The organism is Limnospira indica PCC 8005 (genome assembly GCF_000973065.1).
Lineage (GTDB): Bacteria > Cyanobacteriota > Cyanobacteriia > Cyanobacteriales > Microcoleaceae > Limnospira > Limnospira fusiformis.
The window spans coordinates 4,667,649-4,725,319 of the sequence record NZ_FO818640.1; the positions used below are offsets into that span (position 1 = coordinate 4,667,649).

A 57,671-nucleotide genomic window follows, 5' to 3' on the forward strand; every position below is an offset into this window, starting at 1 on the left:
AAAACAAAAAACCCTAACACAACAATTATTATTAATAAGGCCATAAAAAATTATATTTTATAAAAACAAAAAAAAAAATAAAAAAGAGAAAAAAAAAGACAACAAAAAAAAAAAAGGAGAAATAACCCACTCCCTGGAAAAGGGGGGGTATTTTTTGGGGGTATCTATTTTCCCAGCGAAAAAAAAAGATTAATTTTAATAAAAAAAAAATCCGCTTGTGTGTAATAAAAAGCAAAATTGGGAGATTTTTTAACCTTAAAAATTAATTGGAAAAAAAAAGAGGGTACTAAGAAAATTCCTTATAGGTTTATTTTTCCCCTTAATATAAAAGAAAAACCCTGGAAGGAAGATTTTATTTTTGTTCAAGGAAAAAATTTTTAAGGGGAAAATCAGTTGAGAGAATATGGGGAAATTTGTTATAAGGCAATAAATCAACCATTCGGCTCTTAATGTTTTTGTGGAGGGGAAGATTTAGATAAAAGGCGATCGTTTTCCCCCATCGGCCACCGGAATTGGGGGTTATTTGGGACTCTCCAACCTGATTAAATATTACCTTACTTAAAGTAGTGAAAGCGGGCGATAATGCCCGCTATTTTATGAGTTAATCGGGTCAATCCTATATATACTGATATATGATGGGTAAACTGATATTAAAAAAGCTGTAATTGCCGGGAATGAGGAAGAAGGGGGACTGATTCACCTAACATAACTTTTTGATGCAGTAAACTTAAATCCTGCTGATTAATCTTGTCTTCCATAAAGCGTAACGAAGAAGTCGCCACATATTCTAAATCTGTCTCAAAAGCCAACCAATGGCGGCATTCCTGTTCAGCCACAAATCCCGTGGTATTAGAACCAGAAAATATATCAACGACTATATCTCCGGGGTCTGTTAAAAGTTGAATAAAAAACTTAGGCAGTTGACTGGGAAAACGTGCAGGATGAGCTTTTAATCCCAAGGCTTTACATCCCCTGAGATATTGGCTATTGGAATCTGTATTAGGAATTTGCAAGAGATTACAAGGAATTGCACCGCCGTTATTTTTAGCAAAGGATTTGCTAATATCATGTCCAGATGGGCGCTTTTTGGCATTATAAAACTTGTCAGGATCAGCCAGCAGTTTTTGCATTCTGGGGCTATAATCAGTCAATACTTTAGTTACATCGGATTTGGGAAATTCCGACTTACTAAACCACCAAACTGTATTGATTGAATCTTTGACCCTAATCTTGCGTTTGTTAACCCATTCTATAGGACTTGGTAACTTGGAAGGATTAAACCAATAAAAATCTTCAGCCAGGAAAAAACCAATGCGATCGCAAAAATAAATAGGAACCCTAAAATTATACAAACTTCTAACAGGTTTTCCCTTTTCATAAGCACCACCTAAATCTAAAACAAAGCTGCCATCATCTTTCAACTTTTGATAGACAACTCTGGCAAATTGGGCTAACCATTCAATATATTCGCTCTGGGTTTTATTTCCATATTCTTTTTGTCTTTGTAGTGCAAAAGGTGGACTGGTTAAGACTAGGTTAATGCTCTGATCAGGAAGCTGATTTAACAATTGCAAAGAATCCCCACAGAATGCAGCCCCCAGACCAGTATAATAACTGGGTTTGCTATTGATTTTTGTGAGATCTAGTGGAAATTTAATCTGTTCTGTGGTCATGATTTATTAATTATGCTACTTATAGTCTGTAGATGTATGGTCATCACTACCTATATTATATAGGATATGTCAGCTATCAGAATATGCCATCTAGTGCTAGAAATATTTTTGCTAAAAGATTAAAGCAAATTCGTAAAATGCGAGGACTTTCCCAGGAAAACCTAGCTGATATAGCAGGTTTACATAGAACCTATGTAGGCTCTGTGGAACGTGGGGAACGTAATGTGTCAATTGACAATATGGAACGTCTAGCTAAGGCGCTTGATGTTGAAATTACTGAACTTCTGAGGGAATAGTAACTATGAAATCTCATCCAGACAAAGCTATTCTTGACGAGTTATTTCCATATATTCAGCAGTATCAAGCACTAGCTACTAAACACGGAATTAATGATATTTTTCAAGATAATGGAGGTAAACTTTTACAGGTAATTTTGGTAACTGGATTACAAATAATACCTGGAAGGGAGGGGAATGATGCTAAAGATGCTGATGGTAATGAATTTGAACTCAAGTCAGTTAATATCGCTCTAACTAAGAGTTTTTCTACTCATCACCACATTAACCCGCGCATAATTGATAAATATAGACAAGTAGACTGGATCTTTGCAGTATACCGGGGAATCAACTTGTTGTATATTTATAAACTTACATCCTCAGACTTAGAATATTTTTATAGGAAGTGGGAAGAAAAGTGGTACAGTAAAGGTGGAAAAGATATTAACAATCCCAAAATCCCATTAAAGTACGTTATTGAACATGGACAGCTATTATACTCTATTGACAGTTAGGGGCTATTTTTGATAAGATTAACCCAGCAATGTATGGACTGATAAAACCTCAGAAAATTGTCAGCGATCGCTCTCCCCACTCGGAACCGGAGTCGGGGTTATTTGCGACTCTCCAACCTGATTAAATATTACCTTACTTAAAGTAGTGAAAGCGGGCGATAATGCCCGCTAATTTATTAGTCATGCCAACTGGGAAAATTAACCTGATATTAAAGAGCTATTCCCGGTTTATGGTCTGCCCTAAAATTAGCCCTATTCCACCAAAAACCGGGTTTTAAAATGGTCACAATTCCAGCAAATTGGCAATTAGCGAACATCCACAGAAACTAATGTATCTAGGGGTAATTCCCCACCAATAGCCAGTATCCGATAAACTCCATTTTCTGGTAGCCGGGTAGAAATGTTTTGGGTTCCTGTCTCTAAAATCTTGCCATGAGGACCGGCGATCGCTAATTCGACTCCAAACCCTGTCACTTTCATCATTTGACCCTGGCGACAACGAATAGTTAGGGGTTGAATACTGCGCGCCGATAATGTGAACCCCACAGACCCGTTATATTCCCCTGAACGAATTACAATAGGGCGATCTGGTAAAGAACGATACTTAGATAATTTTTGGTTTATAGTATCGTTAGAATTATCTTTATCTTCTAGTTCGGGTTCTGGTTTGGGTTCTGGTGATGGTCGTTCAATTTGAACCTCAATAGCACAATTGGTAGACTCAATGCGTGGATAAATCATCACCCGATATATTCCAGTTTCCGGCATATTTCCCTGCCAACGACCCGAAGATACAAAGGCTAATTCGCGACCGGAAGGGCTATAAAGTTCAGCTTGCAAAGTTCCCGCCCAAACAATTAGTGTGACTTTTTCTGCTTTGTTAGCAGTGAAAATATAGAGGGTTGGTTGTCCGATATTTTCGCGAATTGTGCCGGATTCTGGCAAAGACAAAATTGGATATTGCATGGTAATTTACCTAATTAAATGTGGTTAAATTTCAGATATACTTTCGAGATGATTGACCTGTTTACATAGACGATCTAATAATTCTGCTAAAAATTGTTGTTCAGATGGGACTATAATTTTAGGCGGCTGTTTACAGGTGCGATCGCTTCGTTGATTGTGTGTTAGCATAGATATAACCCCTGGTGCTAAGGTGATTAGTCAGATACTGATGTCTGCGCTTGTCTATGTTTTTACTGTAGGATTGAAACTCTCAAATGTGGCGATAGTAGGTGATACTATCACGACTTACACATCACTACCAGTGTCTTTGTGTTCTATAACCCCCGTTTAGGTAGAGGTCTGGGGGTGGAGTTGACCCCAGGTTATGGACAGTTGCGTAAATGTCATGCGATCGCCGTAGTCAAGCCTCATCAATAAATGATATAAATGATATGTGCATCGAGTAAGGAGTGGGTAACTTTGCCACCAGATGAGATAAATTCTTACTCTCAAATTCCTACACAGCCAGAGTTACAGGACTCTGAAGATATAAATAGCAGAGATTGTTTTTGTTCTGTCAGTGAACCTAGAGCAGTCAAAAATCGCATTAAGCAGTGTTTAGGCATTGCTAAACGTAACACCTTACCCGTATCCTTGGCGCTAATGGGGATAGAGGGTTTAGATCTGTGTCTCCAACAACAGGGATATCAGAAAACTGATCAGGTGTTAATGGAACTCATCCAAGAAATTCAGGATCACCTGCGCGAATGCGACTGGGTAGCTTACTGGGGTAATAATCAATTTGTGATGGTGATTTTCTCGGACCCACAAGGTGCAAAAATTGCTCTCAAACGTATTTGGCAAGCCTTTAAAAGCCGCAAAATGAACTTAGATGATGCGGTAATTACCTGTTCTGCCAGAATAGGTTTTACTCAAGTGCATCATAATGAACACATGAATGCCTGTTTAGAACGCATGGAATCTGCATTATATAAGGCAAAAACGACAAACAAAGCCTTGGCTTTTTTGGCTTAAATTATCTCGCCAAAAGTTATGATTAGTGGCATTTACCACAAGCTACCACCACCGCCTTGATGATGCCGATAAATCTGATAATAATACCGATAACTATAAACATGAATCGCTATTCTTTCCTGTAGGATTTGTTGTAGCAAGTTAAGGCGTTTGGTATCAAAATCTGGGGATGGAGAAATCTGCTGTTGTTGTTGGAGAATCGCAAACTGTTGGTTAAGTTGATTAAGGCGATCGCTTCCTGTAGCTTTAATTAATCTTCCAAAGGGAACATAACCTAAAGCCCGATAGATAGGTTTCATGGGAGAATCATCATCATAAAGTAGCATATCCCCCGGAGTTTCAATGCGGATAATATTAGGGATTGTTAATATCTTTTCCACCTTTACTGTACCACTTTTCTTCCCACTTCCTATAAAAATATTCTAAGTCTGAGGATGTAAGTTTATAAATATACAACAAGTTGATTCCCCGGTATACTGCAAAGATCCAGTCTACTTGTCTATATTTATCAATTATGCGCGGGTTAATGTGGTGATGAGTAGAAAAACTCTTAGTTAGAGCGATATTAACTGACTTGAGTTCAAATTCATTACCATCAGCATCTTTAGCATCATTCCCCTCCCTTCCAGGTATTATTTGTAATCCAGTTACCAAAATTACCTGTAAAAGTTTACCTCCATTATCTTGAAAAATATCATTAATTCCGTGTTTAGTAGCTAGTGCTTGATACTGCTGAATATATGGAAATAACTCGTCAAGAATAGCTTTGTCTGGATGAGATTTCATAGTTACTATTCCCTCAGAAGTTCAGTAATTTCAACATCAAGCGCCTTAGCTAGACGTTCCATATTGTCAATTGACACATTACGTTCCCCACGTTCCACAGAGCCTACATAGGTTCTATGTAAACCTGCTATATCAGCTAGGTTTTCCTGGGAAAGTCCTCGCATTTTACGAATTTGCTTTAATCTTTTAGCAAAAATATTTCTAGCACTAGATGGCATATTCTGATAGCTGACATATCCTATATAATATAGGTAGTGATGACCATACATCTACAGACTATAAGTAGCATAATTAATAAATCATGACCACAGAACAGATTAAATTTCCACTAGATCTCACAAAAATCAATAGCAAACCCAGTTATTATACTGGTCTGGGGGCTGCATTCTGTGGGGATTCTTTGCAATTGTTAAATCAGCTTCCTGATCAGAGCATTAACCTAGTCTTAACCAGTCCACCTTTTGCACTACAAAGACAAAAAGAATATGGAAATAAAACCCAGAGCGAATATATTGAATGGTTAGCCCAATTTGCCAGAGTTGTCTATCAAAAGTTGAAAGATGATGGCAGCTTTGTTTTAGATTTAGGTGGTGCTTATGAAAAGGGAAAACCTGTTAGAAGTTTGTATAATTTTAGGGTTCCTATTTATTTTTGCGATCGCATTGGTTTTTTCCTGGCTGAAGATTTTTATTGGTTTAATCCTTCCAAGTTACCAAGTCCTATAGAATGGGTTAACAAACGCAAGATTAGGGTCAAAGATTCAATCAATACAGTTTGGTGGTTTAGTAAGTCGGAATTTCCCAAATCCGATGTAACTAAAGTATTGACTGATTATAGCCCCAGAATGCAAAAACTGCTGGCTGATCCTGACAAGTTTTATAATGCCAAAAAGCGCCCATCTGGACATGATATTAGCAAATCCTTTGCTAAAAATAACGGCGGTGCAATTCCTTGTAATCTCTTGCAAATTCCTAATACAGATTCCAATAGCCAATATCTCAGGGGATGTAAAGCCTTGGGATTAAAAGCTCATCCTGCACGTTTTCCCAGTCAACTGCCTAAGTTTTTTATTCAACTTTTAACAGACCCCGGAGATATAGTCGTTGATATATTTTCTGGTTCTAATACCACGGGATTTGTGGCTGAACAGGAATGCCGCCATTGGTTGGCTTTTGAGACAGATTTAGAATATGTGGCGACTTCTTCGTTACGCTTTATGGAAGACAAGATTAATCAGCAGGATTTAAGTTTACTGCATCAAAAAGTTATGTTAGGTGAATCAGTCCCCCTTCTTCCTCATTCCCGGCAATTACAGCTTTTTTAATATCAGTTTACCCATCATATATCAGTATATATAGGATTGACCCGATTAACTCATAAAATAGCGGGCATTATCGCCCGCTTTCACTACTTTAAGTAAGGTAATATTTAATCAGGTTGGAGAGTCGCAAATAACCCCGACTCCGGTGCCGAGTGGGGAGAGCGATCGCCATTAGCCAAAGCCTTCACCTCCACAGTAACATTAGTAGCAGATGGTTGATTTAATGCCTTAATACAGAGTTCCGCAATATCCTCTCGACTGACTTTCCCCTTAATAGTATCTCCTTGGTCGAACATCAAAGCCTCGCCGCCAGGTTCTTCCGTCATAGCACAGGGGCGAATAATCGTATAGGGAATATTACTCGATCGCACTACATTTTCCCCTCGCAATTTCCAGGTTAAAATACCTCCCAATTGGTCATTCATTCGCACCGCCGGAGGTTCTTCGTCTAAATTTAATCCTGGTTTTCCCGGACGAGTGACACCCGCAGAACTCACCATCACCAGGCGAGGTTTAGCCGCATTTCCGTAGGCTTTAATCGATTCAATTTGCAGTTGAAACATACCCGCTTCAAACTTAGGGTTTAACTCCCCATCATATTCAAACTTACTCAGCATCAATTGAAACGCATAGACCGATTTTGAGTTAAACCCGGGATTATCTTTAAGGGTTTTGGCACGAAACACAGGAATCAATTGTTCAAAAGGAATCCTGATAGTCATGGGAATATTATAAACCGTATCAAAGGAATAGCAATAACCAATACTATCCCACTTTTCATCACAGCGGGCAATAAACTTATAACGCTTGCCATCTCCTTTCACCCGCAGTTCAATTCCCGCAAACTCCGATAAATCTAAAGGCGGTTCAAAATTCCGAGTTCTGACAGAGACAAACCCCCCAGAATTAGCCGTCGAAACATTGCCCGTAAATAAAGCAGCATCCCCAATTAGTCGCAGGGAACTTTCACTAACTCCCCCCATCACCACATCATCTAAAGCCCCCCAAGTCGCCTTTAGTTCAGCGTCTGGCTTGGTAAAATCAAACAGAATTTTTTGACCAGAATTTCGCAAGGTATTAGGGGTAGCATTAATCAGATTTTGAATGCCTTTATATTCCACCAATTCGGGAATATCAACCACCTCCGGCATATAAAATTTAACCCCTTGATAGTATTTTTCGCGGGTGGGGGTATCCCCTTCTACGGGTTGGACTCGGGTTCCTGAACAACAAATAATTGCCGTCACGTCCTGCATGACTTGGGGGGTAAGGGTTTCGGGGATGGTTAAATCAGCCTCCATGATATCAACCTTATTTCCCAGCATTTCTAGTCCCCGTTTCCGGTCTCGAACCAAGGCCCTTACTTTGATACCCTGTTGCTGGAGGCGTTTAACCACCCGCTTACCTACTCCCCCCGTCGCACCGACCACTAGGACGACTTCAGAGGGGGGACTCGGTGGCTTGGCTTCCCCCCCAAATAGCTTCTGTAGCCACCGACAACTACCTAGAAACGGAATTACGCCAAAATAGTTGAGGGTTTTTACAAACCGATTGATGTCCCAAGGTGCTTTTTTATTTTCTGTAGCCATATCTGTCCTTCAGGTGTTGCTGTTTACTATATTAAGATATGTTACAGAATCTAGGGGGTCGGTGATTACCCGTTCTCTGGCGGTGGGTATTTGTGCTAAGGTGTGGGTTAGACGGATAGCATGATATTCATTCTATGGAAAACATTGATTGGGAAACTGCGATCGCAGCGGGATTAGCTGGGATAATTTTTTTAGGTGCGATGCTGATGATGTTCACGAATTTTTGGACAACAGCCCTACGGAAAAAAGATGATTAAATTTTGGCAAAGATTCAGTATTTCCTGGGAAAACTCAGCTACACTTTAGGAAATTCTACCATTATAAAACACCATGATTTTAGATGTCAATAGTATCGCCGAATTTTCCCGCGCTAATTGTGGGATGATTTGCGCCTTCTTAGTCCCCATGAATTTAATCGCGACTCTGCAAACGATGATTTTTACAGCGGTGGGACGTTCTCAGCAGCAAATGTTATTGATGGTGGGATTTGCCAGTTTATATGCTGGGGTTCTAGTGGCTCATGTTTGGACTTGGTTTGCGATCGGTGTGGTGATGGCTCCCACATTTATTCTGTTATTTTTGGCCGCGGTTTGTGTGAGCATTAATATTTGGGCGATCGCTAAACCCACCCATATATCTCGCCTAATTCAATTAGTGATTTCCCTGGGCAAAAATACCCTACAACCGAACACCTAAGCCTCATCAATATGGTAGTAGCTTAGGGGTGGCTGCCATCGCCTTTTGGTGTCACCAACAACAGCAATTATAGCCCAGTTTCCCGCAACCGGGTTATAGTAGAGCCATGTCCGATGCTCAGGGATTGAATGCTAATTTCACCCGTTCATCGTGCCAAGTTTTGCAACCACTGGAGGAGATGGGCAATCAAATCGGGGTCGCTTTCTAGGAATTGCGGTAATCGGCACTCGGGGAGGCGTTGGGGGACAATCACCGCCATGGGGGGATGGCTAAAGCGGGCGAGTTTATTGAGTACCGCGATATCAAAGCCTTGGGGGGGTGGGTCGGTGGGTTCTTCGTAGAGGATGAGGGCAATTGGATGGTCGCTGAGGTCATCCTCGCAGTAGGCTTGTAATTCGGCAATGGTACGGGGTTTACCGTCGGGACTGGGGGGACATCCGGCTTTTTTCAAGGTGGTGTAGATTTGCAAGGCGGGGTTGCTGGGGTCGCTGAAGCGGCTGCCATCGATGCAAATGGCTTGGCAGTTGAGGGGGTGGGTTTGGATGGCTTGGTTGAGGATTTGGGGGACAAGGGCGAGGTTACACTGTTGAATAAAGGGGGTCGGGGTGGCGGCGAGATTGTGCCATGCTTGATAAAATTCGGGATAGGGGAGGTTTTCGGCACAGTCCCAGATGACTTCGTAGCATTTAGCGAATCGTTTAAAGTTGTCTCTGTAGGTTTCATCGCTGAGGCAGTCTTTTAAGGCGGAGACGACTCCTGCATATTGTTCAGGTGTGGTGAGGATTTTCCCTAAACTATCTGCCGCCTGAATACGGGTAAATTTATCCTCAGTAGTGCGGATAATTTCAAGCAATCCAGCGATCGCCTTGGGATTTCCTGGGTCGATTTTCCCTAAACTATCTGCCGCCCACCTACGGCTATTTTCATTCTCAGTAGTGCGGATAATTTCAAGCAATACAGCGATCGCCAAGGGTCTAATGGTTTGTGGTATCACCTCTCTCGCCGCTTCTTTGATGGGGTCTAAAAAGGTTCGCCATTCCTGTTTTTCAGTATTGAAATAACCAAACCCCCACTTCACCACCTGCCGCACCATCTCGGTAGCCAGAGAACAAGCCTTAAATTGATTAATCCCAGCAGCAGCCAGCAAATAGGCTTGATCTCCATAAAAATCTCTGACCCCACCCTTAAATTCAACCAACGCCCGAATAAACTCCTCCTTCTTCTGGGCCTTAATATCCTTACGCCCCAACCAACACAAAATCACCTGCTTCCACTGCTGCTCAAAAATCCGATACCGCATCCCCGCCACCGGAAAATTAACATGATTCCGAGGCATAAAATAATCCCAATCCTCCACCGTCAAGGCTGCAAAATACTCCTGAAACGTCGCATGATAAAAGGCAAAAATACTACTATCGCCGCGTCCATCTCTGCCCACCCGATTTAACCAACCCAACCGCAACACCAAATCAGCCCACGAAGTCTTACAGCTTGTTCGATATTTAATTAGTACAGTAACCGCATTTAGTAAACCAGTTCTTAAACGTATTTCTATCAGCATTAGAGCCAGTTTAATTAACTGTTCTAGTGCTTCCATTGCTCGTGTTGGAAACATTCTGACCACTGACTTAACCGTTGACCACAACATTTAAATAGGATTGAAATCTGGTGAGTAGGGTGGTAAATATTCTACTCTGGCTCCCGTAGCAGTGATCATTTCTTCAATGCCCTCCATTTTATGGATATTAAGGTTATCCATAACTACGACATCCCCTGGATTCAGTCTCGGAACCAAGTCCTGTTCAATAAAATCCTGAAAATCTTTACCTTTCATCGAGCCTTATATGGCTTTTTTAGCTACCAATTTTTCGATACTTATGGCTCCAATTAAGGTAATTTTTCTGCCTTAATAAACTGGTATTAAACATCATGCTTTTTTGCCTTTTTTACTCCTCGCTATAGAGGGAATCATCCCTACCCAGAAAGCTGTATCATCAATGAATATCATTTTTGAGGTACATCTCACCCGCTCTCGGTAATCAAATCGCTGTTGTTGACCTTCTTCCGTTGCTACCTTTTCTGACCGGTAATTTTTTTTAAGAGTTAGTTCTTCTTTTTTGAGGAATTCACACATTCCTCCGACGCTGACATAAACATCCAGCTCATTTAGGAGATGTTCTCGATACTGTCGAACTGTCCCATCTGGGTAATCTTGTACCATCTGAATAATAAAGTCTCGATAAGATTCTAGCTGGCTAGGACGATTGAGCCCGGGCTTTTGAGGAGTTATATCTTGAGTTTCTCGATATTTTTTTGATATAACTATGAACAGTAGCAGGACTCATCATAAATTGCTCTGCAAGTTGCCTAATTGAGCCTTGGCCTAATTGATAGGCGGTGACCACTTTTTTCCTAAAAGCAACAGAATAACGGCTCATGGGTGAATCCAGTTGGAATTGAGTTTAGCCCTAGTTGATCACCAAGTTGTTATAGGTATTCATTGTTACACATATTTAATGAACAAGCTGTCATAGCGCTTTCCAGTCCCTTGGGGAGAAAGTACACCCCACTCATCCAGTTTTCCAAGTCTACGGTAGCGCCAAAATCTGCTAAAATGGCAGGGGATACGGTGGGGGTCAGAATCCACAACCGGGGTGATTCTCCGGGAGCGAGCCGTCTTTTTTCCCGAGTGGCTTGGCGTTCCCATTGCGCCTTCATGTCTAGGAGCTTCACCAGACAACTGCGAATTTCTCTGGGTTTAACGGGATTGCTAAAAGGCTCAAAAACCGCTGGGGTGGTGGCTAATTTTCCCAATAAGCCTAGGTTACTAGCTGAGGCGGTATTTTCCGGGCGGGGTGTGAAAAAGATGTCAATTTCTCGCCTTTCTGAAGCCATGGTTTTGCTGGTTTCAGTTGCACCTAATTGCTTTAAGAGTTCCTGGATATATTGTTTGGTGAATTGGTCGTAGATCAATCTGGTCATTTATAGCTGTTTTCGAGGTCTCTAATTATTAATTATACTCTAGTCTGGCTCCGACAGCAGCCCTCAATTGCTGCCTTCACCCCCCCCCGACTGAGAAACCGGGTTTCTTTGAGAAACCGGGTTTCTTGACCCCCCCCCGACTCAGAAACCGGGTGATTTTCGTTATGATGTCTTGCCATGGGGGTAGTTTTTTGAAATAATAGCCAGGTATCAGTTAAACTAATCAACAAATCCAATCAATGGGAGGGTACGATCGCCAATGATTTTATCTCGTGGTAAGTTTTTAATAATCAGCTTGCTGCTAACTACTTTCTTGGGAGGCTGTTTGAGGGGAAAAGTACAGCAATGCGAAAAACTAATTGATGTGGTACACCGGGGTAATTCCTTAATTACAGCCCAAAGCGATCGCTACGATATAGCGACTACCAAACAGTTAGCCCTAGCACTTGATGGCATCGCTAACCAAGTAGAAAAACTAGATATTCACAACGAGGAATTACAAACTTTTCAAAATGGTTATAGCCAGAGTTTCCGGGAGATAGCCATAGGTCTCACCCAAACGGCTCAGGTGCTGGAAACCGGACAAACTATCCCCGTTAGCTTTCAAGGACGACAACAACTTAAACAAGCCAAACAACAAATGCACCAAGCCACAATCAGGACTCAGCAAGCAGGCGATCGCCATGATAATATAACCCAGGAAATGCTAGTTTCTTGTCCGCCGAAATCGACTAATTAATGGTGAATTTCTAGCAGTAAAACATAGTTACCTAGGCGCAATTTTTCCGACCAAAGTTCATACTCCAGTCGCAAAAATTCTGGCAGGGGATAACCAACTAAAGTTAGGTCGCGGGTAAAATTTCGCAGGCGAATTTGATTCGGTAAAGACTCCGACTGACCCTGAAGATAATAACGACTGAGCCCGTACATCCCTTTTTGCCATAGGTGACGATAGCTAAAGTTGCTTTTTCCCTGCATAGTCATGACAGCACGACCGGGGGACACTTCCAACCATAGCAGTCTGGGTTGATGAGATAATGGTACAATTGGGGATAGATCGCCATCACTCTCCAATTGCCAATCTAACAGATCTGGTTCCTGTAGGATCAAGTGAAACTGCTGTTTGTCTTTTTGGTAAAGGGTAGCCGCCGTCTCAATTTGCGATCGCAGCGGTAAATCCGTAGAAATCCAAGATAGACGAACAGGCTTACGGTGATGAGTGAGCATAAAATATCTTGTTAATTGATAGGATTTTCAGTCCTGATAGCAACTCAGGACCCCCAAAGCGATAGGATCTTAATATTAATCCTTACCTACATCTATCCTAATGCCATCTGTAGTTGTCACCCTAGAAAATACAGAAAAACAACAGAAACTCAAAATTGACCCTCCCTCTTGCGGTTTATCCCTCCAGGGTCGCCTTCGCATTCCCGGCGATAAATCTATCTCCCACCGTGCTTTAATGTTAGGAGCCCTAGCAGAAGGAGTTACCACCATTGAGGGTTTACTCTTGGGTGCAGACCCTCGCAGCACCGCTGAATGTTTCTCTGGGTTGGGGGCAGAAATTTCCGAGTTGAACTCACAACAGATTAAGGTGAAAGGCTGTGGTATCGGTAATTTACAGGAACCCGATCGCATCCTTGATGCTGGCAATTCTGGCACTACCATGAGGCTAATGCTGGGGATTTTGGCTTCTCACCCCGATCGCCTCTTTACTATCACAGGGGATAGTTCCCTGGTCAAAAGACCAATGGATCGGGTGATTGCACCTCTCACCCAAATGGGGGCGACTATTTGGGGACGGCGATCGGGTTCTTTCGCTCCTCTGGCGGTTCATGGTCAACAACTGCAACCGATTCATTATCATTCCCCCATCGCTTCGGCTCAGGTCAAGTCCTGTATTTTGTTGGCTGGATTGATGGTAGAAGGGGCTACAACCGTGACGGAACCCGCCTTGTCACGGGACCACACGGAACGAATGCTAAAGGCGTTTGGGGCGCAATTAACGGTCAATCCAGACACTAACAGCGTGACGGTGTTCGGACCGGCTAAATTGCAGGGGCAAACTGTGATTGTCCCCGGTGATATCAGTTCCGCTGCTTTCTGGTTGGTGGCGGCTTCTATTGTTCCGGGTTCCGATATAACCATCGAAAATGTGGGGGTTAATCCCACCCGGACGGGGATTTTGGAGGCTATGGCTATGATGGGGGCTGATATTCAATCCCAAGGAGAACGACTTGTGGCGGGGGAACCTGTGGCAGATTTACGAGTCCGTTTCTCGCCATTAAAAGCCTGTGAAATTAAGGGGGATTTGATTCCTCGGTTAATTGATGAAATTCCGATTTTGGCAGTGGCGGCGGCTTTTGCCGAGGGTACTACTACCATCCGAGATGCGGCGGAATTGCGGGTTAAAGAAAGCGATCGCATTCAGGTTATGGCTACGGAATTGACTAAAATGGGGGCGAAAATTTCCGAGTTACCTGATGGTTTAGAAATTACTGGTGGCTTCCCTTTGCGCGGCGCTGAAGTTGACAGTGACACGGATCATCGTATCGCTATGAGTTTGGCGATCGCTGCTTTAAATGCGGCGGGTTCTACCACTATTCATCGCGCCGAAGCGGCGGCTATTTCCTACCCGGATTTTGTGGGAAGTTTACAGCAATTGATAATTAATAATTAATAATTAATAATTGTGGAGGGAGGCGGGTTCGACTGTCAATTATTGGCTGAGAAACCCGGTTTCTTGGAGAAACCGGGTTTCTTGACTGGTGGGAGGTTTCTTGACTGGTGGGAGGTTTCTTGACTGGTGGGAGGTTTCTTGACTGGTGGGAGGTTTCTTGACTGCTGGGGTAGAAACCCGACAATAATTATTAATTATTAATTATTAATTATTAATTGTGGGGGGCGGGTTCGACTGTCAATTATTGGCTGAGAAACCGGGTTTCTTGACTGGTGGGAGGTTTCTTGACTGGTGGGAGGTTTCTTGACTGGTGGGAGGTTTCTTGACTGGTGGGAGGTTTCTTGACTGGTGGGAGGTTTCTTGACTGCTGGGGTAGAAACCCGACAATAATTATTAATTATTAATTATTAATTATTAATTGTGGGGGGCGGGTTCGACTGTCAATTATTGGCTGAGAAACCCGGTTTCTTGGAGAAACCGGGTTTCTTGACTGGTGGGAGGTTTCTTGACTGCTGGGGTAGAAACCCGACAATAATTATTAATTATTAATTATTAATTATTAATTATTAATTGTGGGTTAATTTTCTAGGGTGTGACCATAGAGGTCATAAATATCAGCATCGGTGATTTTCACGGAAACTAAGGACCCTAAACGCGCGTTTCCTTCTACATATACTAAACCATCGACTTCTGGCGCAAACCTGGGCGATCGCCCTATAAACTCGCCTGTAGAGGGGTTTTCTTGTTCAACTAAAACATCCACTACCTCACCAATACACTGGCGGTTACGCTTGAGAGAAATTGGCTGTTGTACCTGCATTAGTGCATCCCGTCGCGCGTCCATTACCGCCTGGGATACGGTGTTGGGAAGAGTATAAGCGGGGGTTCCTTCTTCGGGGGAGAAGGTGAAGACGCCAACATGATCAAATTCGTGGCGTTTCACAAATTTGAGGAGGTGTTCAAAATGGCTGTTAGTTTCTCCCGGAAAACCGACAATAAAAGTAGTCCTAATTACAGCATTAGGCATAGCAGTTTTAATATTCTCAATAATCTGGTCATTAACCTGACCCTGCCATGGACGGTTCATGGCGCGGAGAATTTCCGGGTGGGAATGTTGGAGGGGTAGGTCTAGGTAGGGGAGAAAATTGGGGGTTTCGGCGATCGCATCAATCACTTTAGGGGTTAGTCCGGTGGGGTAAGCATAGTGCATTCTCACCCAGGGTACATCAACTTTACCCAAAGCGCGGATCAGGTCTGCGAGTTTCGGTTCACCATAAATGTCGGTTCCGTAGTTAGTGGTAATTTGGGAGATTAACACTAATTCCTGGACCCCCTGATCTGCCAATTGTTTGGCTTCGGTAACGATTGATTCTATGGTACGCGATCGCTGATTTCCTCGCAAGTGGGGGATAATACAAAAGGCGCAGCGATAGTTACACCCTTCGGCTATCCGTAGATAAGCCACCCCTTCTGTGGTGGTGCGATAACGGGGGACGGTATGATCAGCAATATAGGTGGGGTCGGCAGAAATTTCCGAGACGCGATCGCCTTTTTCTACCCGATTAATTACATTAACAATTTTATGATAATCTCCGGTTCCTACTACTGCTACAGCTTCGGGAAGTTCGTCAAGTAATTTTTCCTGGAAGTGTTGCACCATACACCCAGTAATCACTACTTTTTTATGGGCTTCGGCGAGTTCAACTATGGTATTGACGGACTCCTCTCTGGCTGATTCAATAAAACTACAGGTATTCACTACCACATAATCAGCCGCCTCTTCGTTGGAGTCTACTTGATATCCGGCTTCGGCTAATAAACCGATCATGTGTTCGGTGTCGATGCGATTTTTTTCGCAACCTAAATGGGAAAATGCGATCGTTGGCTTGGTTGCCATAGTTGGTAAAAGTTTGGATGCACAAACTCGGAACAGTACAAGTATGCTATTATAGCTGTTAACCTGAAAATTGGCAATGGTATCAGTCAACCAATAACTACTTTTCTGTAGTTCCGGTTTCCGAAATTTTGGGTAAGTGTGAGGGCGCTTTTTATTCTAAGGGTTCAAAATCTGCCTGAGAGGTTCACGGCTGGGGCTATTTTTGGGGTTGTTCATACCCTCAAAATAGGTGACTTGAGTTGGATAAGCAAACTCAATATCCCTGGCTTCAAAGGCGGATTTTAGTTCATAGTTAATCCGCTGTTGAATATCCATATACATGGCATAATCACTGCTGAGAACGTGGTAAACAATCTCAAAGTCTAGGCTAAAGTCTCCGAAACTTGAGAAGTGCGCCCGGTCAAATAGGGTGTTTTCTATGGATTCGATAATCTCTCGAATGAGGGCAGGAATTTGTTGTAGTTTCTCCTGGGGGGTTTCATAGATGACACCAATTTTAAACAGTATCCGCCGCCTTTCCATGCGTTTATAGTTATGAATACGAGAGGCGGTGAGGTTGGTATTAGGAACTACTACTTGTTCGCCAGTTATGCTTTTAATGCGGGTGGTTTTAATTCCCACATAATCGACGCTTCCAGCCATGTCCCCAACTACGATAAAATCGCCGATTTCAAAAGGGCGATCGAACAGGATGGAGAAATAACTAAATAGGTCTTGTAGGACTCCCTGGGAGGCTAAAGCAATGGCTACACCCCCAATTCCTAAACCCGCTACCACGGCGGAAATATTGAAGCCGAGGTTATCTAGCACAAAGATAATTCCTAATCCCCAGGCGGCGGTGCGAATGGCTGGCAATAGGGCATTTAGGGCGCGGTCTACGGTTTCGATTTCTCGACGATTTAACCAGTATAACCGCATAGCATATTCAGCGAGGGATACCACCAGCCTCACACCTAAAAAGGTGGAGAAAATTAAGGCGATCGCATTAATTAAATTACCGAGAATTGGGTGCAATGATAAGTTAGTGATTGCCACATAAAATATAGCCACATAAGCCAGGGGGATTAGGGCTCTATCCCCAATTTTCACCAAGGCATCATCTAACCGACTATTCGTTTTAACCGCCCAGAGTTTTAACCGCCTCAAAATCATTTGTTCGATGACTCTGATGGCTAAAATACCCAACACAATAATCACAAAAGCGATTAAATAATCAGATAGGGTATTGGTCAATAATTCTTCTTGTAAAATCTCTAAAATATCCATCGTCAATTTTTCAACTGTTAACTGTCAATAGATCCCAAAATACTGGGGACTTGTTCTGGTGTAACGTGATCATACCAGACTTGCTCCGGTAAAACCAAAACCATCGGCCCATTACCACAGGACCCCAGACAGCCGCTAGGAGTAATGACCCCGACGGAAAAATTGGCAGCCTGAAAAGCCTGTAAAACCTTGGCTGCGCCTTGTTTACGACAGGTCCGATTATGACATATTATGATTTGGATAGAGTTAGATACAGACATTAGATCGAAAAAAAGTCCTGATAGTTTAAAATTGGGTAGCAGAAAGGGTTGAATCTGCACGAGTGTTAAAGTGTTGAGGCAAAAATCACAGCAACCACAGCAAATTTACTATCAACCGGGGTTTCTTGGTTTAATGGCTTGTGCCATGTATTTTAACCTGTGTACGTTATCATCACCCGCACTCGCCCAGATTAGACCAGATGGAACCCTACCTCAAAATAGTATAGTCACTCTTAGAGTTTATTGGATTACCAGAGCATGCCACAAAGGGAACAAAGTATCTGGGGCGGCGCTCAAGGCTGCCAGGAATGCCACATCCAGAAAGCTGGCTGAGACTTTGTTTAAGGCTCTGTGGGATATGCAATAATCCTACTTACAAAGATTGTTGGCTAAAGGCCCGGCTGATTGATTGTTCAGGCGGGGCTTTTTCTTGTTCAAAGTTTTAAGATAGGATAGAAAAAATTCCCCATGTAAAGTTTTAATAAGTTGATCTCATGAGTGTAATTATTCCCCTAGACCAAATTTCCCGTAAGTTAGACAGCGATAATACCCGCGATCGGATGTTAGCTTTAGCTTCCTTGCGCGAGGTATCCCCAGAGCAAGCTGTTCCCCTAATTAAGAAGGTTCTCTTTGATAAAAGCCTACAAATTCGGTCAATGGCTGTTTTCGCCCTAGGGATTAAACAAACTGACGAATGTTATCCGATTCTGGTAAAATTATTAGAAACTGACCCCGACTATGGCATTCGCGCCGATGCTGCCGGGGCTTTGGGGTATTTGGGGGACTCTAGGGCTGTTGAACCCCTCATGCGGGCTTTTTATGAGGATACCGACTGGCTAGTGCGTTTTAGTGCTGCTGTCTCTCTCGGCAATTTGAAAGATATCCGCGCCCGTGACGTTTTGATGTCTGCCCTTGATAGTGATATGGTGATTTTGCAACAGGCGGCGATCGCTGCTTTGGGTGAAATTCGCGACCTCGAGGCCATAGACCATATCCTCAAGTTTGCTCAGTCTGATGATTGGTTAATTCGCCAGCGTCTCGCCGAGGCTCTGGGAAATTTACCTAGCCCTAAGAGCTTATCCGCCCTTAAATACTTGGCTAAAGACAGCCATCATCAAGTCGCTGAAGCCGCTATGATTTCCCTAGACCGCCTCGCCGAGTCATTATAACCCCTCGCAACTGGGTTTCTTTCACCCTGAAACCCAGTTTCTTTATTGTCGCTATGTTGAATAAAAAATCAAGCGAGAAGCCATATCACCCCCACGAGAATATGATAAGCGATCGCACTTGATTTGTCAACCGGTGCGGCCGGTGCCGTCGCGTTTTTTCGACGTTGAATAAAAAATCAAGCAAGAAGCCATGTTAGCCTCACGAGAATATGATAAGCGATCGCACTTGATTTGTCAACCGGTGCGGCCGGTGTCGCCGCGTTTTTTCGACGTTGAATAAAAAATCAAATAGAGGATATCCGCCAAAATCTGATCCTGTCAACCCCTCAGCTAAAGGCATGGTGGCTGATTAAATCTGAACCGTGGTATTCTGTTATGATTAACCCCTACTAAGCCAGAGCAAACCGTCCCCGGCTGAGGGAAACCTAATCATGAAAGAGTTTCTGAAATATACCCTAGCCAGTGTAGTTGGCAATTTACTGGGACTGTTCCTAGTGATCACATTTGGCATGGGGGGAATCGCGTTTTTAGTAGTAGTTAGTGCTTCGAGGGGTACACAAACCACCCTCAGAGATAAATCAGTATTGGTGCTAGACCTGTCTGTGGGTATAGCGGACACGGCACCGCAGCCAACACCATCGATCGCCATAGGACAGACCCTGAGAGACGATCGGTCTAGGTTCTTGCCATTGCGGGTAGTGCTAGAAACGATTGAGCGGGCGAGTAAGGATGATAAAATCGTGGGGCTGTACCTGGAAGGCGGTAGTGGTACAACTCCCACAGGGTTTGGGAATTTAAAGGAAGTCCGTCGGGCTTTGGAAGGGTTTAAAGAGAGCGGTAAAACTATTATTGCTTATGATACTGACTGGACCGAGCGTGAATATTACCTAGGTTCAGTAGCGGATGAAATCATTATCCACCCCATGGGGACCGTCGAGATGAGCGGGTTTAGTTCTCAAACCGTGTTTTTAGCGGGAGCGTTGGAACGGTTTGGGATTGGGGTACAGGTGACGCGGGTTGGTCAATATAAGTCTGCTGTTGAACCTTTTTTGCGCCAAGAGATGAGCCCAGAAAATAGACAGCAAATGCAGCAGTTATTGGGAGATTTGTGGGGTGAGTTTACGGGGGCGATCGCATCTAGTCGCAGTCTGACTACAGCACAGTTGCAGCAAATTGTGAATCAGGATGGATTTTTAATGGCTGCAGATGCGAAGGATCGCGAAATGGTTGATCAGATCGCCCATAGAGATGAGGTGGCGGCTCAACTGCGTGAATTGACCGGAGAAAAGGAAGAGGGAAGACAACCTTTTCGACGGGTGGGGATACAGGAATATTCCAGAACTCCTGAAGTTAAGGGAAGTTGGGCTGGTAATCCCAACAGTCGCAATATCATTGCTGTAGTCTATGCTGATGGTGAAATTGTCGATGGTCGTGGCGGGATTGGTCAAGTAGGCGGCGATCGCTTTAGCGAAGAGTTACGCCGGCTACGGGATAATGATCGGGTCAAAGGAATTGTCCTGCGGGTGAATAGTCCCGGTGGTAGCGCTACCGCTTCTGAGGTAATCGCACGGGAAGTACAATTGACCAGAGAGGAAAAACCGATTATAGTTTCTATGGGCAATGCCGCCGCTTCCGGTGGTTATTGGATTGCTATGGGTAGCGATCGCATTTTGGCTGAACCCACGACAGTCACTGGTTCAATTGGTGTATTTGGACTGCTGTTCAATGCTCAGGATATTGCTAACCAGAATGGAATTACCTGGGATGGTGTGAAAACCGGACCCTTTGCTGATCTTAATTCTATCTCCCGTCCCAAAACAGACCAGGAACTAGAGAAAGTTCAGCAGATGGTTGATCTGATTTATCAGCGGTTTGTCTCTTCCGTCGCGCAATTGAGAGATTTACCACAAGAGGAGGTTTTGGAAATGTCTCAGGGTCGGGTTTGGTCGGGGGTACAAGCTGAAGCCTTGGGGTTGGTTGATCAGTTGGGGGGTTTACAAGATGCGATCGCTGCTGTAGCCGAAAAAGCCGAACTTGGTGATGATTGGAAACTCGCCGAATATCCCAGAATTCCTAGTTTTGAGGAACGTTTGCTAGAAAGCCTGCGAACCGAATCCACTCCAACAGACCCTCTGACTAGCGAACTGCTCAAACTCTATCATGAGTTCTCCGTGCTTAGGCATCTCAATGATCCTAGGGGAATATATACCAGGTTACCGTTTAACTTGCAGATTGATTAGATCCAAAGCACTGAGCCACAATATGCTCACCAAATCTTAAATTTTTCTAAAAAAGTAATAATACCTATTCCCAAATGATCAGTTAGGGTGCTAGACTGTAGTCAATGGAGAATTAAGTATCGGTTGTAGTATTTTTGTTTCAAGTATCAACGAGTTTTTCACGTTTTATGCTGGCAAGTTTCTCTCCGAGAACCTCACTCCCTACGAAACTCTGGTTTTGGAGATAATTTATGTCGATTTACGTTGGTAACCTGTCCTATGAGGTTACAGAAGAAGATCTAACTGCTGTATTCGCAGAGTATGGAGCAGTTAAGCGGGTTAAACTACCTACAGACCGTGAAACCGGACGGATGCGTGGTTTTGGCTTCGTGGAAATGGACACAGAAGCTGAGGAACAGTCAGCCATTGATGCTCTTGATGGTGCTGAGTGGTGCGGTCGTGATCTGAGAGTCAATAAAGCCAAGCCTCGCGAAAATAGCGGCTCTTTTGGTGGCGGTCGTCGTGGTGGTGGCGGTTACTCTCGTCGGTCCTAGGATTCCCACTTTTCTATCAGTCTTACAGCTTATTTAGCAATTTCGCGTTTCAGCTTAATAATTGTTAATGGTTGTGGCTGAATTACTAAACTAAGTTAATTAAAACCCCTCATTGTTGTAGGGGTCTTTTTTTGTGTCCCTAGACCCGTCAATAGCCATGAGAATATGAAAAAATATACATCTCAGACCCGATTGTGGCTTTTCCTCAGCATGAGTTTAGCCACCCTATACGGTATTTTATCACTAAAACAAGCCTTTGCGGAACCCAATTTAGTCCATAATGACGCAAGACAGCACATTTTTTGGATGTTGCGGTTTATTGACCCCGACCTGTTTCCCAATGATTTAATAGCCGATTATTTTCAATCTGTAGCTCCCCTGGGATATACTCTAGTGTATAAACTGGGTATCATCTTAGGAATAAACCCCTTTGACTTCGCGAAAATTCTTCCGCCAATTTTAGGATTATTTGTTACTTATTATTTTTTCAAGTTATGTCTGGAAATTTTGCCAATTCCAGTCACCGGATTTATAGGCTGTTTAATCATCAATCAAGCCTTATGGTTAAAGGACGATTTAGCATCAGGAACACCCAGAGCATTTATTAACCCGCTTTTTATCGCCTTTTTATACTATCTAGTGAAACATTCTCGGCTGGGGGTTGGTGTCACAGTAGCAGCTATTGGCTTATTTTATCCTCAATATGTTTTCATTGCTGCTATCATGCTGATATTGAGAGTTATTCATTGGGAAAATGGCAGATTTAAGCCAAGCAAAAATCACCTAAATTATCAAATTTTAGCAGGGGGTTTATTGGTGGCTTTGATAGTATTACTTCCATATATGATCACCTCCTCAGAATTTGGTCCGACCATTACTCGCGCGGAAGCTATGAATTCTCCCGAATTTTTCGAGGGGGGAAGAAGTAGGTTTTTTCACGATAATTTTATGGATATTTGGTTCACGGGAAGACGTAGCGGAATGTTTCACAGTTCCTTATTTACCCCCGCGACTCAATGTGTGGCTTTACTACTGCCATTTTTACTAATATTTCGGAGACAGTTTCCCCTCTGGAAATATATTACACCACAGGTTTGGGTATTATTGCAATTGTTAATATCATCGGTTTTGATGTTTTTTGCATCCCATGCACTTTTGTTTAAGCTACACCTTCCAGGTCGATATACAGAGTTAAGTTTTCGGATTATTATTGCGGTTTTAACGGCTATATCTCTGAGTTTAATATTGGATACACTTCTGAGAGTTTTTAGGAATAACCATAGCTATAGGGTTTATCGATGGTTGGCGGGAACTATCATGAGTGTAATAGTGGCAATTCTCCTATTATATCCGGCTTTTGTGCCTTATTTTCCATTGGTTAGATATGAGAAAGGTAGAATGACAGAAGTTTATGATTTCTGCCAACAGCAAGGGAAAGATATTGTGATAGCTTCTCTGTCAGCAGAGGCGGATCAACTGCCAACTTTTGCTCAAAGAACTGTTTTGATGGCGCGAGAATATGCTATCCCTTATCACTTGGGTTATTACCATCAAATTTTGGCGAGAACTTTGGATATGATTAATGCTCACTATACGGATGATTTGGCAAAACTTCAGAATTTTATTAGTCAATATAATGTGGATTTTTGGCTGATTGATCCGGCAGCTTTCACGCCTGAATATATTAGAAATAATCATTGGATGTTGATTTTTTCTGAAGGTCAAAAAGCCTTGGATTTACTGGATAAGGATTCGGCGATCGCTTTATATGAACAGGTTAATATATGTACGGTTTTTGAGCAGCCTAATTGGTGGATTGTTGATGCAAAATGTATTTTAAATAACCCAGAGTGAGGAGTTAGTATTTTTGGTGGCTTGGCGAGGTTTGAGATAAAGAAAGGCAGGATAATAGCCTGCCTTTTTGGGTAATTTATAATTACTCCGAACCCAAATCTTGAGTAATTTGCTCGCAGTTAAAGTTCTCTAAACTTTCGGGTGGTATCTCCCATTGAGTTGAGGCATTTTGGCGCATGATAGATACGAGATTATCAGCTTGTTCAGCAGTCAAAAAACCCTCTTGTCTGGCTGTTTCTGCGGTGATACATATACCTAAGAAAACCCCGGCTGCGGCACCACCAACACCGCCGATCGCTGTACCTCCGACAAAGCCAATACCACCACTAAATAAGGCAGTAGCAACGGCAATTAAGACGACATGAATAGTTTTCATGATCGGTCCTCACTAACAATCATCAAAATTTAGCAATATTCCCACCAAATATCAATCAATATTATATGGACATCGAGACGATGATGGATCAAAGTTGAGTAAATGAGCAGGAGAGGATCTATAATTCTTGGGTAAGATAGCGCTAGACCTGTTGTAGACTGCAATAGGGAAACCGGGAGTGGGAATGAGTGTTGAACAGTTGTTGAAGTTGGCACAGGATAATTTAAGCAAGGGAAACCAAGATCGGGCTTTTGCTATTTGTCGGGAAATCATCAGCCAACAGCCTAATTGTGCCATTGCTTACCAACTGCTAGGCAATATTCATGAAGACCATGGCCAATTAATGGCGGCTATGTCGGCTTATACAAAAGCTTTTGAACTTGCACCTAACCAAGCTATTAGCTATGCTTACCTAGCCCAAATATATCGGAATATGGGCTGGTTTGATGAAGCTATTTCATTTTACCAACAGGCGATCGACCTATCTCCTAATTGGGCAGATTTACACTATCATTTAGGGTCGGCTTTACATTGGCAGGGTAATATTGAAGGGGCTATTGGCTGTTACGAAAAGGCGATCGCCTTAAACCCTAAGCTAGGTCAGGCTTATTTGGATATGGGGCTGCGGTTAAATGAACGGGGTGACATTGACACAGCAATTAAAGTTCTACAACAAGGCGGAATTAACTGCCCTAATTTTCAGGAAATTTTCAACACCCTGGGATATTTGCAATTACAGCAAAATCAGATAGATGAGGCGATCGCCATCTTTCAAGAATCCCTAAATATTGACCCGACAGAGCCATTAGTATATAATAACTTAGGCTGGGCTTTGGCTTGCCAAGGAAAGCTGAGTGAAGCGATCGCCGCCTACGAGAAGGCGATTAGCCTGAAACCCGATTTAGCTATTGCTTACAGTAACTTGGGTAAGTTGTGGCAGCAAAAAAATAACCACAGACAAGCGATAAGTTATTTCCAGAAAGCGATCGCCATAGAACCGGATAATATCATGTTCTATAGCGATTGTGGTAGTTCTTGCTTAATCATAGGTTGGCTATCTCAAGCCATGGCTTGTTTTCAGAAAGCGATCGCCATTGACCCGAAATTTGTGCAGGGTTATATCCAACGCTTTAATCAGGACGTTATCCTAGAAGTAGGTTCAGATGAACTACTACAGGCACAAATAGCCTGCGCCCAGTTTTTGGAAGCTCTGCAAAAATCCGATTTGGAATTGGGGAACTCTGAGAACTCCCAGGAGTCTGATCATAATGTAACTGAGGTGCCGGATGCGGTTTATAACTACCTAGAAGCCACCTACCTTCATTTGGGTAATACCCTAAATCAATATGGGGAGTGGGATGCAGCAATTAGGTATTATCAACGAGCATTAAGGATTAAACCTCAGAAAATACAAACTTACCTGGATTTAGCATCCTGTCTAGCTAAACAGGGAAGGTTGCAGGCGGCAATAACAGTTTGCCATACTGCCGGGGTGATTGAATACTCCCCAGAAGTCTATTGGCTTTTGGGGAGTTTACTTGAGGCGCAGGGACGGTGGGAATTGGCGATCGCTTATTATTCAAAGGTTTTAGAAAACCAGGAAACAGCAGAGAATTTGACTACTGTTTCGCAGGAGTGGCGGGATACCGGAACTATATCAACCGGAGAAATTCCCCGACCACAACAGCCACCCCAAGGAGTTTATCAGAAAACCCAGGCATGGCTACAGGCGAATAATATAGACACCAGCCACTATATCCCCATTCCAACGGTAGCACAACAGCCTCCCTCAGCAGAGTTAGATAATGTAGGGGGCAGAGAGTGCGGCGGTTTAGATTGTAGCCCTTGTCGAGAGCGAATTTTTGCGGGATTTGAGGTGAGCAATTTAGGTTATGGTATTCAGAGGCGAGTGGCAGATGCGAAGACTGTAGAGGTCCCCTTTGAAACGTTTGTGGCAAGTATTCCCCAGGGACGATGTTGGATTGTTCCCCAAGAAAATCACTGGAAAGTCTGTCGGGCGATCGCTACCATAACACCGGATAATCAACTGTTAGCCGACCTATCACGGGAATATCCCGCCCCCCTTCCGGGTTGTACTAACTATAATCCCGAAAAACATTGGATTTTTCGCCAAACTAAACTTTGTCCCCCCCAATATATTGATGGGACGGTGGCGGTATTATCAGGACTTTCGGGACATATCTATTTTCACTGGATGGTTGATATACTGCCACGGTGGGAATTAATGCGACGGGTGGGGGTAGACTTTAATCAGATAGATGGGTTTGTGGTCAATAGTGCTAGGCTACCTTTTCAGCGGGAAACTTTGCGGCGCTTGGGTATTGCGGAATCGAAAATTATCGAAAGCGATCGCTACCCCCATATTCAGGCGCGACAGTTGCTAGTCCCCTCCTTTGCTTCTCCGACGGGATGGTTGCAACCTTGGGGGCTGGACTTCCTGCGAGGAACTTTTCTCCCCCTGGCGACAGGTGATAATCATGATTACCCTAATCGTATCTATGTGAGTCGCGCCCAGGCTAGACATCGACGGGTTCTGAATGAAGAACAGGTGATGGCGCAGCTGAGTCGGTTGGGGTTTGTGCGGGTGCTACCAGAGAAACTATCGTTTTCTCAGCAGGTGGCTTTATTCTCACGGGCGGAAATAGTTATAGGTCCCCATGGGAGTGGTTTAACCAATTTGGTTTTCTGTCAGCCAGGAGTGAGAGTGGTTGAGTTGATGTCCCCCCATTATGACCGCCATTACTATTGGGTGATATCTCAGGCTTTGGGATTGGAACATTACTCCCTGACGGGAGATGGGTTTTCCTGTTACCCTTTGCGATCGCTAATGTACCAAAATCCCTTAACTGAGGATATCTGGGTAAATCTGACCGGGTTGGAGAAGATTTTAGAGAAGTTGGAAATTAGATAAAAAAAATTTTTTGTGATCCAATTACCATCAACGAGTATAATTGAACCTTGGGAATTAAAAAATGAGTCCGTCCGAACTGAGCCAAACCATGCAAGCTAAAGAGATCCTTCAAAAAAGTGTCCAGTTCCTGCAACAACAAGCAGAAGCATATCTTCAACAAGGACAGGTTGATGATGCTCGTAAGGCTTGTGAACAATTATTGAAGATTCAACCTACCTCGGCGGTGGGGTTGAAAATCCTGGGAGATGTTTCCTTGCGAGGGGGAGATCTCGAAGGTGCCAAGCAAAATTATACCAAGGCTCTGGAACTACAACCCAACTGGGCTGAGGTTTATGCCAATTTGGGTAGCCTCTATGCGCGATCGCAACAGTGGGAACAGGCGCAGGCGGCTTATCAAAAGGCGATCTCGATTAAACCAGAATTTGCTGGAGCTTATCGGAATTTGGCTAAGGTCTGGACTCAGCTTAATCGCCCCTTAGATGCTATCCGAACTCAATATAAAGCCTACACCCTGGAACCTCACACTGTCAGCGCTCAAGAACATCTGGCTTTGGGTGATGGTCTGATGCAGCAGGGTATGGCTACGGAAGCACAAGCCTGTTATCAAAATGCTATTAATCTTAATCCTAATTTGGCAGCCGCTTATCAAAACCTGGGGGAAGCCCTGAAACAACAGGGTAAATTGCAGGAGGCTGCTACCTATTTCCGTAAGGCTATTGAGTTGAATAACCAAACTCCAGCAGTTTCTAACCCGGTGGATACTTTGGAGGCGGCTGTGTCAACTCCTCAAGATACTTTAGCGGCCGCAACTGCTGCGAGGCAAGTTCCTCAGCCAGATGTTTTGGTGGTGGGTCAATCTGCACAGGCTCCTATTGAGAAGGGAATGGGGGTTCCTATTAGTCGCCCGGTTAACCCGGAAACGGTTTTACAAGAGGCTAAGGCATTCTGCGCTATTAAAAAATGGGAACAGGCGGTTTCGGCTTGTCAGAAAGCATTGCGACTTGACCCGAATTTGGCGGAAGCATATAAAATTCAGGGGAATGCTTTGCAAGTGTTGGGGGAAATGGAGGCGGCGGTGCGCTCCTACCATAAGGCTCTGGAAGTTAAGCCCCAATTCCCGGAGGTTCATGCGAATTTGGGTAGCTTGTACGCCCAGGAAGATCGCCTGGAAAAAGCGGTTACCTTTTATCAACAGGCGATCGCTCAAAATCCTAATTTTGCCGGGGTCTATCGCAATTTGGCTAAGGTTCTCGAACGTCTGGGACGAGAGGGTGAAGCCTCTATATGTCTGGAAAAAGCCTATACTTTGGAACCGAATAAGGCTACCCCGGAAGATCATGTGCGTCTGGGAAATACTCGCCTCGCTCAGGGTAAGCTGGATCAGGCTTATGAGAGTTATCAGCGGGCTTTGGAGTTGAATAAACAACTGGCTCCGGCTTATTATGGTATCGGTAAGGTGAAGGCTTATGGACAGGCTTGGTCAGAGGCGGAGGCGGCTTACCGTCAGGCTATTGAATTAGACCCGAAATCAGGAGTTTTTTACCAGGGTTTGGCTGAGTGTTTGGCCGGGAAACAAGACTTTGATGGGGCGATCGCTCTCTATGGTCAGCTATTACAGCTTAATCCTAATTGGGCGGCGGGATACTACCAAATTGGGGAACTTCGCAACCAACAATGGAATTTGTCAGAGGCGGAGGCGGCTTATCGTAAAGCCCTGGAATTAGACAAAAATCTGGCGGCTGCCTATTATGGGTTGGGTCGGGTATTGCTGCGACAAGAACGTTGGGCTGATGTGGTCCCGGTTCTGCGTCAAGCAATGGCTTTGGATGCTTCTGGGGCTGATTTTGAGCTGTGTAAGGGTTTCGCTGATGCTCTGGTACAGACGGGACAGCTAGATGAGGCGATCGCTTTCTATCAAAAAGCTACCGATTTGGCGGCGGATAATGCTGAGGTTTGGCAAAAGTTGGGAGACCTATGGCGCGATAAACAAGCGTTTGATCAGGCTATTGAGGCTTATCAAAAGGCTAATCAGTTAGACGCTAATTTGTTCTGGTCTCACAATGGTTTGGCTGATGTACTGTTTAAGTTGGAACGCTGGTCGGAAGCGGTTGAGGCTTATCAAAAGGCGATCGCGATTAAGTCGGATTATTCCTGGTCCTACAACAGTTTGGCGGAGGCTCTGGTTAAGTTGGAACGCTGGTCAGAGGCGGCTACGGCTTACCGAGAGGCGGCGCGCTTGAATCCAGAGTTCCCCTGGTCTAGTTATAATTTGGGAGAGGTTTCGGTTAGACTTCAAAATTGGGAAGAGGCGGTTAAGGGATATCGCGCCGCCATAGCTGTACAGTCTGATTTACCTGGGATTCAACAAAAACTGGCTGATGCACTGCGAGAACGCGCTAAAGGCGATTTAGATGAGGCTCTGGGATGTTATCTTCAGGTGATGGAACAGGAACCAGATAATGTGGATACCTATCATAAGGCGATCGAGATTAAGCCTGATGATTCGGAACTCTATGTTAAGTTGGCTGATACTCTGGCTCGACAAACTCAGTTGGATGGGGCGATCGTTTTTTACCAAATGGCTCAAGACCTCGACCCTGACAATAGGGCGATCGCTTCTCGCCTACAACAGGTGATTGAAAAAAAAAATGAGGGGGTAGACCTATTTATTCCTCAAGAAACTTTCGGGGAAACTCCTATTCTTCCGACTCAGAAAAAATCCCGTCCGTCTGAGCAACCGATTCTTCCGACTCAGAAAAAATCCCGTCCGTCTGAGCAACGGTTTCCCATTGATCAAGAAAGTTATGAACAGTGGCTCCGAGAAAATTTGCCCCGACCCGCTGACTTACGGCAAATGTCTCAGGCGGTTAATTATCTCGGATATAAGCCGCTAATTAGCGTGATTATGCCGGTATATAATACCCCGGAAAAGTTCCTGAAAAAGGCGATCGAATCAGTTACCTCTCAGGTTTATCCGAACTGGGAACTGTGTATCGCTGATGATAATTCCAGCGAACCTTGGATTAAACCTCTGCTGGAAGAATATGCCAGAAAAGATAACCGGATTAAGGTCGCTTTTCGGACAGCAAATGGTCACATATGTGCTGCCTCTAATTCGGCTTTGGAATTGGCGATCGGAGAATATATAGCACTCTTAGATCATGATGATGTCATTACCCCAGAAGCACTCTATGAGGTCGCACTGGTACTCAATGAAAATCCTGATGCTGATATGATTTATTCCGATGAGGATAAATTAGACCAGTACGGTCAACGGGTGTTCCCATACTTTAAACCTGATTGGTGTCCTGACTCATTTTTAGCACGGATGTATACCTGCCATTTAGGAGTATATCGCCGGGAACTGGTTAATCAAGTCGGTAACTTCCGAATTGGTTACGAAGGTAGTCAAGACTATGATTTGGTCTTGCGCGTTACTGAGAAAACTAATAAGATTTTCCATATCCCCAAAATTCTCTACAGTTGGCGACAGCATAGCGGCTCCACCGCCTACGACCCCAACAGTAAACTCTACGCCTATATAGCAGCAGAAAAAGCCTTAAATGAGTCCTTTGCTCGTTGCGGGGAAAAGGCGCAAATTGTTTCAGATCATGAGAATTTCCCCGGTCAATACACTGTTCGCTATCACATCGAAGAACACAAACTTGTCAGTATTATTATCCCCACTCGCAACCTGGGAACTACTCTCAATCATTGCTTACAGTCAATTTTTGAAAAAAGCACTTATCCTAACTATGAAGTCGTCGTCATTGACAATGGCAGTGATGAACAAGAAACCTTCGATATTATCAACGCCTGGAAACAAAAAGAACCCCAACGCTTTAGCTGTTACGAGTTCGATGTACCGTTTAATTACCCCCAAATTAATAACTATGGGGTAACTAAAGCTAGGGGGGATTATTTACTGTTTCTAAATAATGACACCGAAGTATTGACCCCCGATTGGATAGAAGCCATGGTAGAACAGGCTCAACGTTCCTCTATTGGTGCTGTCGGTGCTTTGTTACTCTACCCCGATGATACCATTCAACACGCTGGCGTTGTCCTGGGAATTGGCGGCGTAGCAGGTCACAGCCATAAGGGTTATCAGGCTCATCATTTGGGTTATTATAACCAACTGGTAACGGTTAATAATTACTCCGCCGTGACCGGAGCCTGTTTGATGTGTCGGCGAGAGACATTTGAGGAAGTCGGGGGGTTAGATGAAGAGCTGGAAGTTGCATTTAATGATGTGGATTTTTGCTTAAAGTTGGTCAGCCGAGGATATCGGAATATTTATCTACCCCATGTGGTTTTATATCACTATGAGTCTAAGAGTCGCGGTTATGAGGATACCCCGGAAAAAGAAGAACGGTTTAAACGAGAATCTAAAATCATGAAGCAGCGGTGGAGAGATGTACTCAAAAATGACCCCTGTTATAACCCTAACCTGAGTCGCATACGACAAGATTATGGTATTCGTCTGAGTAATGATGACAATCAAGTGGTGGCGATATCAATGTCTGAGGATAAGGAGGCGCTTTTAGGATGTGCGATCGATTCACCCAAGCTACACCATCCTTTCAATGAAGAAAATATGCTGATTCAGGGATGGGTGATTGGTAAGCACTCTCCGGCTAAACTAATCAAGTTTATCTGTGGCGATCGTGTCATTGGCGAATCCAAAATGAATCAGGAACGTGATGATGTCGCCAAAGTATTTCCAGATGTCCCCCATGCTATTGATAGTGGCTTCGTCAAAACCATTGATGTCAGTGAAACACCCAGTGAAGTCGAAATTTTGATTCTGGCTACTATGGAAGACGGGAATGAGATTCCTGTGTCAACATTACACCTGCGACATGGTAGCTCAGACGATTAGATTAACACCCATGGAAGAAGGGACCCAACCTTCTTCCGTACACCTTTGTAAATTACCGGAACCGCAACAATTACATCATCTCTTCCAGTCGTCTCTCAAAAATTGACTGAGCTTTAAAGTATAAGTCTAAGTCCTTCTCATTCTTGCTTTCTATCAATTTCAAGGATTCAGAATCCAACCCATCTATTGATATTTGTCTTACGGTAGCATACCACAGTATAACTGGGTTAACCAAGATAGTCTATCAACTTCAACAGCCCAGACATTGATAGTTGTCAACTGATCTGTTGGGTGGTGTTTCATCCTGTTTTTCCTTGGTGTTTGACATAATCCTCAATAATCTCCTGAGAGATGGTCTCCGATGTCGAAACTAGGTAGGAACGAGTCCATATTGATGGTAGCACCAGCAAATGTTCAAACTCTTTACGGAGGTGACGGGCTGTATAGGCTTTGATTCGATGGATAATCTGATGCGGGGCTAGGGTCGGCGGACAATCCAAAAATGCGTGGACATAGTTAGGCTGTATATCCAGAGTCAGGATTTCGACCTCCAAATCTGGACACACTTCTTCCATTAACTCCCTAAGTCTAATCGCTACCATCCCCTTGAGTACCTTACGTTTGCGCCTAGAACTCCAAACAAAGTGGTAGTTAATCAAAGATTTTGTTGTTAGATTGTGTCTATAGACTTGACACATAGACAAAAAGTTTTTATAGTAAAGTCAGTTGACAGAACAATAATCTGGCTGTTCCCACCTAATCATAGGAGTTTTTGGGTATGAAAACAAATGAACTGGTCCAGCGCGTCGCCGAAGAAGCCAAAATTCCCAAGAAAAAAGTTAGAGCTATTTTAGACTTGGCTTTTAGTGCTATCTCTCAGGAAATTGAGAGTGGTCAGCCAGTTGTCGTCAGAGGTTTAGGGAAATTTACCCCCAAAGAGCAACCAGCAAGAACCAAAACCAACCCAGAAACTGGTGAAACCACTGAAGTCCCAGCACGTACAGTCGTTAACTTCCGAGTTATTAAACCCTCTAAGGATACAGAAGAGGCAGATTCAGAATAACAACATTTGATTAACCATTAACAGAGATAACCTGTTAGTATTATAGAACTTTAGGGGCGTATTATATACGCCCTACTGCTTTCATTTTGGGAGCGACTCTATAAATTTTAACCATATCTGTTTTATATGTGGTGATATGGCGATCGTATCATTGTAGAATCAAAAATTAACCAAAACCGTGGTGATGTCTATGTGAAATAGAAATTTTGATTCTGGTTAATATGGAAGACAGGAATGAGATTCCTTTGTCAATATTGCACCGGCGACATGGTATATCAGATTATCAGTGACATCTTGCCGAGACTCACCTAACATAACATAAATAGTCGGATTTCACATTCCACGACTAAACATTCATGTATGGATTTTTTTACAAATTAACCTTACTGTAAATCACTATAATTCATCTACAATTCTCATCAGTTTGTGTTGATATTCTTTCAAACTGGTTCTGATAGATTCTAAGTTGGGAAAACTATTCATTGCTATAGTTTGCGATTGCACAGTTCCATGATCATTTATCAATCTGGTTTTTAAGTCTGGAAATAAACTGTAAATATCTGAGTTTTTTATTTCTGCTTTCCATAGAATACATAAAAAATCCATAAATCCCGGTTTTACTTGATAAACATTCGCGTTATAAAAATTAACTATATTATATTTTATTAACTCAGATATCACATCATAAAAATGGAAATCCGTGAAAATATTGCAGTGAGTATCAATGTAGAATTCACTAGACTTTTTGGCTGCCAAGATAAGTTTATTAATATCTTGAGGAATGCGAGAAAGTGACTTACTGTTTATTTTGCCAGCCCACACATCAGCCGATTTCACGGGTCGATTGTAGTAGCGAGAGTTAAATACATGACGAAAAGCAGGTTTTTCTAACTTATTACAGTTGTTTTCTAAGAGTTCCCCCAAGCTGGTTAAAGGTTTCAAACAATCAAAAGTATAACGTTGATCAGGGATTGTCAAAAATACTAAACCAGTATCAGTTAATAAATCAGCAATTTGATTCAGAAAACCAATCATGTTTGGTGTATGTTCAGCCACATGGGAAGCTACGATATAATCGTATTTTCCAGGGATATCGCTCAGAGTTATTTCTGACAGATTATAGGTAACATCCACTACGAAATTAGGATTATGACCAGTAGTACGTTTTGCTAGTTCCTTTAATTCTTGTGTAGTTCTATAGTCTGCATAGTGGATTTTTCCTTGATATGGTGGCACAAAAGGTCGGTCAAATGCTCCAATTTCTAGACCAATGCTAGTTTTCATATCGACTAGATTAGTCAAGATACTTTTATAATATAAAAAACGCTCATTTTCTCTGGGATTTTTGATTTTGCCATTTACCTTTGGCGGATCATAGTTAGATTTTTCTAAAGGTGCATAAGATTGATTATGCAGACGATCATACCTTTGCGTTTCTGACTGAATAAATATCATAAATTTTTGCTCATACTGCTGTCTTACTCCCAAGGAAGTATAGATTGATGAAACATGATTTTCTAAATCTAGGGTGAGAGCCAAAATATCATGGTTTTCTAATGCGTTACTATAAGAGTTATGACTATCAAAATCTCCGGGTTTTAGACGGCTTTGGGGTGAACTTTCATTAACGGTAGCTCTTCCTCTAAGTTTTCTACATTTGTACTCCTGCAAAGACTTAGACTGATAGTGGTTAATCTGTCCAGGTTCATGATTAATATAACCTTGCTCTCCAATATGTTCCCCGGTTGGGTTGTTGCCAAATTTTAATTCTGTCCCATCAATATGAAAATATGTTGATCCAGGCTTTAAAACGGGTATGTGAATGTCGCAGTTTTTTATAGTGTCAATTTTTGAGATACATTTAACGTGTTTGTGAACTACATGATTACTGGGAGCGCATTTAACAAATCTTTTAGTTACCAGTTCTGGGAGATACTCATTTTGCCCCCCAGAGCCAAACATAAGCCAATTAACCAGGATGCTATCTGCTCTGCTTTCAAACGATTTAATGCAGTCGTGAATAGACTTGAAATGCTTTAAAACCAGGAACTCATCCATGTCTAGAAAACAAACCCATTCAAATAAATCCTTGTAAGTTTGAATGAAATGGCTATAGGCTGATTGCTGGGGTGGCTGACCAGGTACTCTTGGCCATTCTTGAAACTTACATAACCCTAATGCTGCTAGTTTTTGAAGCAGATCTAAACTATCATCCTGACTATCGTTGTCATAAATTAGAATTTCATCAAAGCCAACAATGAATCGATGATAAGCTATCCATTCTACTAAATATGGAGACTCATTTTTGGCGGTGGTACAGAGAATAGTATTTGGGTTCATTATCAATATTCGTATGATAAAATTTTCGTTCTCTAGTTGCAAGCATTCAACTTTGACATGAATTTATTTGAAGGCCACATTACCAACTAAGTCTTATGAATTTTTCATTTATTTAAGCCTAACAATTTTACTGAAGTAATGTTAGAACCCCTAACATCTTTTTTGAGTAAACACTCCACTTGGTAACCCAAATCAGCAAAGTCATTTCCATCATAAGCAGAAACGTGTTCTTCATGCTCATTTCCGTAAGAATGACCTTGAGGGTAGTCTCCCCAAGGGCAGCCCAATATTACAGCTTCTCGCGCCAAATCTTCCAGCTTTGACAAGGTGGGTTTCAATTCTTTTTTGTCTATATGTTCTGGACCGTGCCACCAGAACACTACATCATAGGTTTGATGACTTTTCCATGTCCTGACATCACCTAAAATGACTTCTTCTAACCAACTTATGTTTCTTAAGAAATCAACATTCTTATCAAAAATCTCCAAAATTGTGATCTTATAACCGGCTTCTCTCAACTCTTTTCCATAGTCAAACCTATCAGTTCTTGCTCCTACATACAGGAGAGTTTTACCGCGATTTGATGGAGAAAATAACTGAGGATACAACCTCAGTAAGCTGGCTGTTCTATCTGGAGATTCATAGACTTTACAATTGGCATTTTGATTTAAACATTTTACTGAAGTAATGTTAGAACCCCTAACATCTTTTTTGAGTAAACACTCCACTTGGTAACCCAAATCAGCAAAGTCATTTCCATCATAAGCAGAAACGTGTTCTTCATGCTCATTTCCGTAAGAATGACCTTGAGGGTAGTCTCCCCAAGGGCAGCCCAATATTACAGCTTCTCGCGCCAAATCTTCCAGCTTTGACAAGGTGGGTTTCAATTCTTTTTTGTCTATATGTTCTGGACCGTGCCACCAGAACACTACATCATAGGTTTGATGACTTTTCCATGTCCTGACATCACCTAAAATGACTTCTTCTAACCAACTTATGTTTCTTAAGAAATCAACATTCTTATCAAAAATCTCCAAAATTGTGATCTTATAACCGGCTTCTCTCAACTCTTTTCCATAGTCAAACCTATCAGTTCTTGCTCCTACATACAGGAGAGTTTTACCGCGATTTGATGGAGAAAATAACTGAGGATACAACCTCAGTAAGCTGGCTGTTCTATCTGGAGATTCATAGACTTTACAATTGGCATTTTGATTCGTGTTTCCTAATTCTAATGTATCATAACCAAAATATTTCATCAGAGCATATATCTCTGGTTTGTTATTTAATTTTTGGATCACATAGTTTTTTTTATCGGAATCATTTTTCCAAATGCCAATTTTACTTGTATCAAATGGTCCGACAGTTTTAAGAGACTTCATGTTATTTGGACTGAGGATCTGAAAGTGTTGCCAACAATCAGAGAAGGGTCGCTCTATTTCTAACCCTAAATAAGTAGAGATTTGCAGTTGTACTTGATTCGGTTTGGACAACAAATCTTCAAACCTAACTGCTATGATCCTAGGATGATTGTCCAAAGTTTTATTTTCAAGAAATACCAAAGCATTATCAATCCACCGCTGAGGATTTTCAATCCAAGGTTGACCCGGTTTTAAACCATGTTCTGATAAAAGGACATCCCGAGGATCCCTGACCATAAAGATGATGGCAGCATCTTCTTGGTTGAGGAAATTTTTAGCCCAGATGCGCTTTTGAGGATAACCTTCAGGAGAAGGGAAAGTGCCGAATGTAATTCTCCCAGGCACACTTTTTTCTAGAACTGGAATTTCTTGTGGTTCAAGAATATGGCTATTTCTGAAACCATATTTGCATAAATACAGCATCAACGTATTGCCGGAACGAGGGCAGCCTCTTATATAAACCCGTTTTATAGGTGCATCGTGAGTTTGCTGATACAATAATCTATTTACTTCATTGGCAAGTTGCTTAGTGAGATATTTAAGACTCAGTAATTCTGATAATTCTACGGTTGATTTAGATTTATTAGTCATGGTTTTCTACAATGCTTAATCAGTTGCTTTAAATTTATGAAAATTTTTGTTCCTAGCTTACTAAAGACTTCACAGCGATCGCACGTTTCATCAGTTGTTTCCATTCTTGAGAACTCGTTAGAGAAGCTGTGTCAAATGGCACTCCTTTTTCCTTAGCAAACTGGCTGAATTTATCCAACCAATGGCTGAGAGTTTCTGTTTTTGACTTGGGAGAATATTTAAGCGATCGCTGTAAACATTGAGCCATTGTCCCCAAATCTCCAACTTGATAAGCACACCAAGCATCCCAGACAAAAAGCTGATATTTTCGTTCCTCACTCTGTTCACTAGAAGAATTAGCAACCATTTGATAAAACCGCAACTTCTCAGCTTCCAATTCCGTTTTATTCAGTGCTTTTTGCGACCGTTGTAACTCACCTTGGGTTTGCTGTAGTTGATGTTGAGATGATTCTAACTCCTGTTCCGTCGCCTGCAATTTTGCCTGATACTGAGCGATCGCTTTTTCCATCTCATCTTCCTGTGTACTCGCCGCCGCCAAAAGTTTTTCGTACTCCTCAATTTCCTGTTCCCATTGGGTTTTCTCCTCTTGAGTTTGCTGTAGTTGATGTTGAGATGATTCTAACTCCTGTTCCGTCGCCTGCAATTTTGCCTGATACTGAGCGATCGCTTTTTCCATCTCATCTTGCTGTTCAATTGATTCTTCCCCAAGTCGTTTCCACTCTTCCAGTTGATTTTTATACTGGGTTTGTTGTTGCTGACTTTCAGCTAAATACAATTGACAGGTCTCTAAGTTCCCTTGAGTTTGATGTAATTGTACCAGAGTTCGCTGATGATTTTTCTCAACCTGGTTAAGTTTAAGCAAAGACTGACTCAATTGGATCTCAGTTTTCTCCAGTTGTGGCTCAAGTCGTTCTAATTCTGCTAGATACTGATCCGAATATTCTAGTTTCCCTTGGGTATAATGAAGTTGGGCAATAGTTCGCATCTGGGTTTTGTTCGCTTGCTCCAGTTCTAGTCTTGATTGACTCAACATCATCTCAGTTTTCATCAGCCGAGACTCATACTCATTCAGTTCCCGGTTTTGTTGCTCCGCCTGTTCTAGTTCTTCCTGCGTATGGTGTAGTTGGGATTGATATTTCATCACGTCCCATTGAGTTTGACTTAACTGTGATTTGGCTTGTTCTAGTTCTTCCTGAACTTGGCTAAACTGCGATCGCAGTCCTGTCAGTTGATTGTGAGACTCCTGTAAAATTGACTCAGTTTTTTGCAGTTGACTGTGGGTTTTTTCTAGAACCCCTTCCGTTTGTTCCAACTGAGATTTGAACTGTTCTACAATCGACTCTGTTTCCTGTAGCTGAGACCTAGTTTCTTCCAATTCATCCCGAGTTGGGTTTAACTGAGACAGAGTTTCTTCAAGTTTAGCTTGAGTCCCTTCTAACTCAACCCTAAGAGACTTATTTTCGGCGGCGGACAGTCGATAATTCGCCCAATCTCTAAAAGCCCAAGCCATATAGGGAGAAGACTTAATCTGATTATTCCATGATAAATCTGGAGTTTGATTAGGATGCCATCCCCGACTCTCTAGTTCCTGATACATTTCTATGGCTTCAGGAAAATAATAATCTATTAAGCTGGGACGTTGACCATCTTCTGATATATTGGCTTGCATTAGGGAATCATCATAAACCGCCGGAGAAGGATTAGTTAGATTTATCCCGAATTTCTGATTAATTTCCGCTACATATTTATCTTGATATTTGACAATTGTTTCTATGTTTGCCAATAAACATTTATCACCATATTTATTATAAAAATCTAAGACTTTCTGATTATAAAATATCCAATATTTAACTGCTAGTTCGGGTTGATTTCTAAAAATTTCATCTCCTCGGCGGTACAGAGAATCTATCACATCCCACGGAGAACGGTAAATCAACAGAAACTTAGCATCAGGTAATAACTGCGCCCAAAAATCTAAAAATAGTGTCGTCCGAGGTTCTTTCCATCCCCAAATATGACTCAGAGAATTTTTGTCAACAATGGCATTTGCTTTGTCGATAAACTCGTCGGGAACATCCAGGTTTTCTTGTAATGTCCAACCATCTATATTAACACCTTGCGATCGCAATAAATCTAGGTGAAATTCAAAAAAATCAATATTCTCAAAGTAGCCTTTGGGGTTAAACTCAGTTCCCTGCATTAGCCGACGACCAACGTGCAACCCAGCACTTTGCAATAATGAAGCGGTCAAGGATGTACCTGAACGGTGCATTCCTGTCATAATTAAAACCTGGGATTCGCTCTTTTTATCTGGCATGGTATAAATGTCGGTTTATCTTTAGTTTATAAGTGAATGGCAAATATAGCGTTTATTAAGGTTCATAACTGACTAGCTACTAACCCTGACAGCCTCGCCCGCCAGTCGGTGGGAGTTTACCATAAATCCTCCAGATGGTTCAGGATTTCCATAAATGCTGTCCGTTCTTTCATTAAACCATGTTCAGCGACCGTTTGAAAGGCTGCTTTTTTGACCAGAGACTTCCGCACCTCAGAAAAGGCGATCGCCTCTTTGACCGATTCTAACAGTCCTTCCACAGTATACTTGGGTCGCATACAATTGTAACCGGGAAAACAGAAACACCGATTCCCTATACAATCTGGACAGATGGTAAGAGTCCCCATAGCCATGGCTTCTAGGGCGGGAAGGTAAAATCCCTCTCCCTCTTCGCGGTTAGGCAGGAGTATCGTAATTTTAGCACGGTTGAGGTACTGTAGATAATCTCTTCTGGGAATTAGGGATGTCAGCAGTTGCACCCCATAGCCCATTGCTGCTAACCTTTGTTGTAACTGTTCGCCTAGTTCCGGTTGTTTAAGGGCCGAAATCAGGATTTCGATATCCCGTTGGGGGTCGGGTCGGGGTTGGGGAAAACTACTGGTATCTAAGCCATTGGGGATAATAAACAGGGGTCCATTGACTCGACGTGATTCTGCCAGATAGGTTCCCACTTCTGGGCTGACACAAATGCGGATCGCTTTATGGTTGAGAAACTGATAGCGGGGATTATCTGGGTAGGCGTGCCGGATGTGCTGAATTAGATTAATAATTGGTATGGGGGAGTTGTGGCGCTGGCTGGCTGATAAAAATTCCCAGTCCATACCGTCCATAAAGATAATGTGGGGATCTGATAGCGGTTGAGATAAAATTAGTTGTTTGTCAATATTGAACCACGGGTTATTAGCATCGATCGCACTTTCGGGAGAAAAATAAATCTGGGGTAGGTAGTCCGGGGAATCGAGAATATGATTAAAATAATCCCAGACTTTTAAATGACCTCCGGTTAGTCCCCGATAATCTCGATAAAATAAAATAGATTTTCGCTGTGGTAAGCTAGGTGGTATAATTGCCGGGGATGGACTACCCTGGGCGGGTAACTGTTCCATCTGGTGGGAGATTTGTTCTAGCCACGACTGCGATCGCTCTAACTCCGAGTCGATTTGTTCTAATTTTTGGCGGTCAAATTCCATAAATTATGTACAATTGGGAGGGATGGCTCGATTGAGTAAGGGGATGGGAACATCCAGTTAAACTGTGGGTCATTCTCTAGGGCGGGTCATAACCAACAAATATCAATCATCTGTTCTTCCATATCAAAATATAGTCAAAAATCCTAACATGAGCGTCAGTTATTTCGACACAGCCAATCAACTCCTAAGAAAAGGTCAGTTAGACGAGGCGATCGCATCCTACAATCAGGCGATCGCCGCCAGTCCTAAATCAGCTTGGTATTATCATAACTTGGGAGAAGCCCTCAGCCAACAGGGAAAAATCGACGAAGCTATTGCAGCCTACCGTCAAGCTACGGAACTTAACCCTAATTCTGCCTGGTCTTATGATAATCTGGGAACCCTCCTAAATCAACAGGGTAACTTACCAGAAGCCGTTCGTTGTTTCCGCCAGGCTATTGAACTTGACCCATATTTCTGGCAGTTTTACCACAATTTAGCCCTAGTCCTGATCAAACAAGGCCACCCAGAGGAGGCCGTTTCCCTATTGCAAAAAGCCATTGAGTTAACAGCCGATGATGCCGAACTATACCACAGCTTGGGTAAAGCCTACCACCAACAACAGCAATATTCAGAAGCAGTTACAGCCTATCGTCAGGGGTTAGAATTAAACCCTTATTGGTCTGACTGTTATATGAGTTTGGGTCAAACTTTGGAGGCTTTGGGAGAAACCGAAGAGGCGATCGCCTCCTATCGTCGAGCCTACGAACTTAATCCCAATTTATCAGAAGCCCTGCCCAAATTGCAAACAGTCCTGGAGTCCCAAGGACGTTGGGAGGAATTAGCCACCCTATACCGTCGCTGTTGTATTGTTGATCCTAACTCAGCCACCAGTCATAAATACCTGGGAACAGCTTTAGCCAATAGTGGAAAGCTATCGGAAGCGGCGGAGAGTTATCAGAAAGCCTTGGAGTTAGACCCAAATTTGGTAGAAATTCTGCAACCCCTAGGACAGGTTTTAACCCAATTAAATCAATGGGAAGCCGCCGTTGATATATTCCGAAAAGCCACCCAAGTCGATCCTAACTCTGCTTCATTCTACCATCAATTAGGGCAGGCTTTAACCAAATGCGATCGCCTATCAGAAGCACTCGCCGCCTATCAAAAGGCTTCCGAACTCCATCCCACTTCCACCCCAGTCCTGTTTGATTTAGGTCAGGCTTTGACTAAACTTTACCATTGGTCAGAGGCGATCGCCACCTATCAAAAAGCCTTATATCTTAATCCCCCCAACCAGGCTGAAATTCAAACTCATCTACAGGAAGTTCAGGACAAGCAGCGCCACCTAGACGAGGAAATCGCCGCCTATAGCGAAAGCCATGAGTTTCATCCCAATTCTAGCGAATCCTACGAAAAATTTGCACAGTTTCTCAGAAGCAAGGGAAAAATCGAAGATGCGATCATAGGATTTCACCAAGCCTGTATTCTCAATCCCCAGTCAGCCGTAGCCCATCATCAACTAGGTTATACCCTAGCTCGTGGTCAACGCTGGGATGAGGCAATTATAGCTTATCGAAAAGCTGGCGAACTTAATCCGCACTCTCCCCATGTACAATATCACCTGGGACAAGCCTTGGCTGAGGAAGGACGCTTAGAAGAAGCGATCGCTCATTTCAAACAGTCCATCACCATTGACCCAGAATTTGAAGAGGGTTATGATGCTCTCAAGCAGGCGATCGCAAAAAAAAAAGGTAGCCTCTAAAACCGATCCGATTTCTCATTATCGGCATTTACTCCAAGCCAGTCCCAACAACCCTGATCTACATCAGGAGTTGGGACAGCTTTTGCATAGCCAGGGTCAAACCCAATTAGCGATCGCTCATTATCAAAAAGCCATAGACCTTCAGCCAGGACCTGTTCACCTGTGGTTTTATCGCAATTTAGGAGAAGCCATGGTGACTGATGAACATTCCAGGCGACCTTAGCCAGAGTTTCCCATGCAGCCAACCTACACCACCCATAGTCACTGGATGCGACAGGCCTTAAAACTAGGCGCAGCAGCAGGAGAAGCCGGAGAAGTCCCTGTCGGTGCAGTCATTGTCAATCAACAGGGAAAACTGATTGCCCAGGGGGAAAATCGCCGGGAACGCGATCAAGACCCCACCGCCCATGCTGAGATTATAGCATTACGGCAAGCCAGTCAGGTATTAGGAGATTGGCATTTAGACACCTGCACCCTGTATGTCACCCTAGAACCCTGTCCCATGTGTGCAGGAGCCATTATTCAAGCTAGGATAGGTTTATTGGTCTATGGTGCCGACGACCCCAAAACTGGCAGCATTCGCACCGTTTTCAATCTTCCAGACAGTCCCGCCTCCTATCATCGTCTCCCTGTCCTAGGGGGTATTCTCGAATCATCCTGTCGCCAACAACTGCAATCCTGGTTTGCTCAACATCGCGCTAATATGTAACCATTGAGACAATCTAATAACTGTCATCCTCTGCCATGACAGAGGGGGTTAAAGGATTTACCTTAGACTTATAGAGTTTAGAAATCCCAAATTATTGTCATGGTAACAGTTCAATCGATTAAACCCTGGTCTAATTTATCTCCTTCTAGCCAGACTAAATCCTCTGGTGTCGCGCGTTGGTTAACTTCTATTGTTTATCCCCTGGGACGCTATGGGGTTCTTCCCTTCTATTTTAAAAAGATTACCGTCACCGGACAGGAGAATTTACCCAAAGATGGTCCGGTGATTTTAGCACCTACCCATAGATCTCGTTGGGATGCTTTTATTGTACCATTTGCAACAGGTCCTTATGTCACTGGACGAGATTCGCGGTTTATGGTAACTGCTGATGAAATGCAAGGACTTCAAGGGTGGTTTATTCGCCAAATCGGAGGGTTTGCGGTTAATCAAAAACATCCAGCGATCGCCACTTTGCGATATGGCGTTGATTTACTGCGCCAGGGAGAAATGTTAGTGATTTTTCCAGAAGCAGGCATTTTTAGGGATCACCAAATTCACCCTCTCAAAGCCGGATTAGGTCGTTTGGCAATTCAGGCTGAATCCCACTATCCTAATTTAGGGGTTAAGATTGTGCCTATATCTATCCATTATAGCCCCAATATTCCCCATTGGCGCTCTGAAGTTAACGTCACAATTGGGAAACCCCTAGAAGTCAAAAAATATGCCACAGGTCCCGCAAAAAAAGAATCTATCAGGTTGATGTCAGACTTAAATCAGGCTTTAATCGAGATTGATAGTTTGTAGTATATATGAATAATTTACCTCAATTTAACTCCGGTCAAATTGTAGCTATTGATGCTGAAAATACCTCTCTTTATGCCGAGGTAATTCAAGTCGTTATCCTGCGCCAAGTCTGTTGGGTGCGTCCCTTAATGCTCGTGGAATTGACCACAGAAAATCAGCCCCTTTGCTATGATTTGCGAGACAGTGCTGATTTGATTTGGCCCTGGGAGTTATTTAGGGTAGCTTTGGATACAGAAGTAATACCTTTTTTAGTCGCATTAAATCCCCCAGAACAAAAGCAGGAAATGTTACCCAGAAACCATCAACGTTTTCGAGAGTTTATTTCCCAAATTTGGCTCAATCATTCCCAGGTTTTTCGGGAAGTTAGATAAAGATTCCCTTTTCTCTTGACAAATCCTAGGAATTGACTTATACTTATATCATGGGAAAATGTGGCGGCATATATATGGCTTTCCGGGAAGGAACCGAAGACCTCCACCACCAGATTAATCTAGTAGTTGTATATTTAACTCCTCCAATGTCTCCGAATTTTCATCAATAGTAATAGTATTAGGTAAAAGTTGCCGAAACGTTGGTTAAGATGCCAATTTATGGTTTCATCTGTATCAACACTGACACGGATATTAGTAGAAAAATTGCGCCTACCCCAAAAATATTGCAGACCCAAACTCGAAGACCTATCTAAATCCCCACTCCCAAATAATGTCAATCCCCGCCCAAGTCTCCAGTTGAGACTATACCAAGTTATATCAAAGTCACTATTGAAAGTTGCATAAAATTGTCGAGAATCCCAAACCACATCGGCATTAATATTAGCATCATCCCCCACAAAGCCAGAAATACCTACTCGCAAAGGTGTTCCTTTAGGCTGATAAAAAACTTCCGCCAAACCACGGGTAGATGAATCATAAATGCCACCTAAACCGACTGTTCAATCTTCAGTTATCCCCCAACGCTGAGAAACTCCGGCATTAAATTCGTTGAGTTCTCCCCAAAAATCATGACCGGGATTAAAACGACGCTGCCACCCCCCAGAAATTACTAATGCTGATGCTCCTTGAGGCAGTTGTTCTGGTAAAATGGTAAACCTAGCTTCTTCTATGATGGGTTCACTAATTAGAGAACCGCCAGGGTAAAGTAAAACATAGTAATTTCTGCCAACCTGTCTACCTACAGGAACATTATCAAAACGGTAAAAGCCAGAATTATCGACAAACTGTTCTGCTATGACTTCCCCACGATAACGACTCGATACCAGTTGTGCTAAAGTTCCTGGTTCAGCATTACCTGTTATGGTGGGGGTGACTTGTTCTGGTTGCAAACGTTGGCGAGGGTTGGCGGCACCACTACCCAATAATGAACTAGGAGAATATCCCCGCCTTTGAATAGTAGTAAATCCCCAAAAGTCACCTGTAGTCCTTTGGTCTCGCCAAAATCTCCGTTGAGAACCTAAAAAATAATCGCTAGATTCAGTTTGGCGGATGATTTGAAATTAGGATAATCGCCAGGTTTCGCTGTCGGTTATGTCTCCCTGATTAAGCGTGAGAAACCAACTACTATCTAAAACTGTTCCGACGGCGGATAGGCGACCTGTGTTGTTCAGGTCAACACCTTGGTTTTTGGTAAGATTAACCCGCTGTTCTATCATACCAATGTTAAAGTTGGGGGGGGGAAATTTCTGGCAATCCTTCTAAAATTACTGGCGGTCTTTCCCGGCTGGTTCTTCTCCCCCTTCTGACTTCGGGGACATCAAAAATAATTGCATATTCCCGAAAACTAAATTCTGATTCAATATCAAATAAGTCTTGAATATCTTGCACAGAAAGGACTAACCCTAATTCGGGGTAGTTGCGAATTTAATCGAGGTTAAGGCGGACAATTTTAAAAGGCGATCGCAAGTCGACTTCATTATCTGATATAACTGTAGATGTAAACTTTATGACCTGCAAAACTTCATCATAAGGAATTAGCCAATCCCCAAAATTTATCACCTCATTATCCGTTACTGACCCGCGCACAAATACCCCAGTTTTAAAATTGCGCCTACCAGCATTTAAGCCAATCATAAAAATCGTGAATTCCGGTGATTCTGGGGTGATTTCCTCTGTGATGTCTGGGACAAGCAGATTGTATCCACAAATTTTCAACAGCCATCAGGGTAAACAACTCCCCCAAAATAAACACTTATAAATATTTGGTATAACTCAGTGTTAAAACTGCCTTAATTGCCGTCATATTATGGCAGTATTTTACTGATAATATACTCCATTCATCACCATGTTAAGGAACGGCTAATGTTACGCTGAATGGTATTTTTGTATTCCGGTTTACTCCCCAACCCAAATTTCCAGAAACTTGATAATCTCCCGGTTCAAGGGGTTGATTATAATTGATATTAACCAAACGTTCTTTTTCCGCAATCACCGTAGTATCTACACCACGACCACTCTGGATTTCCTGATTTCCTTGAGAAATTACCCATTCTGGTTGCACAATCACACTGGCTTGTCCACTATTACGAACCAATAAATGTAAACGATTCGATTCGGGATTATAGCGAACATTAACAATATCTAAATCGTGAGCAATATCTCCCTTGCGAACATAGACTGCTACCCCAATTTGGGGAACAATAGTCGTCCTTAATACAAAATTTCTGGTTTCATCTGTTTGTTCCTCAATGATGGCTTCTAAATTTTCGGTAATTAGCATTGCTCGATATTCTCCGTCGGGTCAACTCGGTCGCATATCAAGCAGATGTTGCATTGTGCAGTAAAAAACTGATTAATTTATTTACTGGCAAGGGTTTCAGCTTTTTTTAAATCAAACGCCCTTTTTACGGTTGCACTTGACCATCTGGGAAAACTCGGATGTTAACTGGGTTAAAGAAAAGAAGGCAGATTAGACGATCGCCAGCCTAGAACATTCTCTATTGATGGGATGTGTGGCAAAATCAGGGTCAGAATTGGGGATGTTGGGGATTCTGAATCAAAAAGCCCGTCTTAGTTGACTTCCCCGCAACCGAGACTCCCGTAACAGAACAACATCACAGGGATGATGCCTTTTTTAAGCCTTCCCAAACTATCCCTAGTGTTAGGGATAGTTTAGGAGTGCTTTTGACTAGACCCTGAAGCAAGCTAACAATGTTATTGAAAGCTCTAACTATTGGCGATAAGCGCGATATTTAGATCGCGTCTTTGACTAGGATATCATACTTTTTCTCATTTTTATATCCGATTTGTGCAACTTTTTCAGGGTTGAGGGATATTCCCCGAAGCAACGATAGAATTGCTCGGAAAATCTGCCCATGTGGGAGAAGCCGTAGGCGCTGGCGATCGCATAAATGGTGCTTGGGTCTGCACTAGGTCCGCAAAGTTCTTCCCGGACGGCGTTCAGTTTGCGGGCGCGAATATATTGCTGTACCCCTACGCCGGTAATTTCTTTGAAGGCGTATTGCATGGCTCTGGGGGAAATGCAAAACTGTTGACATAACTCCTCATTGGTGAAGTTTTTGGCTAAATTACTGTCGATCATGGCCTGGACTGTGGCAAAGATCCAATACCGTCGAGTGGGTTTGAGAATTTGGCGATCGCCACGCTGTTCAAAGGTATAGTCTAATAATTCCCGAAACTGACACAAAAATTTTTCTCGCAACAGTGCGGCTTCCTGGGGAGCCAAAAGACCTCGACGATACAGACATTCAGCCGTAGGAAACCACTGCTGCATAAATCTGGTGAAGTTGGCAAACCTAATCGGGTGGACGGTCAAAACTGCTTGATTCGGGTCCTGGCTATTTTCCCAAAATTTCTCTGGTAATAGGTCCAGGTTGGCTAGGAGTTCATCATTAAAACAAATATATAAACCATGCCAACCGGGGGGAAACCTGATGTATATTCGATCTGGCTGCGATGAACGGCGATCGTATTACCAATGGGGTCTGTATAGCCCATCCAAGACAATATGGGATGATGGGGATACAAGCCGAGGGCAAAATGGGTTTCTCCTTCGGGAATTACGTGGCGATCGCTAAACAGATTTTCCGTGAAAAAATGCGCTATTTCTATCCCCGGAAAAGCTACTTCTCGATGTTCGATGCGAAATACTCCTTCTCCTAAATGAAACCCCTCTATCCAGGTGGGTAATACTTCACTCTGAGAGTCTAGCGCCAAGGCTCGGCGAACGTTGTACTCAGCACACATGGGGTTATACAGATCTATACGGTTGACCATAATCGGGTTCAATATATGGGGATTAGTTGTAACACCCAATAATTGATGATACAACGGTTAAATGTGCCTTCATCCTACCAAAATTTCTGCCGGATAATTCTATCTTTCCTCTTGACAAACTCCCATGATTTGACATATACTAGAAGCATGGGAAAATGTGCGGGCATATATATCAGTTTTTTTAGTTATCCTTGATATATTCGGGCATTCTCCTGGAACTATCTGTAATTGGGGCAGTTTCTGAGACTCCTTCCACCACCTTTAGGGGGACTGGGGGGGTTTCGGCTACTTCCTCACCTCCCCAGGAGAATATTATAGCGTTTCTCATCTCCATAAGGTACGGCCCTCACCCCAAACCCCTCTCCCAGAAAGAGAGAGGGGCTTTGAAACGTACCTCATGAGTCCGGGAACTGCTATAATCAACCTTCCCTCTGTCGAGAGGGTTTTGGGTGGTGTAACTAAGGAGTGATTTTACTGATAAGTTATCCCCGCATTTCGCATTCTGTCTATGGCTTCTTGAATGCGGCTTTCTTTGTTAGTTAAAGCCATGCGGATAAAACCTTCTCCCGCCGCGCCATAACCGTTCTCATCTCCATAAGGTACGGCCCTCACCCCAAACCCCTCTCCCAGAAAGAGAGAGGGGCTTTGAAACGTACCTCATGAGTCCGGGAACTGCTATAATCAACCTTCCCTCTGTCGAGAGGGTTTTGGGTGGTGTAACTAAGGAGTGATTTTACTGATAAGTTATCCCCGCATTTCGCATTCTGTCTATGGCTTCTTGAATGCGGCTTTCTTTGTTAGTTAAAGCCATGCGGATAAAACCTTCTCCCGCCGCGCCATAACCGTTACCAGGGGGGACAATCACGCCGCATTTCTCTAATAGCAATTTGGCAAATTCTGTGGAAGTGTAATTGCTGGGAACCGGGACCCAAATATATAATGTGGCTTTGGGGGGTTCAATTTTCCAACCGAGAGAACGCAATCCTGAAATGACTAAATCGCGGCGATGTTGATAAATATCATTCAGCTTTTGACGGTCTGACTCTGGGGTTAAATAAGCAGCGATCGCGGCTTTTTGAATGGCTTTAAATACACCAGAATCCACATTAGTTTTAACTTGGCTTAATCCCTTAATCCCGATTTGATTACCGACGACAAACCCAATGCGCCACCCGGTCATATTATAGGATTTAGACAGGCTATGAAACTCAATAGCAATATCTTTCGCACCGGGAACCTCTAGGACACTGGGCGCTCGATAACCTTCATAACAAACCTCGGAATAGGCGTTATCATGACATAGTAGAATGTCGAACTTTTGACAAAAATCTACCATGGTGCTAAAGTCTTGTAAGGTGGCGATCGCACCGGTGGGATTGTTCGGGTAGTTTACCCAAAATAATTTAGCCCGCCTAGCTATCTCCTCTGGAATTGCTTGTAAATCCGGTAAAAAGCCATTTTCGGGCTGTAGGGGAACATAGTAAGGCTCTCCCCCGGCGAAGAGGGTAGAAGTGCGATAGACTGGATAACCAGGATCGGGGATTAAGACAATATCCCCAGCTTCCACAAAAGCTAAGGCTGTGTTGTGGATAGCTTCCTTAGAACCGACAGAGGAGATGATCTCGGTTTCTGGGTTTAAGCCATTCACCCCAAAGCGACGAGACATCCAAGCGATCGCCGCCTCCCGGTATTCTATCATACCCCGATAGGGCGGATAGTTGTGGTTGGAGGGGTCTTCAATGGCATCGTGCATAGCCACCCTGATATGATCCAAAGTGGGCTGGTCAGGATCACCCACTCCAATATTAATTATATCTACCCCTTGAGCAACCAGTTCTATGCGTCTCCGGTCAATTTCAGCAAACAGGTAGGGGGGGATTTTTTCTAAACGTTTAGCAAACTGCATTATCACTCACAGGGGGTTGGTTCATTAGGTATAAGCCAGAAAATTATACCAGAAAACTCTTACAACCCAGCCATGAACAGCAGTAAATGAACGGCGATGTCAACCCTGTGATCACCTCAATTACAGGCTTTTTAGTTAAATTATTGCCAAAAGAAAATCGGCAGCAACAACAACTCTAAATTAAATGCAACAGTTTCGGGTTCAAGGTGACCCAGGTTGATTAACTGTGTTAGGTTCCGAACCTAGGGACTAGGTACTAAGCGAATACGTCCGGCATCCATTTCGTCCATCAGTAATTCTAAGGCTTCATAATCCACATCGGAAATATAACCCAGTCGAGTCAGTTCATAGTTAATCCCGTTTTCGATTTCGGGGGTGAGACATCTAAAGTAAAGTGCTTTAGATACCAGTTTTCGAATTCCATTGGTGGCTGACATGAGTGGTCAAGTAACTCAACTTATGTTAATTCTCCAACCAATAAACAGTCTGGCTGGTGATTTTTATCTCCATAAATATGTGATCTAAATCACGCAGTCTGGCTCTTGGGGGTTGGTGATAGCAGAAATTAAGATGCTGCTATATTATGAGACAATCAAACAGTTTTTGTCTGTGTTTTTTAATACAATTCTTGTCATATCATGACAAGTTGATCGTATCTGAATAAGTTAACAAAAACTTAATCTTTGTGCCACGGGTAATATAATACCTGCCCCATCAAATATGGCCAACCAAGCCCAGCATAGAAAATAGGGAGGATATTTTAATTCCCAAAATCTGGATATCTATCAACTAATTATCAGCCCCAAAACCCAGGAAATAGGCAGCCAGGAAGTCCTGTAGTGAATCAGGAAAATTTAATTTACCAGAATTGCACCGATGATGTATAATGGTGTTATATGCGTCATTTCTAAGCCAAACATAATCAAAACGTATAAGTAAAGATTGCCGATTAAGAATCATAAGAGGTAGAAAGTGGCAGTTTCAGTCAAAGAATTAATCACACCAGAAATTAACCAACCAGCGCGATATTTAGGTAACGAATTAGGGGCGAAACACAAACCCTGGGAATCAGCGGCAGTGCGCTGGTCTCTCACGTATCCAGAAATCTATGAGGTAGGAGCCTCGAACCTGGGGCATATAATCCTCTATAATATCATCAATGCCCAGCCCCGACAATTATGCGATCGCGCCTATTTACCGGCGGCGGATCTGATCACAAAACTGCGAGAGACGCAAACCCCGTTATTTGCGGTAGAGTCCCGCCGTCCTCTGAGGGAATTTGATATTCTGGGGTTTAGTCTCAGCTACGAACTAGGGGCCACGAACATTCTAGAAATGCTGGATCTTGCCCAAATTCCCCTAACCTGGAAACAAAGGCAGAATCGGGATGGACAAACCCCCCTAGGAGAAAGACCGCTAATCTTCGCGGGAGGTCAAACGGCGACATCGAACCCGGAACCCTACGCGGACTTTTTCGATTTTATCGCCCTGGGGGACGGAGAGGAACTCCTCCCGGAAATAGGTTTAGTGATAGAAGAAGGGAAAGCGACAGGGTTAACCCGCGAACAACTGCTGTTAGACCTAGCCCAAGTGCCTGGGGTATACGTTCCCCAATTCTATGATATGGCAGGGGATGGGTCAATTCATCCCAACCATCCGGAAGTACCCACAAGGATTATCCGCCGGGTGGCGACTCCGATGCCAGCCTATTCGATTACAATGGTTCCATTCGTGCAAACAGTTCACGATCGCCTAGCCTTGGAAGTGAGACGAGGTTGCACCCGTGGCTGTCGTTTCTGTCAACCGGGAATGTTAACCCGTCCGGCTAGAGACGTGGAACCGGAAGCGGTGGTAGAGGCGATCGCCAAAGGGATGAAAGCAACGGGATATAATGAATTTTCCCTATTATCCCTAAGCTGTTCAGACTACCTATCATTACCGGCAGTGGGAATGGAAATCAAAAACCGTCTGCGCGACAGTAACGTATCCCTATCCCTACCCAGTCAACGAGTCGATCGCTTTGATGAAAACATTGCCAACATCATCGGCGGGACCCGCAGCAGTGGCCTGACCTTTGCACCAGAAGCGGGGACCCAAAGAATGCGGGATGTCATCAATAAAGGACTCACCAATGAGGAATTGTTACGAGGAGTAAAAACCGCCTACGACCAAGGTTGGGATAAAATCAAACTATACTTTATGATCGGCTTGCCGGGAGAAACGGATACTGATGTCCTAGGTATCGCCGAAACAGTCCGCTGGTTGCTGCGCGAATGTCGGGAACACCGCCGCCGACCCCTGAGCATTAACCTGACCATTTCCAATTTTACCCCCAAACCCCATACACCCTTTCAATGGCACAGCGTATCAACCAAAGAATTTCAACGCAAACAGCAATTGCTAAAAGCTGAATTTCACCGCCTCAAAGGCGTTAAAGCCAACTTTACCGACGTGCGGATATCGGCTATGGAAGACTTTATCGGTAGAGGCGATCGCCGACTAGGGCCGGTAGTCCAACGTGCTTGGGAACTAGGGGCCGGAATGGATGCCTGGTGGGAAAGCCTAGATCGTGCCTTCGCCGCCTGGACCCAAGCCATAGAGGAGTCGGGGTTAGGCTGGAAATATCGGCAAGTAGAAGCGGGGGAATGGAACCTCATGGAAAATGCGATCGCGGAGGACAGCCAGGACCACAGCCACCGTGAACAACTACTAGACCAACCTCTACCTTGGGACCATATCAACACCGGAATAGACAAAAACTGGCTGAAACAAGACCTACAAAAGGCGATCGAAGCGGCCACAGTTCCCGACTGTTCTTTCGCCGCCTGCTCCCATTGTGGGGTATGTGGTCCAGAGTTAGGCCATAACGTAGTATTTACACCCCCACCCATTCCCGAATTTGCTGGTCATTTTGTCCCGCCTTCCCAACGAGTCCAACGGGTGCGAGTCTGGTTTGGCAAATTGGGAGACATGGCATTAGTCGGACATCTTGACCTGATGAAAGTTTTTGATCGGGCTGTCAGACGCGCAGAATTGCCCATATCCTTCACCGGAGGCTATCATCCAGGCCCCCGTATATCCCCGGGAAATGCACTGCCTTTGGGGACCACTAGCACCGGGGAAATTGCGGATTTTGACCTGGCGGAGACTATGGATATACAAACCTTTCAACAGCAACTATCCGCCTCTCTCCCCGACAACTTACCCATTTATCGGGTCGCAGAAGTGGACGTTAACTCGCCGGCGATCGCCGAAACCATAGAACACGCTACCTATATCATCCATTTACAAGCCACAGATGAGACTATTACCCCGAATCATTGGGCCGGTTGGGTGCAGGCTGTACTCAACAGTTCAGAAATCTTGTGGGAAAAAACTACGAAATCGGGTAGAATCAGAATTATTAACCTGCGTGAGCAGTTGTTACAACTAGAGGCGATCGTAAAAGAAACAGTCAAAATTCCACTATGGGAATTAGACCAACCACCCCAAAACGCTACCCTATTGCGTTATTTGGGAACCTGTCGCAATGATGGAACTCAACTGCGACCAGAACAAGTGGTTTATATGCTAGAACAAGTTAGCGGCCAGGAATTGCAACTAATTTCCATCCACCGAGAACATCTAGCGCTACGCGCCGAGGTTACAGGTGCGGCTGATTTGGGGTATAATGATCTAATCTGTACAAAACCTGATTCACCCTAAGACCTAAGCCTAATTTAGGCGATCGGGTTGAGGGTTATAACCAAGGTAGAGTCAGGCTTGGCCTGTTTCAAGTGGTAAGCGTTGGATATAAGCGCCCAGATTTATCCATCTTCCTCCTTCCTCTATGATCACTCCTGCTAACCCTGTCGGGTTAACCGTCAGCACCCCCGGCTGAAGCACGGGGGCTTCGTGCCCCCCTTTCAGGTAGCTGACCAGCTATAGCCTTAACTGGCTCCGTTCAGAGCAAGAGTTAAAGTTCCTACCCTGGAATGCGTGCTAGTTCCAGGCCCTAGAACCGAATCGTTAAACATCTCTAAGGGGTTAAGGACGTGCGATTTGGATAGTACCGACTCTGAACATTGGCGTTCGCGCAGCGTGCGCGTTAGCGCAAGCGCAAACATTACCCCGCAAGGGAGTCGGAGCCAACCATAGCTCCATGGAGGGGCAACCATACCCCTCCACCCCGCAAGGGGGTGCTGGCGGCGGTCAGCCGCTTGAGTCGGTTTTCCTCTCCGTGATCAATCACGGAGCTTCCAACCCTCCCAGGAGTTTTACGTGAGGGGGCTCTGGTGGAATGATGCCGAATCGCCCGCTACAGTTCTGGAATCAGACTTAAAATCATTATTGCAGGACTTGGGTTGGGCTGACGGAAGATGATCACCAAAATTGGTTCGTGAAAATCGGACAAGAAAACAGGTAGGGGCGGGTATGTCAGACCACGCCGCTGCGGGAAAAAAGTAGGCGGGTGCTAGCGCCGCCATGAGAAACACAAGCAAAAAAACCCAGTTTCTTAGGAAGACCTTTTTTGAAAACCTGTAGGGGGGGTGCGCGAGGTACCCCGCACGGGATATGCTTTCGGGGAAACCAGCCCGGTAGGGTGGACTGCATCCCGATAATTGGCATAAACACGAAAAGCTTTCTGATGTGACGCACCAACCGAAGCAGGCTTTGTGCTGCGGGACACGCGACGGGGGAAACACCAGCCAACCTGTCGCGGTAGTAGGGGCGGGTGCTATATCCGCCATCGGAAAAACCAGCCAACTACCTGCACCCGCCCCCAGGGTGCTATATCCGCCATCGGAAAAACCAGCCAACTACCTGCACCCGCCCCCAGGGTGCTATATCCGCCATCGGAAAAACCAGCTAACTACCTGCACCCGCCCCCAGGGTGCTATATCCGCCATTAGAAAAACCGGCTAACTTTCTGCACCAGCCCCCAGAGGTCGCAGGCAGCATTAGAAAAACCGGCCAACTTTCTGCACCAGCCCCCAGAGGTCGCAGGCAGCATTAGAAAAACCGGCCAACTTTCTGCACCAGCCCCCAGAGGTCGCAGGCAGCATTAGAAAAACCGGCCAACTTTCTGCACCAGCCCCCAGAGGTCGCAGGCAGCATTAGAAAAACCGGCCAACTTTCTGCACCAGCCCCCAGAGGTCGCAGGCAGCATTAGAAAAACCGGCCAACTTTCTGCACCAGCCCCCAGAGGTCGCAGGCAGCATTAGAAAAACCGGCCAACTTTCTGCACCAGCCCCCAGAGGTCGCAGGCAGCATTAGAAAAACCGGCCAACTTTCTGCACCAGCCCCCAGAGGTCGCAGGCAGCATTAGAAAAACCGGCCAACTTTCTGCACCAGCCCTACGCCAAACAACGAACTCACCCGCCTTTGTGTCTTCGATGACCTAGTGGTTTCGATAAATGGTGATATGAATAAGACCAAAAGTTCCCGGCGGAAGCATCTTCAACCGACAATGGCTACTATTGTAAGTCCCTTCGCCCCGCGCACACAGATGATTATTGGGCAAACGGCACGCTCTCTCATCGCTCTAGCCACCACAATATCAAGCTCACGCAGAGCCGCCTACTCGGTCAAGTGTTGCAAAGTTTTGAGGAAATTAAATGTCCAAGCAAATTATTATTGCAGAGCAGCATAGGATCGCTGCAGTTTTTTCTGAAGACGAGATTCAAGAACTTGTGGTGGCAACCGGAAACCAACAAGTTAGTGATATTTATTTAGGAATTGTTGAAAATGTCCTGCCCGGAATAGACGCGGCTTTTGTCAATATTGGCGACCCCGAACGCAACGGGTTTATTCATGTTTCCGATTTGGGACCGCTAAGATTAAAGCGATCGTCCGGTTCCATTACCGAACTATTGATGCCTCAACAAAAGGTTCTTGTCCAAGTGATGAAAGAACCCACCGGCACCAAAGGACCAAGATTGACAGGGAATATTACCCTACCAGGACGCTATCTCGTCTTAATGCCATTTGGCCGAGGTGTAAATCTGTCTCGCCGTATCCGCCTTGAGACAGAACGCAATCGCCTTAGAGCCTTGGCTATTTTAATTAAACCCTCTGGTATGGGTTTATTAGTCCGAACTGAAGCCGAAGGTATGGCAGAAGATGCCATTTTGGAAGATTTAGAAGCCTTACAAAAACAGTGGGAAGAAATCCAACAAGAGGCCACCTCGACCCGACCTCCCGCACTGCTGAATCGAGATAATGATTTTATTCAACGGGTGCTAAGAGATATGTATAGCACCGAAGTTAATCGCATTGTGGTGGATTCCGCTGATGGCATTAGACGAGTTAAACAGCATTTGGTCAATTGGAGTGTTGGTAAAACTCCCCAAGGAGTCTTGATTGACCACCACCGAGAACGTATCCCTATCCTTGAATATTTCCGCGTTAATGCTGCTATTCGAGAAGCACTACGCCCGAGAGTAGATTTGCCCTCTGGAGGATACATTATCATTGAACCAACAGAAGCCTTGACCGTGATTGATGTCAACTCCGGTTCCTTTACCCGCTCGGCAACTTCTAGGGAAACTGTCCTCTGGACTAACTGTGAAGCGGCTACCGAAATCGCCCGTCAACTGCGCCTACGCAATATCGCTGGGGTGATTATTGTTGACTTTATTGATATGGACTCCCGCAGAGATCAGCTACAAGTCCTTGAACACTTTAATAAGGTCTTGAAAGCAGATAAGTCTAGACCACAAATTGCTCAATTGTCTGAGTTGGGTTTGGTTGAGTTGACCAGAAAACGCCAAGGACAAAATATTTATGAGTTGTTTGGCCGTAGTTGTCCCACTTGTAACGGCTTGGGACATCTGATTCACCTCCCCGGAGAGTCAGCAGCCGATAGCGCTGAAGCCTCTGAACGATTCATGGTTAGCCCCAAATCACTATCTAACCCCCCTGGTTTTGATACCGGAACTCGCACCGCACTAGGACAGGAAACTCGCCGAGTTCAAACCTTATCTTCTGCATCATCTACCGAACCTCTTATGCGCGATGATTCGGAAATGGTTTCTGGTGAACTTGATACAGGAGGTAATTTCCCAGAGTTGGAGTTGCTTAATCATCCCAGTTATCAAGACATTGGCGGTGGTAGCAATATCCGCCGCCGCCGCCGCCGTCGTATTGGTGATATTGAACCCTTAGTCAAGGGGGAAGAGGGAAATCGTTCTATCCGCGTTAACTCCGCTAATACCTATAATGACACGACTAGGACGGAAGCTAATACCGATGTTCTCTTGAACGATCGCCAAGAACTTACGGAACGATTTCCTAAGTCGGTTAAGTCTGATTCTATCAAGGCTATCCCAGAACCTCCAGAAGTGGTGGCGGTGGAAATGACCGGGGATGAACAAGATGTTTATGCCCTCATGGGGATTTCTCCCTTGGTACTCTCTAATCAGTCGGTCAAAAATGCTAGAAATGCGATCGTAACA

At 43.8% G+C, this 57,671-nt stretch carries 54 protein-coding genes and 1 pseudogene (1 of these 55 only partly in view); 22 read left to right on the forward strand and 33 right to left on the reverse strand.

The window, feature by feature from the left end; all coding sequences use genetic code 11:
- Window positions 1–650 precede the first annotated feature (650 nt).
- A complete protein-coding gene (locus XZ46_RS20430; RefSeq protein ID WP_006623970.1) occupies window positions 651–1,673 on the reverse strand; it encodes a DNA-methyltransferase in 1,023 nt (340 codons plus the stop codon).
- A gap of 83 nt (window positions 1,674–1,756) precedes the next feature.
- Here XZ46_RS20430 and XZ46_RS20435 point away from each other — a divergent pair, with 83 nt between their 5' ends.
- Both XZ46_RS20435 and XZ46_RS20440 read left to right on the forward strand, forming a co-directional pair.
- Window positions 1,757–1,969 carry a helix-turn-helix domain-containing protein gene (locus XZ46_RS20435; protein ID WP_006623971.1) on the forward strand — a complete coding sequence of 71 codons (213 nt, stop codon included), beginning with the start codon at window positions 1,757–1,759 and terminating at the stop codon, window positions 1,967–1,969.
- Between the two features lie 5 nt (window positions 1,970–1,974).
- Entirely contained in the window at window positions 1,975–2,463 is a 489-nt protein-coding gene (locus XZ46_RS20440) for a PDDEXK family nuclease (RefSeq protein ID WP_048895211.1), read from the forward strand.
- A 306-nt stretch (window positions 2,464–2,769) separates the two neighbouring features.
- Here the strand turns inward: XZ46_RS20440 and XZ46_RS20445 are convergent, their stop codons facing one another.
- A complete protein-coding gene (locus tag XZ46_RS20445; protein WP_006623974.1) occupies window positions 2,770–3,429 on the reverse strand; it encodes a hypothetical protein in 660 nt (219 codons plus the stop codon).
- Window positions 3,430–3,453: 24 nt separating this feature from the next.
- On the reverse strand, window positions 3,454–3,597 hold the full coding sequence (locus XZ46_RS35515; protein WP_008053416.1) for a hypothetical protein: 144 nt from the start codon (window positions 3,595–3,597) through the stop codon (window positions 3,454–3,456).
- 291 nt (window positions 3,598–3,888) lie between these two features.
- Here XZ46_RS35515 and XZ46_RS20450 point away from each other — a divergent pair, with 291 nt between their 5' ends.
- Window positions 3,889–4,443 carry a GGDEF domain-containing protein gene (locus XZ46_RS20450; RefSeq protein ID WP_228116385.1) on the forward strand — a complete coding sequence of 185 codons (555 nt, stop codon included), beginning with the start codon at window positions 3,889–3,891 and terminating at the stop codon, window positions 4,441–4,443.
- A 32-nt stretch (window positions 4,444–4,475) separates the two neighbouring features.
- Here the strand turns inward: XZ46_RS20450 and XZ46_RS20455 are convergent, their stop codons facing one another.
- Genes XZ46_RS20455 through XZ46_RS20465 form a run of 3 tightly spaced genes read right to left on the reverse strand, consistent with a single transcriptional unit; the run spans window position 4,476 to window position 5,447 of the window.
- Window positions 4,476–4,823, reverse strand: a complete 348-nt coding sequence (locus XZ46_RS20455) for a hypothetical protein (RefSeq protein ID WP_008053420.1) — start codon at window positions 4,821–4,823, stop codon at window positions 4,476–4,478.
- On the reverse strand, window positions 4,798–5,229 hold the full coding sequence (locus XZ46_RS20460) for a PDDEXK family nuclease (RefSeq protein ID WP_008053422.1): 432 nt from the start codon (window positions 5,227–5,229) through the stop codon (window positions 4,798–4,800). Before XZ46_RS20460 ends, XZ46_RS20455 begins: the two co-directional genes overlap by 26 nt.
- Before the next feature lie 5 nt (window positions 5,230–5,234).
- Window positions 5,235–5,447, reverse strand: a complete 213-nt coding sequence (locus XZ46_RS20465) for a helix-turn-helix domain-containing protein (RefSeq protein WP_006623971.1) — start codon at window positions 5,445–5,447, stop codon at window positions 5,235–5,237.
- 83 nt (window positions 5,448–5,530) lie between these two features.
- On the opposite strand from XZ46_RS20465, the gene XZ46_RS20470 reads away from it, so the two are divergent.
- Window positions 5,531–6,553: a DNA-methyltransferase gene (locus XZ46_RS20470; RefSeq protein WP_006623970.1), complete on the forward strand. Its 1,023-nt coding sequence runs from the start codon at window positions 5,531–5,533 to the stop codon at window positions 6,551–6,553.
- A gap of 104 nt (window positions 6,554–6,657) precedes the next feature.
- Here the strand turns inward: XZ46_RS20470 and XZ46_RS20475 are convergent, their stop codons facing one another.
- Window positions 6,658–8,139: a CIA30 family protein gene (locus tag XZ46_RS20475; RefSeq protein WP_006623969.1), complete on the reverse strand. Its 1,482-nt coding sequence runs from the start codon at window positions 8,137–8,139 to the stop codon at window positions 6,658–6,660.
- 134 nt (window positions 8,140–8,273) lie between these two features.
- Here XZ46_RS20475 and XZ46_RS37635 point away from each other — a divergent pair, with 134 nt between their 5' ends.
- Together XZ46_RS37635 and XZ46_RS20480 are read left to right on the forward strand one after the other, a co-directional pair.
- Window positions 8,274–8,396 carry a Z-ring associated ZapG family protein gene (locus XZ46_RS37635; RefSeq protein ID WP_006623967.1) on the forward strand — a complete coding sequence of 41 codons (123 nt, stop codon included), beginning with the start codon at window positions 8,274–8,276 and terminating at the stop codon, window positions 8,394–8,396.
- Window positions 8,397–8,469: 73 nt separating this feature from the next.
- Complete coding sequence (locus XZ46_RS20480) at window positions 8,470–8,835, forward strand: hypothetical protein (protein ID WP_006623966.1); 366 nt, start codon at window positions 8,470–8,472, stop codon at window positions 8,833–8,835.
- A gap of 145 nt (window positions 8,836–8,980) precedes the next feature.
- Here the strand turns inward: XZ46_RS20480 and XZ46_RS34650 are convergent, their stop codons facing one another.
- The 5 genes and pseudogenes from XZ46_RS34650 to XZ46_RS20505 all read right to left on the reverse strand — a co-directional run bounded on the left by XZ46_RS34650 (window position 8,981) and on the right by XZ46_RS20505 (window position 12,044).
- Window positions 8,981–10,450: a HEAT repeat domain-containing protein gene (locus tag XZ46_RS34650; protein WP_006623965.1), complete on the reverse strand. Its 1,470-nt coding sequence runs from the start codon at window positions 10,448–10,450 to the stop codon at window positions 8,981–8,983.
- A gap of 33 nt (window positions 10,451–10,483) precedes the next feature.
- On the reverse strand, window positions 10,484–10,669 hold the full coding sequence (locus XZ46_RS20490; protein ID WP_006623964.1) for a transposase: 186 nt from the start codon (window positions 10,667–10,669) through the stop codon (window positions 10,484–10,486).
- Between the two features lie 93 nt (window positions 10,670–10,762).
- Window positions 10,763–11,056 (reverse strand): hypothetical protein, encoded by a 294-nt coding sequence (locus tag XZ46_RS33115; protein WP_082113544.1) that lies wholly within the window; start codon window positions 11,054–11,056, stop codon window positions 10,763–10,765.
- Window positions 11,057–11,364: 308 nt separating this feature from the next.
- A pseudogene (locus tag XZ46_RS20500) lies at window positions 11,365–11,817 on the reverse strand (hypothetical protein); the annotation flags it as partial.
- A 32-nt stretch (window positions 11,818–11,849) separates the two neighbouring features.
- Window positions 11,850–12,044, reverse strand: a complete 195-nt coding sequence (locus XZ46_RS20505) for a hypothetical protein (protein ID WP_155839133.1) — start codon at window positions 12,042–12,044, stop codon at window positions 11,850–11,852.
- A gap of 32 nt (window positions 12,045–12,076) precedes the next feature.
- Between XZ46_RS20505 and XZ46_RS20510 the strand changes: the two genes are divergently transcribed.
- Complete coding sequence (locus XZ46_RS20510) at window positions 12,077–12,556, forward strand: hypothetical protein (RefSeq protein WP_006623960.1); 480 nt, start codon at window positions 12,077–12,079, stop codon at window positions 12,554–12,556.
- Here the strand turns inward: XZ46_RS20510 and XZ46_RS20515 are convergent.
- Window positions 12,553–13,044: a hypothetical protein gene (locus XZ46_RS20515; RefSeq protein ID WP_006623959.1), complete on the reverse strand. Its 492-nt coding sequence runs from the start codon at window positions 13,042–13,044 to the stop codon at window positions 12,553–12,555. The genes XZ46_RS20510 and XZ46_RS20515 overlap by 4 nt on opposite strands.
- Window positions 13,045–13,144: 100 nt before the next feature.
- Here XZ46_RS20515 and aroA point away from each other — a divergent pair, with 100 nt between their 5' ends.
- The gene (gene aroA / locus XZ46_RS20520) at window positions 13,145–14,497 is read left to right on the forward strand and encodes a 3-phosphoshikimate 1-carboxyvinyltransferase (protein WP_006623958.1); all 1,353 of its coding nucleotides are present in this window, start codon (window positions 13,145–13,147) and stop codon (window positions 14,495–14,497) included.
- Between the two features lie 577 nt (window positions 14,498–15,074).
- On the opposite strand, the gene rimO is transcribed toward aroA, so the two are convergent.
- The 3 genes from rimO to XZ46_RS20535 all read right to left on the reverse strand — a co-directional run bounded on the left by rimO (window position 15,075) and on the right by XZ46_RS20535 (window position 17,920).
- Complete coding sequence (gene rimO, locus XZ46_RS20525; RefSeq protein WP_008053450.1) at window positions 15,075–16,394, reverse strand: 30S ribosomal protein S12 methylthiotransferase RimO; 1,320 nt, start codon at window positions 16,392–16,394, stop codon at window positions 15,075–15,077.
- 156 nt (window positions 16,395–16,550) lie between these two features.
- Window positions 16,551–17,660: a mechanosensitive ion channel family protein gene (locus XZ46_RS20530; RefSeq protein ID WP_006623954.1), complete on the reverse strand. Its 1,110-nt coding sequence runs from the start codon at window positions 17,658–17,660 to the stop codon at window positions 16,551–16,553.
- A 17-nt stretch (window positions 17,661–17,677) separates the two neighbouring features.
- Entirely contained in the window at window positions 17,678–17,920 is a 243-nt protein-coding gene (locus tag XZ46_RS20535; protein WP_035760086.1) for a (2Fe-2S) ferredoxin domain-containing protein, read from the reverse strand.
- A 494-nt stretch (window positions 17,921–18,414) separates the two neighbouring features.
- Between XZ46_RS20535 and XZ46_RS20545 the strand changes: the two genes are divergently transcribed.
- The 4 genes from XZ46_RS20545 (at window position 18,415) to XZ46_RS20560 (ending at window position 23,716) form a co-directional block, all read left to right on the forward strand.
- A complete protein-coding gene (locus XZ46_RS20545) occupies window positions 18,415–19,089 on the forward strand; it encodes a HEAT repeat domain-containing protein (protein ID WP_006623951.1) in 675 nt (224 codons plus the stop codon).
- A gap of 431 nt (window positions 19,090–19,520) precedes the next feature.
- A complete protein-coding gene (gene sppA, locus XZ46_RS20550; protein ID WP_008053454.1) occupies window positions 19,521–21,329 on the forward strand; it encodes a signal peptide peptidase SppA in 1,809 nt (602 codons plus the stop codon).
- Between the two features lie 230 nt (window positions 21,330–21,559).
- The gene (rbp, locus tag XZ46_RS20555; RefSeq protein ID WP_006623949.1) at window positions 21,560–21,862 is read left to right on the forward strand and encodes an RNA-binding regulator; all 303 of its coding nucleotides are present in this window, start codon (window positions 21,560–21,562) and stop codon (window positions 21,860–21,862) included.
- A gap of 165 nt (window positions 21,863–22,027) precedes the next feature.
- Window positions 22,028–23,716, forward strand: a complete 1,689-nt coding sequence (locus XZ46_RS20560; RefSeq protein ID WP_008053458.1) for a hypothetical protein — start codon at window positions 22,028–22,030, stop codon at window positions 23,714–23,716.
- A gap of 82 nt (window positions 23,717–23,798) precedes the next feature.
- On the opposite strand, the gene XZ46_RS20565 is transcribed toward XZ46_RS20560, so the two are convergent.
- The gene (locus XZ46_RS20565) at window positions 23,799–24,092 is read right to left on the reverse strand and encodes a hypothetical protein (protein ID WP_008053459.1); all 294 of its coding nucleotides are present in this window, start codon (window positions 24,090–24,092) and stop codon (window positions 23,799–23,801) included.
- Between the two features lie 184 nt (window positions 24,093–24,276).
- On the opposite strand from XZ46_RS20565, the gene XZ46_RS20570 reads away from it, so the two are divergent.
- Both XZ46_RS20570 and XZ46_RS20575 read left to right on the forward strand, forming a co-directional pair.
- On the forward strand, window positions 24,277–27,024 hold the full coding sequence (locus XZ46_RS20570) for a tetratricopeptide repeat protein (RefSeq protein WP_008053460.1): 2,748 nt from the start codon (window positions 24,277–24,279) through the stop codon (window positions 27,022–27,024).
- Window positions 27,025–27,085: 61 nt separating this feature from the next.
- The gene (locus XZ46_RS20575) at window positions 27,086–31,906 is read left to right on the forward strand and encodes a tetratricopeptide repeat protein (RefSeq protein WP_008053461.1); all 4,821 of its coding nucleotides are present in this window, start codon (window positions 27,086–27,088) and stop codon (window positions 31,904–31,906) included.
- A gap of 299 nt (window positions 31,907–32,205) precedes the next feature.
- Here XZ46_RS20575 and tnpA read toward each other — a convergent pair whose 3' ends face one another.
- Complete coding sequence (tnpA, locus tag XZ46_RS20580) at window positions 32,206–32,604, reverse strand: IS200/IS605 family transposase (RefSeq protein ID WP_048895213.1); 399 nt, start codon at window positions 32,602–32,604, stop codon at window positions 32,206–32,208.
- An 80-nt stretch (window positions 32,605–32,684) separates the two neighbouring features.
- Here tnpA and XZ46_RS20585 point away from each other — a divergent pair, with 80 nt between their 5' ends.
- Complete coding sequence (locus tag XZ46_RS20585; RefSeq protein WP_048895214.1) at window positions 32,685–32,969, forward strand: HU family DNA-binding protein; 285 nt, start codon at window positions 32,685–32,687, stop codon at window positions 32,967–32,969.
- Window positions 32,970–33,365: 396 nt separating this feature from the next.
- On the opposite strand, the gene XZ46_RS20590 is transcribed toward XZ46_RS20585, so the two are convergent.
- From XZ46_RS20590 to XZ46_RS20605, 4 genes are all read right to left on the reverse strand, one after another.
- On the reverse strand, window positions 33,366–35,309 hold the full coding sequence (locus XZ46_RS20590; protein WP_008053465.1) for a glycosyltransferase family 92 protein: 1,944 nt from the start codon (window positions 35,307–35,309) through the stop codon (window positions 33,366–33,368).
- Window positions 35,310–35,413: 104 nt separating this feature from the next.
- The gene (locus tag XZ46_RS20595; RefSeq protein WP_008053466.1) at window positions 35,414–37,321 is read right to left on the reverse strand and encodes a hypothetical protein; all 1,908 of its coding nucleotides are present in this window, start codon (window positions 37,319–37,321) and stop codon (window positions 35,414–35,416) included.
- A gap of 52 nt (window positions 37,322–37,373) precedes the next feature.
- Window positions 37,374–39,638, reverse strand: coding sequence for a sulfotransferase (locus XZ46_RS20600; RefSeq protein WP_008053467.1), 2,265 nt, complete (start codon window positions 39,636–39,638; stop codon window positions 37,374–37,376).
- Between the two features lie 116 nt (window positions 39,639–39,754).
- The gene (locus tag XZ46_RS20605; RefSeq protein WP_008053468.1) at window positions 39,755–40,846 is read right to left on the reverse strand and encodes a glycosyltransferase family protein; all 1,092 of its coding nucleotides are present in this window, start codon (window positions 40,844–40,846) and stop codon (window positions 39,755–39,757) included.
- 148 nt (window positions 40,847–40,994) lie between these two features.
- Between XZ46_RS20605 and XZ46_RS20610 the strand changes: the two genes are divergently transcribed.
- The 5 genes from XZ46_RS20610 to XZ46_RS20630 all read left to right on the forward strand — a co-directional run bounded on the left by XZ46_RS20610 (window position 40,995) and on the right by XZ46_RS20630 (window position 44,471).
- Window positions 40,995–42,587 carry a tetratricopeptide repeat protein gene (locus tag XZ46_RS20610; RefSeq protein WP_008053469.1) on the forward strand — a complete coding sequence of 531 codons (1,593 nt, stop codon included), beginning with the start codon at window positions 40,995–40,997 and terminating at the stop codon, window positions 42,585–42,587.
- The gene (locus XZ46_RS20615; protein ID WP_228116386.1) at window positions 42,541–42,810 is read left to right on the forward strand and encodes a tetratricopeptide repeat protein; all 270 of its coding nucleotides are present in this window, start codon (window positions 42,541–42,543) and stop codon (window positions 42,808–42,810) included. The genes XZ46_RS20610 and XZ46_RS20615 overlap by 47 nt, the downstream gene beginning before the upstream one ends.
- Before the next feature lie 12 nt (window positions 42,811–42,822).
- Window positions 42,823–43,296: a tRNA adenosine(34) deaminase TadA gene (gene tadA, locus XZ46_RS20620; protein WP_008053471.1), complete on the forward strand. Its 474-nt coding sequence runs from the start codon at window positions 42,823–42,825 to the stop codon at window positions 43,294–43,296.
- A gap of 99 nt (window positions 43,297–43,395) precedes the next feature.
- Window positions 43,396–44,100, forward strand: coding sequence for a lysophospholipid acyltransferase family protein (locus XZ46_RS20625; protein WP_008053473.1), 705 nt, complete (start codon window positions 43,396–43,398; stop codon window positions 44,098–44,100).
- A 5-nt stretch (window positions 44,101–44,105) separates the two neighbouring features.
- Window positions 44,106–44,471 carry a hypothetical protein gene (locus tag XZ46_RS20630; RefSeq protein WP_006623931.1) on the forward strand — a complete coding sequence of 122 codons (366 nt, stop codon included), beginning with the start codon at window positions 44,106–44,108 and terminating at the stop codon, window positions 44,469–44,471.
- Between the two features lie 134 nt (window positions 44,472–44,605).
- Here XZ46_RS20630 and XZ46_RS20635 read toward each other — a convergent pair whose 3' ends face one another.
- The 10 genes from XZ46_RS20635 to XZ46_RS20670 all read right to left on the reverse strand — a co-directional run bounded on the left by XZ46_RS20635 (window position 44,606) and on the right by XZ46_RS20670 (window position 50,672).
- Window positions 44,606–44,989 (reverse strand): hypothetical protein, encoded by a 384-nt coding sequence (locus XZ46_RS20635; protein WP_006623929.1) that lies wholly within the window; start codon window positions 44,987–44,989, stop codon window positions 44,606–44,608.
- A 42-nt stretch (window positions 44,990–45,031) separates the two neighbouring features.
- Window positions 45,032–45,454, reverse strand: a complete 423-nt coding sequence (locus XZ46_RS20640) for a hypothetical protein (RefSeq protein ID WP_006623928.1) — start codon at window positions 45,452–45,454, stop codon at window positions 45,032–45,034.
- Window positions 45,455–45,755: 301 nt separating this feature from the next.
- Complete coding sequence (locus XZ46_RS35520) at window positions 45,756–45,920, reverse strand: hypothetical protein (protein ID WP_006623926.1); 165 nt, start codon at window positions 45,918–45,920, stop codon at window positions 45,756–45,758.
- Window positions 45,921–45,956: 36 nt separating this feature from the next.
- A complete protein-coding gene (locus XZ46_RS20645) occupies window positions 45,957–46,247 on the reverse strand; it encodes a hypothetical protein (RefSeq protein ID WP_228116387.1) in 291 nt (96 codons plus the stop codon).
- A 133-nt stretch (window positions 46,248–46,380) separates the two neighbouring features.
- Entirely contained in the window at window positions 46,381–46,812 is a 432-nt protein-coding gene (locus XZ46_RS20650) for a hypothetical protein (RefSeq protein WP_006623923.1), read from the reverse strand.
- Between the two features lie 489 nt (window positions 46,813–47,301).
- A complete protein-coding gene (locus tag XZ46_RS36950; RefSeq protein WP_228116388.1) occupies window positions 47,302–47,826 on the reverse strand; it encodes a helix-turn-helix domain-containing protein in 525 nt (174 codons plus the stop codon).
- Window positions 47,827–47,930: 104 nt separating this feature from the next.
- Window positions 47,931–48,329 carry a hypothetical protein gene (locus XZ46_RS36955; RefSeq protein ID WP_008053480.1) on the reverse strand — a complete coding sequence of 133 codons (399 nt, stop codon included), beginning with the start codon at window positions 48,327–48,329 and terminating at the stop codon, window positions 47,931–47,933.
- Between the two features lie 471 nt (window positions 48,330–48,800).
- Window positions 48,801–48,941, reverse strand: a complete 141-nt coding sequence (locus XZ46_RS20660; RefSeq protein ID WP_006623921.1) for a hypothetical protein — start codon at window positions 48,939–48,941, stop codon at window positions 48,801–48,803.
- Between the two features lie 121 nt (window positions 48,942–49,062).
- The gene (locus tag XZ46_RS20665; RefSeq protein ID WP_008053482.1) at window positions 49,063–50,235 is read right to left on the reverse strand and encodes an LL-diaminopimelate aminotransferase; all 1,173 of its coding nucleotides are present in this window, start codon (window positions 50,233–50,235) and stop codon (window positions 49,063–49,065) included.
- Between the two features lie 242 nt (window positions 50,236–50,477).
- Window positions 50,478–50,672 (reverse strand): hypothetical protein, encoded by a 195-nt coding sequence (locus XZ46_RS20670; RefSeq protein WP_006623919.1) that lies wholly within the window; start codon window positions 50,670–50,672, stop codon window positions 50,478–50,480.
- Window positions 50,673–51,207: 535 nt separating this feature from the next.
- Between XZ46_RS20670 and XZ46_RS20675 the strand changes: the two genes are divergently transcribed.
- Window positions 51,208–53,940: a TIGR03960 family B12-binding radical SAM protein gene (locus XZ46_RS20675; RefSeq protein WP_008053484.1), complete on the forward strand. Its 2,733-nt coding sequence runs from the start codon at window positions 51,208–51,210 to the stop codon at window positions 53,938–53,940.
- A 400-nt stretch (window positions 53,941–54,340) separates the two neighbouring features.
- Here the strand turns inward: XZ46_RS20675 and XZ46_RS36960 are convergent, their stop codons facing one another.
- The gene (locus XZ46_RS36960) at window positions 54,341–54,526 is read right to left on the reverse strand and encodes a hypothetical protein (protein ID WP_071533565.1); all 186 of its coding nucleotides are present in this window, start codon (window positions 54,524–54,526) and stop codon (window positions 54,341–54,343) included.
- A 1,306-nt stretch (window positions 54,527–55,832) separates the two neighbouring features.
- Here XZ46_RS36960 and rne point away from each other — a divergent pair.
- On the forward strand, window positions 55,833–57,671 hold the 5' portion of the coding sequence (gene rne / locus XZ46_RS20680; RefSeq protein ID WP_006623914.1) for a ribonuclease E. It continues 408 nt past the right edge of the window; 1,839 of the gene's 2,247 nt are visible here — the first part of the coding sequence; it begins with the start codon at window positions 55,833–55,835; the stop codon falls past the right edge of the window.

Coding starts and splice junctions, on each gene's coding strand:
- XZ46_RS20430 (WP_006623970.1), bottom strand. CDS start 1,673: ATGACCACAGAACAGATTAAATTTCCACTAGATCTCACAAAAATCAAT.
- XZ46_RS20435 (WP_006623971.1), top strand. CDS start 1,757: ATGCCATCTAGTGCTAGAAATATTTTTGCTAAAAGATTAAAGCAAATT.
- XZ46_RS20440 (WP_048895211.1), top strand. CDS start 1,975: ATGAAATCTCATCCAGACAAAGCTATTCTTGACGAGTTATTTCCATAT.
- XZ46_RS20445 (WP_006623974.1), bottom strand. CDS start 3,429: ATGCAATATCCAATTTTGTCTTTGCCAGAATCCGGCACAATTCGCGAA.
- XZ46_RS35515 (WP_008053416.1), bottom strand. CDS start 3,597: ATGCTAACACACAATCAACGAAGCGATCGCACCTGTAAACAGCCGCCT.
- XZ46_RS20460 (WP_008053422.1), bottom strand. CDS start 5,229: ATGAAATCTCATCCAGACAAAGCTATTCTTGACGAGTTATTTCCATAT.
- XZ46_RS20465 (WP_006623971.1), bottom strand. CDS start 5,447: ATGCCATCTAGTGCTAGAAATATTTTTGCTAAAAGATTAAAGCAAATT.
- XZ46_RS20470 (WP_006623970.1), top strand. CDS start 5,531: ATGACCACAGAACAGATTAAATTTCCACTAGATCTCACAAAAATCAAT.
- XZ46_RS20475 (WP_006623969.1), bottom strand. CDS start 8,139: ATGGCTACAGAAAATAAAAAAGCACCTTGGGACATCAATCGGTTTGTA.
- XZ46_RS37635 (WP_006623967.1), top strand. CDS start 8,274: ATGGAAAACATTGATTGGGAAACTGCGATCGCAGCGGGATTAGCTGGG.
- XZ46_RS20480 (WP_006623966.1), top strand. CDS start 8,470: ATGATTTTAGATGTCAATAGTATCGCCGAATTTTCCCGCGCTAATTGT.
- XZ46_RS34650 (WP_006623965.1), bottom strand. CDS start 10,450: ATGTTTCCAACACGAGCAATGGAAGCACTAGAACAGTTAATTAAACTG.
- XZ46_RS20490 (WP_006623964.1), bottom strand. CDS start 10,669: ATGAAAGGTAAAGATTTTCAGGATTTTATTGAACAGGACTTGGTTCCG.
- XZ46_RS33115 (WP_082113544.1), bottom strand. CDS start 11,056: ATGGTACAAGATTACCCAGATGGGACAGTTCGACAGTATCGAGAACAT.
- XZ46_RS20510 (WP_006623960.1), top strand. CDS start 12,077: ATGATTTTATCTCGTGGTAAGTTTTTAATAATCAGCTTGCTGCTAACT.
- XZ46_RS20515 (WP_006623959.1), bottom strand. CDS start 13,044: ATGCTCACTCATCACCGTAAGCCTGTTCGTCTATCTTGGATTTCTACG.
- aroA (WP_006623958.1), top strand. CDS start 13,145: ATGCCATCTGTAGTTGTCACCCTAGAAAATACAGAAAAACAACAGAAA.
- rimO (WP_008053450.1), bottom strand. CDS start 16,394: ATGGCAACCAAGCCAACGATCGCATTTTCCCATTTAGGTTGCGAAAAA.
- XZ46_RS20530 (WP_006623954.1), bottom strand. CDS start 17,660: ATGGATATTTTAGAGATTTTACAAGAAGAATTATTGACCAATACCCTA.
- XZ46_RS20535 (WP_035760086.1), bottom strand. CDS start 17,920: ATGTCTGTATCTAACTCTATCCAAATCATAATATGTCATAATCGGACC.
- XZ46_RS20545 (WP_006623951.1), top strand. CDS start 18,415: ATGAGTGTAATTATTCCCCTAGACCAAATTTCCCGTAAGTTAGACAGC.
- sppA (WP_008053454.1), top strand. CDS start 19,521: ATGAAAGAGTTTCTGAAATATACCCTAGCCAGTGTAGTTGGCAATTTA.
- rbp (WP_006623949.1), top strand. CDS start 21,560: ATGTCGATTTACGTTGGTAACCTGTCCTATGAGGTTACAGAAGAAGAT.
- XZ46_RS20560 (WP_008053458.1), top strand. CDS start 22,028: ATGAAAAAATATACATCTCAGACCCGATTGTGGCTTTTCCTCAGCATG.
- XZ46_RS20565 (WP_008053459.1), bottom strand. CDS start 24,092: ATGAAAACTATTCATGTCGTCTTAATTGCCGTTGCTACTGCCTTATTT.
- XZ46_RS20570 (WP_008053460.1), top strand. CDS start 24,277: ATGAGTGTTGAACAGTTGTTGAAGTTGGCACAGGATAATTTAAGCAAG.
- XZ46_RS20575 (WP_008053461.1), top strand. CDS start 27,086: ATGAGTCCGTCCGAACTGAGCCAAACCATGCAAGCTAAAGAGATCCTT.
- tnpA (WP_048895213.1), bottom strand. CDS start 32,604: ATGTGTCAAGTCTATAGACACAATCTAACAACAAAATCTTTGATTAAC.
- XZ46_RS20585 (WP_048895214.1), top strand. CDS start 32,685: ATGAAAACAAATGAACTGGTCCAGCGCGTCGCCGAAGAAGCCAAAATT.
- XZ46_RS20590 (WP_008053465.1), bottom strand. CDS start 35,309: ATGAACCCAAATACTATTCTCTGTACCACCGCCAAAAATGAGTCTCCA.
- XZ46_RS20595 (WP_008053466.1), bottom strand. CDS start 37,321: ATGACTAATAAATCTAAATCAACCGTAGAATTATCAGAATTACTGAGT.
- XZ46_RS20600 (WP_008053467.1), bottom strand. CDS start 39,638: ATGCCAGATAAAAAGAGCGAATCCCAGGTTTTAATTATGACAGGAATG.
- XZ46_RS20605 (WP_008053468.1), bottom strand. CDS start 40,846: ATGGAATTTGACCGCCAAAAATTAGAACAAATCGACTCGGAGTTAGAG.
- XZ46_RS20610 (WP_008053469.1), top strand. CDS start 40,995: ATGAGCGTCAGTTATTTCGACACAGCCAATCAACTCCTAAGAAAAGGT.
- XZ46_RS20615 (WP_228116386.1), top strand. CDS start 42,541: ATGATGCTCTCAAGCAGGCGATCGCAAAAAAAAAAGGTAGCCTCTAAA.
- tadA (WP_008053471.1), top strand. CDS start 42,823: ATGCAGCCAACCTACACCACCCATAGTCACTGGATGCGACAGGCCTTA.
- XZ46_RS20625 (WP_008053473.1), top strand. CDS start 43,396: ATGGTAACAGTTCAATCGATTAAACCCTGGTCTAATTTATCTCCTTCT.
- XZ46_RS20630 (WP_006623931.1), top strand. CDS start 44,106: ATGAATAATTTACCTCAATTTAACTCCGGTCAAATTGTAGCTATTGAT.
- XZ46_RS20650 (WP_006623923.1), bottom strand. CDS start 46,812: ATGCTAATTACCGAAAATTTAGAAGCCATCATTGAGGAACAAACAGAT.
- XZ46_RS36950 (WP_228116388.1), bottom strand. CDS start 47,826: ATGCAGCAGTGGTTTCCTACGGCTGAATGTCTGTATCGTCGAGGTCTT.
- XZ46_RS36955 (WP_008053480.1), bottom strand. CDS start 48,329: ATGGTCAACCGTATAGATCTGTATAACCCCATGTGTGCTGAGTACAAC.
- XZ46_RS20665 (WP_008053482.1), bottom strand. CDS start 50,235: ATGCAGTTTGCTAAACGTTTAGAAAAAATCCCCCCCTACCTGTTTGCT.
- XZ46_RS20670 (WP_006623919.1), bottom strand. CDS start 50,672: ATGTCAGCCACCAATGGAATTCGAAAACTGGTATCTAAAGCACTTTAC.